The following is a 56413-nucleotide window of genomic DNA, read 5'->3' as shown; positions in this document are numbered from 1 at the left end:
TTCGCCGAGACGTCGTCCGAGGGCCGGGCCCGGGAAACCCACGCGTGGGCCGAGGTGAGCCGGTCCACGGACTTCCCCGGCGACGAGCAGCGGTGACGTAAGGTCCCCACGAACGAGGGAACGAGCGAGGTTCGAGGGATGGTCACGGACGACAGCGACCGGGTGCGGCAGCCGCGCGAGCGCCCGGCCCTTCGGCGGGACGCCGCCGAGAACCGTACGCGGATGCTCGCGGCGGCAGCCCGGGCCTTCGCCGAACACGGCCTCGCCGCCGGCATGGAGGACATCGCGCGGCTCGCGGGCGTCGGACCCGCGACGCTCTACCGCCGCTTCCCCACCAAGGACCTGCTGGTCTCCGAACTGGTCGCCGCCTTCTACGACAAGCTTGTCGTGCTGGCCGACGAGGCGTCAGAACAGCCGCCCGGCACGGGACTTGAGCTGTTTCTGCGCGCCGTCGGCCGGCACATCGCCAACAGCCGCGGATTCCTTCCGCGCACCTGGGGCGAGTGCGCCCGGCCGGAACAGGAGCGGCGGCTGCGCGAGCTGACCACCGGCCTGCTCGTCGAGGCGCAGCAGGCCGGTCTGGTCAATGATCAGCTCACCCTCACCGATGTCGGGATGATCGTCTGGGGGATGCGCGGCGTCATAGAGACGACGGGCTCGATCGCCCCCGACGCCTGGCAGCGCCATCTCGACCTCGTGATGGCGGGGCTGCGCGCCGAACGCGTCGCCTTCTCCCAGCCACCCCTGAACACCCGGCAGATGGACCGCGTGGTGACCCGCGGATAGCCGCCGCCGACCGTCATCCCAGCCGCCGCGGCTGGAGGGTCGTGGCGTACGCGCCGCCCCGCGCCAGCAACTCATGATGGCTGCCCGCCTCGATGACGCGGCCCTGCTCCATCACGATGATGCGGTCCGCGCTCTGGATGGTGGACAGCCGGTGTGCGACCACGAACACCGTCCGGCCCTGGACGAGACGGGACAGCGCGTCCTGGATCAGCCCCTCCGATCTGTTGTCGAGCGCGGAGGTCGCCTCGTCGAGCACCAGAATGCGGGGATCCCTGATCAGCGCCCTGGCGATGGCCAGCCGCTGCCGCTGGCCGCCCGACAGCCGGGCGCCGCGCTGTCCCACCACCGTGTCGAGCCCGTCGGGCAGACGCTCCACGAACTCCATCGCGTTGGCCGCGTGCAGCGCGTCCCGCAGCGCGGTCTCGTCGGCGCCGCCCTCCAGGCCGTACGTGACGTTCTCCCGGATGGTCCCCTCGAAGAGGATCGACTCCTGCGGTACGACGGACAGGAAGCGCCGGTAGGTGCGCAGGTCCAGCGACGCCATGTCCGCGCCGTCGAGCAGAATGCGCCCCTCGGTGGGCCGGATGAAACCGATCAGCAGATTCAGGATCGTGGACTTGCCCGCGCCCGACGCGCCGACCAGGGCCACGGTCTCGCCCGGCCGCACGGACAGATCGAACCCGCGCACCGAGTGCTCCGTCGCGTCGGGGTAACGGAAGCCCATCTCCTGGAAGTCGATGCGCCCCTCGATACGGTCGACGGATGTCTTGCCCTCGTTGCTCTCCAGGTCGGGCGCCTGGAGCACCTCACCGATCGAACGAACCGACTCCAGGCCCTTGGAGATGATCGGGGTGAGATTCATCAGCGTCATCACCGAGGCGGTCAGTGCGGTGAAGAACGTACTGATCATGACGACGTCACCCGCCGAGATGCCCAGCCAGCCGTAGTACGCGACGATCGCCGAGCCCGACAGACAGCCCACCGCCATGGTGTTGAGCAGAATCCAGGAGAGCGATCCGAACCGGCCGTTGAGCACGTCGAGCCGGAATCCGGCGGTGAGCACCCGCTCCAGCGTGCCGTCGACGCGATGCAGCGCGGTCCGCTCCAGACCGTGGGCGCGGGTGATCGGTATGAGGGTGGTCATCTCGCCGACCCGTGAGGAGAGCCGCTCGATCTCCATCCGGAACTCCTCGTTGTTGGTCCGGATACGGGAGCGCAGCCGGCGCACCAGCAGCGCCGCCAGCGGGACGACGACCAGGAACACCGGCAGCACCACGGGGGTCCGGAACCCGATCACCGCCAGACCGCCGAGCAGCGTCATGATGGCGCCCAGACCCATGTCGGCGCTCTGCTGGGTCATCTGCTCCACCGCCTCGACGTCCCGTACGACCTTGGTCTGCAGGACGCCCGCGCTGACCCGGGCGTGATAGCCGATGGACAGGTACTGCATCCGGCGGCAGAGCGCGGACCGCAGCTCCCGGCCCATGCGGCGGATGCTGGAGCTCATCAGGCGTGCGTACAGCAGCGCCAGCGGGAAATTGAGGATCAGGACGAACACCACGGCCCCGGTGTTGTACCAGAGCTCGGCGACCGGCCGGTGATCCACGACCACATCGATGATGTTGGCCGTGATCAGCGGGAGCAGCCAGACCGGAATGTGCTTGACGGCGAACACCGCGACGGCGAGAGCCAGCCTGCGGCGGTCGGGACGGAAGAGGTAGGCGAGGGTGCGGAGCGGGTGCTCCCCGGAGTAGTGGTGATCCAGCGGACTGGGACGCGGGACGGATTCGGGTTTCTGCATGGAGAGCGAAGTCCTCTTTCGGCAGCGATCACACGCTCGATGTGCAGACACGCAGTCTCCTCCGCGCCGTCCGCCACCGGAAGCGCTTTCCACAGCGCGAGACGGCGGGCTCCGGCGCCGCCGGGGGTTCCTCCGAGGAGTGGACCGGGCCGATCGGTGAGATGGTGGCTGCATGGCTGATCGGGGTGGACCTCCGGCTGCCGTACCGCTGCCGGACGACTGGCCCGCCCATCCGGACCTGAGCCTCGCGCTCAACCGCATGGGCAGCTTCGACTGGGACATCGACAGCGGCCTGCTCTCTCTGGACCCGCCCGCCCTGGACGTCCTCGACCTGCGCCCCGAGGAGTACGACGGCGATCCGCTCGCCCTCGCCCACCGGCTGCCGCGATGCGAGGCGGCGCGGCTGAAGACCCTGGTGGCGCGGGCGCTCAAGGACGGCACGACCGCCCTCGGCGCGTACTTCCGCGTCAGCCGCCGCGACGGATCACCGCACTGGACCCACGCCCAGGCGCACATCCGGCACGACGGAGTGGGACGGCCCCACCGGATCATCGGCATCGTACGGAGCGCCGAGCAGGAGCTGACCGAGGTCGCCGGCAGGAGCGGGCTGGCCGAGGGGCGGCGCAGGCTGACCGGCGTGGTGCAGCGGACCACCGCCCTGCTGGCCCACGCCGGGTCCGTCGAGGACGTCACCAATGTCCTGAAGGACGAGCAGGCGCTCGGGCATCTCGGAGCGGTGAGCGTGATGCTGGGCGTGGTCGAGGGCGGGCGGATCCGGCTGGTCACCGAGGGACGCTCCGCGGCGTACGTACCCGAGCTGCGCTACACGAGGATCGACGCGCAGTTCCCGATGAGCGAGGCGATACGCACCCAGCGGCCCCGCTTCATCACCTCGCGGGAGGAATTCCGGTCCGCCTACCCGCTGCTCTGGCCCCATGTCGAACCGCTGTCCGTCGCCTCCGGCGCCTATCTGCCACTGATCGTCCAGTCCCGGCCGATCGGCGTACTCGGTCTGCTCTATCCACGGCACGGCGACTTCTCCGGCGAGGAACGCGATCTGCTGGTCACGCTGGGCACCAGCATCGCGCAGAGCCTGCAACGGGCCATGCTCTACGAGCAGGAGCACGATCTCGCCGAGGGACTCCAGCAGGCGATGCTCCCGCGGCACATCCCCGAGATCCCCGGCGCGCGGACCGCCGTCCGCTACCGCTCGGCGCGTTTCGGCCGGAGCGTCGGCGGCGACTGGTACGACGTGCTCCCGCTGCCCGGCGGCCGGGTCGGACTGACGATCGGTGATGTCCAGGGCCATGACACCGACGCGGCAGTGGTCATGGGGCAGTTGCGCATGGCGCTCTGGGCGTACACGGCCGAGGAGCACCCGCCCGCGACCGCGCTGGCCCGCGCCTCGGTCCTGCTGCACGAGCTGGACACCGACCGCTTCGCGACCTGTACGTACGTGGAGGCGGACCTGACGACCGGGGAACTGCTGATCGTACGCGCCGGGCATCTCGACCCGCTGCTGCGTCATGCCGACGGGACCTGCGACTGGCTCCCGGTGGCCGGCGGGCTGCCGCTCGGACTCTCTGCGGAGTTCGCGGGCCCCGGCGGGATCAGCTATCCGGTGACCACCGCGACGCTCGGTCCCGGCGAGACCCTGCTGCTGTGCACCGACGGACTGGTGGAGCAGCCCGGTACCGATCTGGGCGACCGGCTCCAGGTGCTCAAGGAGGCCGTACGGTCGGGCCCGGCAGGACTGGGAGAACTCGCGGACCGGCTCTTCGACGTGCTGGGGGAGCAGGTCGGCGAGGACGACATGGCCCTGCTGCTCCTGGGCCGGGACTGACCCGCGCGCCGACACGGCGGCCGGCGCCCGGGCACGGCCGGCACACCGGGGGCTCCCACCGTGTCACCGCGTGTTCTCCCCGGCGTTTCCCCCGCCCCCTGGTTCATTGGTGTGTGCACGGCGATGCTGACGGCTCACCATGCGTATCCACCGTCTTCCAGGAGAAGTTGTGGGCCCAGGTATCACCGGGCGGTCCGTCGTGCTGTTCGCGGCGGTGACCGCTCTGACCGCGGGGGCGGTATCCCCGTCCTTCGCCGACTCCACCCCCGACCCCCGTCCCCGTACCTCCGCGGAGGTGCTGCGGCCGGTCGCGCCACCACCCGCGAGCGCGCCCGGCGGGACATCCAGAACCATCGCCGACGCCGATGGCATCGAGACGGCGCACGGTTCCCGTCCGGTCGCCCCCGGCATCACACTGACGTCGTACGACCGTCTCGAATCCGACAAGTGGCTGCGCGTCGACGCCCTCTCCGTCGCACTCGACGGCAGCGGAGCCCGGGCCGACCATCTCTCCTCGGGCAAGGTCTCCGACCGCCGCACGGTCTCCGAACTCGCCGCACGGCACGACCCGGGACCTGGCCGCCGTACCGTCGCCGCGATCAACGCGGACTTCTTCGACATCAACGAGACCGGCGCGCCCCAGGGCCCCGGCCTCGCGGACGGCCAGGTCGTCAACTCCCCGGCGGCCGGGGCCGAGCAGGCCGTCGGCTTAGGCCCGGGGAACGCCGGCCGCATCCTGCGGCTGTACTTCGACGGCACCCTGACACTTCCCTCGGGCGCGCGGCCACTGGCCGCGTACAACGCCGCGAATGTGCCGGCCGGCGGCATCGGCGCCTACACGGCGGGCTGGGGCGAGGCCGACCGCGCGCTCACCGTGGACCGGGCGACTCCCGTCGCCGAGGCGGCCGTCAGGGACGGCAGGGTCGTCTCCGTGACGGACGGGGCCGGTACGGGACCGATCGCCGAGGGCACCACGGTCCTGGTCGGCCGGGAGGCGGGCGCCGAGGCGCTGGCGGCGCTGCGGCCCGGCGATCCGGTGACCCTCGCCTACCGGCCGCGCACCGACAGCGGACCCGTACCGCGGACGGCCGTCGGCGGACGTGAACTGCTCGTGGTCGACGGTGCGGCGCGCAGCCACGAGGGCGAGGGCAACAACACCGCGGCGCCGCGCACCGCCGTCGGCTTCTCCCGCGACGGCGGCACGATGCAGGTGATCACCGTCGACGGCCGGCAGGCCGACAGCGGCGGTGTCACCCTCACCGAACTCGGCCTCATGATGAAGCGGGCGGGGTCGTACAGCGCGATCAACCTCGACGGCGGCGGCTCCTCCACCCTGGTCGCGCGGGTACCGGGCAGCGACGCCCTGCGCGTGGAGAACAGCCCCTCCGACGGCAGCGAGCGTACGGTGCCCAACGGCCTCGCCCTCACCGCGCCGGACGGCAGCGGCCGGCTCAAGGGCTTCTGGGTGGAGACCCGTACGCCCGCGAGCGGCGCCCCGACCGTCGACCCGGTCAAGGGAGGCCACCCCGAGCGCGTCTTTCCCGGCCTGACCCGCCGGCTCACCGCCGCCGGATACGACGAGACGTACGGCCCCGCGGCCGGCGATCCGCACTGGCGGGCCGTACGGTCCTCGGTGGGCCGGGTCGACGACCACGGCGTGTTCACCGCGCGCGCGAGCGGCACCACCGGGGTACGGGCGGAGCGCGGCCGGGCCCACGGCGGCACGGAGCTGACGGTGCTCGGCCCACTCGCCCGTATCCGGCCGACCACTCAGCGCGTCGGACTCGCGGACGCGGCGGCGGCCGGCACCTTCGGCATCGTCGGACTCGACGCCCACGGGACCAGCGCGCCGGTCGAGCCCCGGGATGTGCGACTGGACTACGACCGCTCGCTGTTCGCCGTCACCGACGACGGCCGGGGCTCCTTCGCCGTCACGTCCCTCAAGGGCAGCGGCGCCGGACGGATCACGGCGGAGGCCGGCGGCGTCACGACCGTACTCGCCGTCAGCGTCGGACTGGACGAACAGCAGGTCTCCGGCTTCGACGACGCCGCGTCCTGGACCTTCAGCCAGGCGCGCGCGAGCGGCTCCGTGGCGGCGGCCCCGGACGGCCACACCGGCACCGGACTCGCGCTCTCGTACGACTTCACGCAGTCGACCGCCACCCGCGCCGCCTACGTCAGTCCGCCGCGGCAGATCCCGGTCCCCGGCCAGCCGCAGTCCTTCACACTCTGGATCAAGGGCGACGGCAACGGCGCCTGGCCGACGCTGCACCTCAAGGACGCGGCAGGCTCCGACCAGCTGCTGCGCGGCCCGTACCTCACCTGGACCGGCTGGCGGCAGGTGACCTTCTCCGTGCCGGCCGGGGCCGCGATGCCGCTCGCTGTGCACCGCTTCTATCTCGCCGAGACCGCCGCCACGAAGCAGTACACGGGCGAGATCCTGATCGACGACCTGACGGCGCAGGTGCCGCCCACCGTGGAGCTGCCCGAACAGCCCCGCGCGGTCGACCCGTTGATCGACTCCGCGGCCGGAACCGAAGGCAGGGACTGGCGGTTCGCCGTGATGTCCGACGCCCAGTTCGTCGCCCGCGAGCCGGACAGCGCGATCGTGGCGCAGGCCCGCCGTACCCTCCGCGAGATCAAGGCGGCGAAGCCGGACTTCCTCGTCGTCAACGGCGACCTGGTCGACGAGGGCTCGCCCGCGGATCTCGCCTTCGCCCGGAGAGTCCTGACCGAGGAGCTGGGGGACGCGCTGCCCTGGTACTACGTGCCGGGCAACCACGAGGTGATGGGCGGCACCATCAACAACTTCGTCGCCGAATTCGGCCCCGCCCGGCGGACCTTCGACCACGAGGGCACCCGGGTCATCACGCTCGACACGTCGAGTCTGACGCTCCGCGGCGGTGGCTTCGCGCAGATCAAGGCGGTACGCGAGCAGCTGGACGCGGCGGCGAAGGACGACCGGGTCCGCTCGGTGATGCTGATCGAGCACGTACCGCCGCGCGACCCGACCGTCCAGAAGGCGAGCGAGCTCGGCGACCGCAAGGAGGCGGCCCTGATCGAACAGTGGCTCACGGACTTCCGCCGTACGACCGGCAAGGGCGCGGCCCTCATCGGCAGCCATGTCGGTGTCTTCGACGCCTCACACGTGGACGGCGTGCCCTATCTGGTCAACGGCAACTCGGGCAAGGCACCTTCGGCTCCGGCCGACGAGGGTGGATTCACCGGCTGGTCGCTCATCGGCGTGGACCAGGTCTCCCGGGGCGAGCAGTCGGCCGCGCGGGCGAAGCCGTGGGAGGGCGGCCCCGACTGGGTCTCCGTACAGACCCGCGCGCACACCGACGCGCTGGCGCTGGACGCGCCGGGCGTGCTGACCCCCGGCCGGAGCGCCGAGGCCACGGCGACCGTCACCCAGGGGAGCAGGCCGGTCCCGGTCGGCTTCCCGCTGAGCGCCGACTGGACCGGATCACCGAACCTCCGCATCGGAGACCGGGACGGCGTCCGCCCGCGCCACACGGCGGTCTTCGACCCGGTCACGGGCACCCTCACCGCGCTGCGGCCGGGGACGGTCACGCTCGCGGTGACGGTGAACGGTGTGACGCGACAGGCGGACATCCGGATCGCGGGCGCGCTCCGCTCCGACTTCGGTATGCCGGACCGGCGGCCGGTCCGCGACTTTGGTCAGGCGGCCGCTCCCGATGGCCAATGGCGGCTGAGAGCCGCCGTTTCTAGCCTTGAGGGGTGAAGACATTTTTCGGAATCCTGTGTTTCGTCCTGCTGTCCCAGGGCGTCGGCGGCCTGCTCCACGAGTGGACCGGCGGTTGGTTCGAGGTCTGGACCCTGGTGGCCAGGATCGGCTTCTTCGACGGCTACGAGATCTACGTATGCGTCGTACTGATCGTGGCGGGCCTCGCGATGGGCGCCGCGTCGGAGGCGGCGAAGGCCCGCGAGGCCTGACCGGACAGGGCCCAGCCGGGCTCAACTCCGGCTGAGGCTCTGTCTGTTCACCGGGTGCGGCATCGCGTCAGGCGGCCGGTTTCAGCGTGGCCCGTACGGGGCGTGCGGGCTGGAGTGTGAGGCCGGTCCTCGGCGGGATGTCGCCCGTGTCGATGTCGACATGGAAGCGCTGCGCGAGGGTGGCCAGTACGAGGACGGCCTCGACCATCGCGAACCGGGCGCCGAGGCACGCGCGCGAGCCGCCGCCGAACGGGAACCACGCGTGGTCCGGCACGGCGGCGGCCGCGTCGGCGTCCCACCGCTCGGGACGGAAGGCGTCGGGGTCGGGGAACCAGCGGGCGTCCCGGTGAGCGCTCCACTGGCTGGACCACAGCACGGTTCCTTCGGCGACCGGACGTCCGCCCAGCGTCGAATGCTCCTTGGCGATACCGGTCATCAGCCACACCGGGGGATAGAGCCGCAGGGTCTCCTTGATGATCTGCTCGGTCCAGGGCAGCTGTCCGAGGTCGTCGTGGCCGGGGGCGCGGCCGCCGAGGACGTCGGTCAGTTCCCTGGTGAGGCGGGAGCGAGCCCCGGGATTGCGGGAGAGTAAGTACCACGCCCAGGTGAGCGTGGTACCGGTCGTCTCGTGGCCGCCGATGTAGAGGGTGACCGCCTCGTCGCGTATCTCCTTGTCGGTGAGCGGCTGACCCTGCTCGTCCCTGGCCGCGAGCAGCCGGCTCAGCAGATCGTCCCGGTCCTCGCCGAGGCGCCTGCGCTGCTCGGTGACCCGGGCGACCTCGCGGTCGATGACGGCGACGGCCCGCTTGAGCCGCTGCCGGCCGGGCGTGGAAACCCACGGCGGCAGAAAGAACGTGACGCCCCGGAACTCGTCGCCGATCGCCCGCTGGGCGATGTCCATGGCCGGCCCGATCGTGCTCTCGCGCCCGGCGGTGTCGGCTCCGAACAGGGTCCGTACGGCGATGCGCTGGGTGAGGCCCAGCATCTCGTCGCGGACGTCGACGCGTTGGCCCGGCCGCCACCCCCGCGCGACGGTGGCGGCGCAGTCGGTCATCGTCTCCGCGTAGCCGCGGACCTGGCGGGGCCGCACCGCCGGCTGGACCAGGGCGCGTTTGCGGCGCCAGGCCGGTCCCTCCGAGGTGACGACCCCTTCGCCGAGCACGAGCTTGAACGCCCAGCCGAGTTCGGGGTGGCGGTACTCGCTCTCGATCCCGGTGAGCAGCTCGCCGATGTGTTCCGGCCGGGAGAGGAACAGGGCCCGCTGTGGCCCGAACCTCCATTCGACGAGATCACCGTGTCCGCGCAGCCGGGTGAAGAAGCCGAGCGGGTCACGGGCGAAGGCCGGCAGATTCCCGAGGAGCGGGAACTGACGGGGGCCTGGCACGGGAACAGTCGTCATGGCGGGGCTCCTCGGCGGTCGGAGGCTGCGGGGGGACGCGCCCAGCGAAGCGTCCCGGGGGACGTACCAAGCAAAGCGTCCCGTCGTGTCTCGTGCCAGAGGGCGTCCGCCGGGGCTCAGGGAAGTTCGAGATTCAGCTCCGTGAACCGGGCCGTGAAGCCCTTCCCGTCGGGTGAGGCGCACATCGGACCGGCCTGCGCCGTCAGGTCCGGTGGAAAGTACGCGAGCCGCAGCATCGTCTCCGGAGCGCCGCCGAGACCGTAGAGGATCGTGACGGTGTCGCCCTCGCGCCGCATCTCGACGGTCACCGGCGCCGGGGTGTCCGTGAGGTGAGCGAGCGGTACGACGTTCCAGTCGGACACCTCGCGGGTGACGACGGCGCTGAGCTGCTGCCGGCCGTCGACGTACTCGATGCCGGTCTTGATCCAGTTCTTCTCGTCGAGCCGCAGCAACAGCCCTGCCTGGTCGTACTGTTCGCGATAGTCGCCGGCGAAGGTGGCACGCAGCCGGAAGCCGCCGGGCACGGGCCGCAGCAGGGCGTGTCCCGTGTCCCGTACGAAGCCGTAGTGCGTGGTCACCCAGAAATCGGTGTCCGGCTCCGTCGTGATCTCCAGCGCGTCGTCGGACGGGGCCCAGCGGGTGGGCGGATTGAGCCAGGTCCAGTCGGTGAAGCCGAGACATGACTCCGTGCCGGCGGCGCTCTCGCCCATGCTGTCTCCTCGTGTCGGCGGTCTCCGCCCAGACTGCCATGACCTGCGCCCACGCATGAGGTGACGGATGAACAGCCTCCGTATCGTCCCCGGCATCCCCTACAACCCTGGAGCCCCGTCCCGGGTCCAACCCTGCACCGGAAAGAACGGGCGCTTTCCCCTCACCCCCGCGCCAGCCCGGCATTCCTCGTCAAAGGAGCCGTTTTCGTGCGCAAGAACCGTATCGCCGCTGTCGCCGCGGCCTCGTTCCTGCTGGCAGGCGTGGCCGTCACCGCGGCGCCCGCGGCCCAGGCGGGCACCCCGGGCGGCACCCATGCCGACGACCTGCGCCTCGGCCGGGAGCTGCGCGGTGGTCCGGTCGCTGCCTCCGGCGATCTGAACGCCGACGGGTACGACGACCTGGTCACGGGCGAGCCGAACAGCCCGGACGACGGCGGCGAGACACTCACCGGCGGTCTCGTCGGCGTCTACTACGGCGGTGGGGAGGGCCCCGCGGGCACCGAGGGCCCCGGCACCCCGCCGCAGTACTGGACCCAGGACTCGCCGGGCGTGGCCGGAGCCTCCGAGCGCGGCGACGGCTGGGGCTCGGATCTCTCGCTCGGTGACACGGACGGCGACGGATACGCCGATCTGGCCGTCGGAGCCCCGGGCGAGGACATCGGCCCGGTCGTGGACGCGGGCGCCGTATGGGTGCTGCGCGGTTCGCCGGGCGGTCTGACCACGGTCAGAGCCAAGGACTTCAACCAGGACACGGCGGATGTCCCCGGCACGGCCGAGAAGGGTGACCGGTTCGGCGGCCAGGTCCGGCTGGTGGACCCGAACCGCGACGGGAAGTTCGGCCTGCTGGCCGCGGCGCCCGGCGAGAACACCGATGACGGCGTGGTGTGGGTCCTCTCGGCGGGCTCCGGCGGAGTCACCGCCACCGGCTCGTGGTCGTACGGCGGCGGTTCGCTCGGCGCCCCGTTCACGGACGCTCTCTACGGCGCGGTGATCGACGACTGACTCCGCGCGTTTCCCTGCCCGGACCGGCGGGCCCGCTCGGGGGCGGCCCGCCGGTCCGTGGTGTCTTTTGTGCCCCGCGCCGTGTCCGTCTGCCCTGGAGCGCGCTCCAGGGTGGAGGCTGGACACATGAGCTCAGTGAAAACCGTGACACTCGGATCTCAGGGCCTCTCCGTCTCCGCCGAGGGCCTGGGCGCCATGGGCATGAGCGTCTGGTACGGCCCGCGGAACGAAGCGGAAGCCATCGCCACGCTCAACCGGGCCGTCGACATCGGGGTCACCCATATCGACACGGCTGAGGCGTACGGCCCGTTCGAGAACGAGAAACTGATCGGACGCGCCCTCGGAAAGCGCCGCGCCGAGATCACGATCGCGACCAAGTTCGCCATCGAGTTCGACGACGACGGAACGGCTCACGGGCACAACGGCAGCGCCGCGTACGCGCACCGGGCGGTGGACCGCTCCCTGAAGCACCTCGGCACGGACGTCATCGACCTCTACTATCTGCACCGCGTGGATCCGCAGGTGCCGATCGAGGAGAGCATCGGCGCCATGAGCGAGATGGTCCAGGCGGGCAAGGTCCGCTACCTCGGGGTCTCGGAAGCGAGCCCCGAGCTCATCCGCCGGGCCCACGCGGTCCATCCGCTGACGGCGCTGCAGTCGGAGTACTCCCTCTTCACCCGGGACGTGGAGCACAACGGCGTACTGGAGACCGTGCGGGAACTGGGCATCGGATTCGTCGCGTTCTCCCCGCTGGGCCGCGGCTTCCTGTCCGGGAAGATCACCCGCACCGACGATCTGGCCCCGGACGACGCCCGCCGCGGTCTGCCCCGGTTCTCCGAGGAGAACATCGCCGCGAACCTGGCCGTCGTGCACAAGGTCACCGAGCTCGCCGATACCAAGGGCATCACCCCCACGCAGCTGACGCTGGCCTGGCTGATGGCCCAGCGGGTCGTGCCCATCCCCGGCACCAAGCGGCGCACCTACCTCGAACACAACGCCGAGGCCGCCGCCATCGAACTGACCGCCGAGGACCTGGCGGCGATCGACGCCGCCGCGCCGCACGGCATCGCGGCGGGGGACCGGGACGTCGCGCCGCCGCCTCCGCCCGCACGCTGACGGGCGGTCACCCGGGCCCCGGGCCGGGCGCCGGGCCGTCCGGTGTCACTCCGGCGGGAGACGGATCCTGCCCCCGTCCTCCCGTACGTCGCGGATCATCCGGAACTCCCCGATCGGGTTGCCCTTCGGGTCGGTCGTCACCGCGACCGCGTGGTCGCCCAGGCAGGGCCGTACGCCGCGCGGGTGGTCGCAGAAGAGGACGTAACCCCGGAACCGGTCGACCGTGCCCGGTTCGAGCCGCCAGAACCCCTGGTACGTACGGACCTCGGCCCGGGGATCCGAGGCGTGCAGCCACCCGCCGACGGCATCCTGGACGGTCGTGGCGAACGCCCGCTGATACGCCCAGGGCCGGAAGAGCGAGGCCGTGCCGGAGGCCGCGTCGACCGTGCCGTCCCGCACCGTGTACGTCGCCGAGTAGTACGGGCGCTCCGAGAGGGCCGCCAGCAGTTTGCCGTCCGTCATCCGCATCGCCGTGGGCCAGGACGGTTTCCCGGCGGGGCGGCCGCGGGCGAGGTCGGGGGCGACGATATTGACCGTCACCGAACGTGCGGCCGTCGGCGTCCCCGTCTCGTCGCGGGACGGTGACCACCGCCGTACACACGCGCCGACCTCGGCGAGCAGCCGCGTGATCGTGGCGTTCGTGGGCGCCGCCGCGATCCAGGGGGTGGCGAGGTCCTGGCTCAGGGCGATGGCCTCGTATCCGCACGCCGTGAACGCCGACCGCATCCGGCGCAGCGCGCCGGCCTCGGACCTGCCCCGCCTGACGGCCTCGTCGAGCGCGCGGTCGCAGGCCCGCTGCCCGCAGCTGCCCGCCGCGGCGTCGATGCGCAGCCGGACCACGGCGTCGGCGTCGTCGGCCACCGAGAAGGAGACCTCGGATCCGCCAGTCTGTGGGAACAGGGTGCGGGCGGACAGGACGTCGAGGACGCCGGGGTACTGCCGCTCGGCCAGCTCCGCCGCACGCTTGCGGTCGTTCTTCGTGCTCAGCACGCCGCATCCGCCGAGCAGCAGGGCGAGGGAGCACACCATCGCCCCCGTCAGCCCGCCCCGGAGCCGTCTTCCGCGTGAACCCGCCATGGTCCGTTCCCCCTCGCTGGCCGGCTTTTGCCTGCCGTGACGACCTGCCGTGACGACCTGCCGTGACGATAGGAGGCGGCCGGGGCTGAGGGATGAGTACGGCTACTCAACCGTGGTGGAGCGCCCGAGGTAGGTGACCGGACCGGGGTCCGGCACCGCAATCTCGTGGAAGCCGAGGCGGTCGTAGAAGACACGGGCGGGCGTGTTGGCGGTGACCATGGAGAGATGGACCGCGTCGACTCCCTCGGCCCGCAGGGCGCGGAGAAACGTGTGCATCAGCGCACGGCCGTGCCCCTTGCGCTGCCAGTCGGGGAGCAGATCGATATGCAGATGCGCGGGATAGCCGGCCAGTTCGGGCAGGACCATCCGCTCGGGCCGGTGCAGCAGAGCGATCATTTCCTCGCTCGGCGTACGGGCGGGCCCGGCCGGATCCGGATAGCGGCCGGCCAGCGGCGGGAGCCAGACATCGCGGAACGCCTTGACGAAGGCGGAGGTGTCGGCGGTGCCGAGGACATAGCCGACGGCCCGCCCCCGGCCGTCGTCGAGAACGAACGTCAGCTCGGGCTCCAGCGCGGCATAGGGCGCGGCGAAGATGCTCGGCATCAGCTCAGGGTCCGGGTAGAGGTGCCGGGAGTCCTGGCCCTGGTCCGCGGTGCGTACGCAGATGTCGTAGAGGGCGGGGCGGTCTTCGGGGCGGTAGGCGCGGACGGTGGCGGGTGTGGGCGACATGCCAGGAATGCTGCCTGTCGCGTGCGTGCTCCCACAAGCCGGTCCGCCGGGATCTCGCGGAGCGGCCGGTCACCGAGGTACGCCGGGCCGACGGACCGCCGGCGGAGCGTGGTCCCAGCGCAGGGCGGCGATCGTGGCCGGGAGCGCTATGAGTGCCCAGAGGGCGACCGTCACCACCACTGCCGTCCAGGCGTCCCAGACGAGGCCGGAGAAGAAGGCCGCGGCGAGTGGTGCGGCCACCACGCCCACGCACTTCATCGGGCCGAACGGAACCCGGGGCGCGAAGGGGCGGCCGGTGGCGAAGCGGCGGGCCCGCCGGGCGCTGCCGAACGCGGCGATGAAGGCCAGGATCGCCGCCCAGACACCGGCCAGCGTGAGCCCGGCCAGCATGGTGGCCTTCTCGTCCGGGAGTCCGGGGAGCGTCTCGCTGATCCCATCGTGGCTGACGGCGACCTGGACGTTCCGCCAGGTGGTGACCTCCACCTCGTCCCCCGGCTTGATGAGCTCCGACAACTCGCCGTACGAATCGAGGTGCAGGGGCCGATCGGCGGGGGCCGGAACAGGGGCCCGCAGCCGTACGCGGAAGACCGTCGCTTTGCCACGCTTGACGTGCTCGGCGGAGAGAGCCGTCCCACGGATCGTGCGCACGCAGTCCGCCGTGCCCCGTGCCGCCTCCTCTCCGCCGCACGGCCGGGCGGCCAGGAAGGCCTTCTCATCGGCGATCCGCTCGGGGACCGGAATGGCCGGGGCCGCGGAGACCGCCAGCAACACCAGTCCGAGCAGCGCCCAGGCCACCGTACGCAGCCACGCCTTCCCGGGCCTGACCGATCCCACCTGCTTCGCCGTCCGCACAGCCATCCCCGTACCCCCTTGGCTCCGGGAGCATTGAGCCACACACCGCTGAGCAGGCGACAGGCCGGAGTGCGGCAGCGTCGGGCCTGCGGCTGGCTGCCGGGATCCGGCAATCCCGGAAGCGGCTTGTACGCTGCCACCGCCTGTCCGCGTCCCGCCGTCCTGCCGCAGGAGCCGTTTCATGACGACACCACCCCACCTGGCCCCGTTGCTCGAGCAGTTCGACTTCGCGCGCAAGCGCCTCGTCGACCGCATGACCGGCCCGGTCATGGACAGCGGCAACGGGACGGATGTCCAGGTCGGCGCCATGACCGACGAGGAGCACCTGTGGGAGCCCGTGCCCGACTGCTGGTCGGTCCGACGGCGCCCGGACGGGCCGGGGCCGCGCGCGACACTCCTGGCAGGACGGGGCGGCTGGGGGCGCGACGCCGCCCCTGCCCCGCACCCCTCGCCGCCGCCCTTCACCACCATCGCGTGGCGCTTGAGCCACCTCGGCGAACTGCTGACACTCCGCGCCGACCACACGGCCGGCAGCCACACGCTGACCCGGGACGACTACGCCAGCAGCGGAGCCGCCGCGGAGGCGGTCACGGCCTTCGACGCCGGCGCCACAGCATGGCGGAACGCCCTGCTCGGCGCCGACGACGCCGCGCTCGACACGGTGGGATACAGCACCTACCCGCACGGCAGCGACCCGGACGACCCGTTCATCGACACGGTCTGGTGGGTCAATCAGGAACTGCTGCACCACGGAGCCGAGATCGCCCTGATACGCGACCTGTACCGCGCACGACAACGCTGACGACCCGCGCGGCGGGCGTGCCGTCCTCGGGTCACGAGCCGGCGGGCACCCGGTCCAGGAAGCCCCGCACGCTGCTGATGCGGCCGTCCTCGGCCAGGGTGATGACGTCGGAGCCCGCGACGGGCGCCGAGCCGTCGGTGACGGAGACCAGTTCCCAGCTGAAGCGGGCGGTGTCGTGATGCCCGTCGACCGGACCCGCGGGCCTGAACTCGAAACCGGGGAACTGCTCCTGGGCTCCCGCGATGACGGCCGCGAGCGCCTCATGGCCGGTGACGTCCGCCAGCGGGTCGGTGTAGCGGCCGTCCTCGGTCCACGCGGCGGCGACGGCCTTGGCCCGCTGCTCGGCGGATGCCGCGTTCCACGCCTCGAAGTAGCGGGTGACGGCGCTCTCGTAGCGGTGTGCGGACATGGTGATCAGCCTCCATCGAGGGTCGGGCGCATCGGTGTGGGGCCGGGGCTCGGCCGGAGTGCGCCGCCCGAGTCCCGGTCATCGCAACGATGCCGCGTATCCGGGAGGGGGTCGATTACCCGCGAGGTAAGGGAGGCCGCCGGGAACCCGCCGGGAACCCGTCGGGGATCTTTCAGACGGGGCGGAAGGCCTGGATGTGGTCGTGTGCCCAGGCACGGTACGTACCGGCCGCCCGGCCCAGGAGCGTCTCCACCGTCGGTTCCACCCCGGCCTTGGCGCCGGACCGCTGGCGTACGGCGCTCTCCATGAGGGCGTCGGCCACGGGAGACGGATAGCGGGCGAGCAGGCCCTGGTACGCCTGGTCCCGCGTCATGTCCTCGCACCTCAGGGGCCGTTCCAGCAAGGCGGCCAGCACGGCGACCTGGTCGGCGGAGCTGATCGCGGCGGGGCCGGTGAGCGGGTAGGCCCGGCCCGCGTGACCGGTGCCGGTGAGGGACAGTACGGCGGTGTCGGCGATGTCGCGGGGATCGACGGTGGCGTTGCGCGACGCGCCGTTGACCGTACGCACCACACCCTCGTCGCGGACGGCCCGGGCCCAGCCCAGGGTGTTGGACATGAAGGCCCGGGGGCGCAGGAAGGTCCATTCGATGCCCGAGGCGCGGAGGAGTTCCTCGTTGTCCCGCTGCCAGCGGGTGATCAGATCGGTGGCGTCCGGCTCGGCCACCGCCCGCGCGGAGAGCTTCACCACGTGGCGTACGCCGGCCGAGCGCGCGGCGGCGACGAAATGCTCGTCATGGGCGGGGGTGAGCGGGTCGGACGTGACGAGGAAGGCCGCTCTGACACCGGTCAGCGCGGCGGCCAGGCTCGACGGATCGGCGAAGTCGCCGCCCACGGCCTCGGTCCTGGGTCCTGCGAGGGCGGCGATACGGCGAGGGTCACGGGAGAGGAGGCGGACGGGCTCGTCGGTGGCCAGACGCTCGGCGACCAGCCGTCCGACGGTGCCGGTGACTCCGGTCAGCAGGATCATCGGTCAGACTGCAGAGCTCGCCGCCGTCACGCGCGCCCCACGGTCCGGCGCGGTGTCGATGCTGGGGATCAGACCGGGGACGGCGATGCTGGGCAGTATGTGCCCCCACAGCAGGGAGACCCGGCGCCCGAGATCCTCCCGACGGGTGAGCGCCCGGGACATCAGCTGGATGCCGGCGAACGCGCCGACCAGCAGTTCCGCCGTGTCACGCGGCTGCACACTCGGCAGCAACTCACCCTGCTCGCGGGCCTGTTCCATCAACAGGACCAGATGATCCGGCCATTGGCGGAAGGGGCCGCTGTGGTCGACGCCCGGCGGAGCGCCCTGGTCCACCGTGAGCCGGACGCTTCCCCTGAGCAGGGCGTTCTCCAGGAGCCGATGGGCGACGGCGAAGGTCATGTCGATGACCTCCTGCAGTTTGCAGGCCTGCGGCGGTACGGCGCCCAGCTGCACCTGCTCGTCCAGGACGGCCTGGGCCAGGGCCTCCTTCGACTGGAAGTGGAAGTAGAGGGCGCCCTTGGTGACTTGAGCGCGTTCCAGCACCATCGTGAGGGTGGTCGACGCGTAGCCGTATTCGTCGAAGACCGCGCCCGCCGCCTCCAGGATCGCCAGGCGCGTCCTGATGGCGCGCTCCTGTGTTGCCATGAAAAGCCTTTCTACGGACCCGGGTTTGAAAAAACAAACCGCCCACCCCGTACTATAGTGGTCAACGAGGCGCAGAATAGCCCTCGCGCGCATAGTAATCAGGGCGGACGAGATGTTATATACACCGCCGCTTGCCGGGACAGTCGGCGCGCTGACGTTCTCCGGATGGCGCCGACCGGGGGGAGCGGGCGGCGGATACGGGGCGGCCGGTCTCCTTCGTGCGGGTCCGGGTCAGACGAGATCCCTGCGGAAGGTGAGACTCCAGTTGCGGGAGAACACCCGCCGGGATCCCTCGTACGCGTCCAGGGTGGCGTGCAGCAGGAACTCGTCCTCGGTGGAGGTGAGTTCGGTGCTGGTCACCGTACGTGTCTCCCAGCCGTCGCGGCTGAACGTCATCGTCCAGGTGGACTCACCCCGTACCGACGAGAAGTCGTCGGCCACCGACGTATAGCGCTCGAAGGCCCGGCGGCCCACATCGAGATTGATGTCCTCGTAGTGAGTGACTCCGCTGTCCTTGACGATTTCCAGGGCGGAGTTGTACCCGACCAGATCGCGGGAGACCGTCCAGCGCTGCTCGAGCGGCTGCTTCTGGTCGGTCGCGATCGGCGGGGCGCCTTCCGGTTCGCCGAACGGCCGGACGTCCTCGTGGTCGGCTCCGTCCAGCGGGCGGACCGGCAGCTTCAGGGAGCTGAGGCCCGCGTGGACACGCATCAGGACCGGCTTCGGCGGCGGCCACGCGAGCGGCCAGTACGAGGTCGACAACGACAGCCGGACCCGGTGTCCCGGCGGGAAGGCCTGTGCCACCCCGTTGAGCTGGACCTCGACGCGATAGCGCCGGCCCGGTTCGAGCGGCTCGGGCTCCTCCTGACTGTCCCGGCGGGTGAGATTGAGCAGCCCGTAACTGACCCGGGTGGCCCGCCCGTCGGGGGCCACGTCCGACAGGCGTACGGCGACCATCGCGACGGGTTCGCTCACGGAGAGTTCGAGCTCCACCGACGGCGCGCCGAGAATCTCCAGCCGCTCGGTGAGTTCGTCACTGTCGAAGACCAGTGAGCCGCCGTCCTCTTCACGCTGGTCGTAGGGGAGGTCGGGCGGCGCGTTGTACGAGGCCCACTTCCCGGCGAACTGCCCCACGGACAGGGGCGACTGGACCGACATGACGGCGCCGTCGGCGGACTTTCCCGGTGGCTCGTCCACCGCCGTGCCCAGTGGCTCGGCCACCGGCTCACCCGGCCGTTCGTCCGCCGCGGCGATCCGGTGGTGCTCCAGCGGATAGCTGACCCGCTCGATCCGCGGTGAGGGCCACTGCGGCTCGCCCACCCAGCGGCCCGGCCGTTCCTCGTACGAGGTCGACGGCGGCACGCTCTCCTGCATCCAGGTCTGGAGCATGGGGCCGTCCATCGCGCCGTTGTCGGCGTCCTTGAGCCAGTGGTCCCACCAGCGCACGACCTCCTGCAGATACCCGATCGCGGGACCGGGTTCCCCCAGGTGGGGGAACTTGTGGGACCACGGGCCGATCAGCCCCTTGCGCGGTACGTCCAGATGTTCCAGCAGCCGGGTCACCGCGTTGGAGTAGCCGTCCGCCCAGCCGCTGGAGGCCAGTACCGCGCACTCCACGGCCGCGTAGTCCTCACAGACGGAGGCGTGCCGCCAGTAGTCGTCTCGGCGCTGGTGGCGCAGCCACTCGGCCACCCAGGGCCCGCTGCTCTCCAGGCGCTCGAACCACATGTCCCGCCACCGGCCGCCGACCAGCGCCGGGTCGGGCGGGCAGGTGGCGTACGCGAACATCGTGCCGGCCTCGGCCAGATTGTCGGACAGCATGCAGCCGCCCATGTAGTGCATGTCGTCGGCGTAGCGGTCGTCCGTGAAGGAGGCGATGACGATCGCCTCCAGTCCGGGCGGCCGCCGCGCCGCGACCTGGAGCGCCCCGAAGGCGCCCCAGGACAGCCCCATCATGCCCAGCCGCCCGTTGCACCAGGGCTGTTCGGCGAGCCAGGCGAGGACGTCCTCGGCGTCGCGCTGCTCGATGTCGAGATACTCGTCGAGAAGCACACCCTCGGATTCCCCGGAGCCGCGGAGATCGAGCCGTACGCAGGCATAGCCGTGCCCGGCCATGTAAGGGTGATGAATGGAATCACGGACGGAGGTCAGATCCCGTTTGCGGTAGGGGATGGACTCCAGTACCGCGGGCACGGGTTCGTCGTCGGACGAGACCGGCCGCCATATGCGGGCGGAAAGCCGCGTGCCGTCGGAGACCGGGATCCAGACATGCTGCTCTTCCTTGACCGGATGGGGCAGGTCGGTCACAGAACGCATTACCGTACGTCATCTCCTTCTGTCGTGCTGTCGGTGATCGCGTCGGTGATCTCGAAGTTCATTGAGGCCACACAGCGTTCGTACTTCGCGCAGAGTTCCTCCTCGCTCTGTGCGCCGATGAAGAGGTGGGCGAGTTCATAGCTGTAGCTGTCCTGATCGGTCATGTCCGAAAGCCGCTGGCCTTCGCGCGGGACGATATCAATCTTCAGACCGGGGATGTCCGCCTGCAGTCGCTCGATCTCCTCGGCGCTCGGCACCCGCCGCACGACGCCGTCCTCGAACCGACGGTAATACCATTTGGCGGCTACTTCGTACGATCCCTTCCCCGTCGGCATCCTGGGGTCACGCCCGAGCGCGAGGCTCAGCATGCAGTGATGGTTCGGCACGCCGTCGACATACTCGAACATCTCCGCGTGCGACTGCGAGTGCCGTGGGTTGATTTCCAGGATATTGATGTCCCCGGTCTCCGGGTCGTAGAAGTATTCAATGCTGAATGTCACCGAATCCAGCCCGATCTGCCGGATCACCCGCTCGGAGATGTCCGTCAGCCGCCGGACGGCCTCGTCCGGCAGGTTCGCCGGGTACTGGTGGCGCAGGAAGCAGGCGCTGTCGGGGTACGTGATGGAGTCCAGCACCCCGTACAGGGTCACTTCGCCGTTGAACGCGTATCCCTCGACGGCCACCTGGACACCGGCCAGCGCCTCTTCCGCCAGGCAGGCCTGTCCACCCACATCGGCTATCTCCGCGGGGATGTCCAGATGTCCGAGAACGTCCTCGAAGGGCTCACCGATGCGGCTGATTCCCGCCCGGATCTCCTTCACGGCCTGCTGGAATTCCTCCTCGTCATTCACTCCGAACGCCAGATCGGAGGAGAAGGACTTGACCGGCTTCAGCCACAGCGGGAAGCGAAGCCCCTCCGGAACCTCCGGTGTGCCGTCCAGATCGACGATTCCGAAGCCGGGAAGTTCGCTGACGACCTTCCGCTGCTCAAGCCGGCTCCAGTATTTGTGCTCGCACTTGACGATGGACTCCAGGCTGGTGCTGCGCACGCCGTACCGCTCGCACAGAATGGGGACCAGAGAACTCACCGGGAAATCCCAGTAACCCACGATGGCGTCGACGGTTCCGTCGAAACCATCCAGCTGGCTCTCCGCCTTGGCGAGCAGACCAGGGATATCGATGTCGCCGTTCTGGAGCTCTTCGATCGTCAGCAGGGCGTGAAACCGGTACTGTTCCGCTCCCGGTACGTGTTCCAGCGTTTCCCTGTTGAGATCGTCCAGTCCCATGACGAATATGTTGACCGAGTCCCTTGATTCCATTGAGTGCAGTGCTCCTTACGCAGTGGTCGGGGGTCCTTAAAAATATCGAGTGCCCGTGCGGTGCGTTCTCACACCAGCCCCCGGACTCGACCGGACAGGACCTGGGCGCCCGCCACCCGAATGAGTCGCTGACACTGCGTGGGGGCGGTCGCTGACCGACCGTGGGGGAATGGACTCCCCATCGGTCACCCGGCGCTCACCCCGGCGAACGCCCCGGCCGACCTGGTGGGCTGCCGGTGGCGTACTGCTGCTGATGGCCGCCCTGACGGTCGGCTGGCCGCTGATCGACCGGTCCCTGGACGACGGAGAGAGCGTGCGGGACGGCGCGCTCCTGGTGCTGGGACCTGGCGACGATGTCGCCACGCTGCGGGTGGTGGGGGCGGGCTGGGTGCTGAGCAAGTCCGTGAGCAACCCGAATTCCCAGTACGCGCTGTCCCGCGACGGCGTCGATCTGGTCGCCGGCTTCGTCGATCTCCCCGGCACCGCCGACGCCGGGCAGCTGTGGACCGGCCTGCGCAAGGTCCAGTCCGTCGCGGACAGCGGCAGCCGGCTGGGCAGTGCGCGACCGGTCACCGGCACCGCGGGAGCGAAGGGCCTGACCGGGGCGCTGTCCCGCGACGGCCGCACCGGTACGGCCGACGTGTGGCTGCCGCCCGTCGGGAGTTACGCGGTAGAGGTCACCGTACTGGCCGAACCGGGCACCGGTCCGCGCGCACTGGCGGACGCCATGGCCGTGGCCCGCAGTGTCTCCTTTCCGCCGGCGGCGTCATGACGGCGGACGTCGCGTCCTCGGCGTCCTCGGCGGCGCGCGGATTTCTGGGACGGCGGTCGGTCGCCCGGCTGTGCGCCGCCCTGTGCGTGCTGGGCGCCGCGCTGATCATCTTCGAGTTCGCCGGGCTCATCCGTGTCTTCCCCGGCCTCGCTCTGCTGGCCCTTGTGCTGCTTCTGATCACTGTCGGGATCGGGGTGGGCGTCCTGGCCCGCCTGCGGCCCTTCCGGTCACCGCCGCGCGCCTGGGCCTGGAGCGGCGTCGCCTGGGGGGCCTCCGCGGCGACCGGCTGCGCCATCGTGGCCAACACCGGGCTGCAGGGCATCTGGTTCAAGAGCGCCGGCATCTCTTTCGCTTCACGGTGGGCCGCCGCGCTCACCGCGCCGCTCAACGAGGAACTCCTCAAGGCGTCCGGCGTCGCGCTGATCGCCCTCGGCGCCCGCCGGCTGGTCCGCGGTCCGCTCGACGGGTTCTTCCTCGGCGCGTTCACCGGCCTGGGTTTCCAGGTCGTGGAGAACTGGACGTACGCGATGAACTCCATCCTGGTCAGTGGGGGAGTGAACGGGGGTACCGATGTCACGCAGTCCTTCACCACCCGGGTCGTGCTGACGGGCCTGGGCTCGCACTGGGCGATGACCGCCGTGGCCGGAACCGGGATCGGCTTCCTGTTCGCCCACGACGACCGCCCGACGCGCCGACGGATCGTCCCGGCCGTCCTCTGTGTCCTGACCGCCATGGGCATGCACTGGCTCTTCGACGCGCCCCTGCTGAACTCGGTCACGGGCATCCTCGGCAAAGTAGCCGTCAACTTCCTTGTCGCCGCGGGCTTCTACCTCACCCTGCGGCGCCGCGCGCGGCGGCGGGCGCGCGCCTTTCTGCTGTCGCCGCGGACCGCCCTGTCGACCGATCTGCTCACCCGCCGCTCCCGGCGGCACGCTCTGCGGCGGATCCCGCCACCGCGGCGTCCCGCCGCCGAGGCGCGGGCCTCCGAGTATCTCGACCTGGTCGAGGAGCAGGCGGCCAACAGCACTGGTCACGCCTATTAATCGGTTGTTCAGCTTGGAAAAACCTCAAGAAGGCTCCGCACACGGCGGCTCACTGGCACAATCCGGCCATGTCGACCAACTCACTGATGCTCACTGGCAAGACCGCCCTCATCACCGGGGCGAGCAGCGGTATCGGCGCCGCCGCCGCGCGGGTGTTCGCCCGCGAAGGGGCCTCGGTGGTACTCCTGGCGCGACGGGAAGAGCGTCTCGCCGCCGTCGCCGAGGACGTCAGACAGGCGGGCGGGAGAGCCGAGTACGTGGTGGGTGATGTCACCAGATCGAGCGATGTGGCCCGCGCCGTGAAGGCGGCGGTGGACCGCTTCGGCGGACTGGACGCCGCCTTCAACAGCGCGGGACTGGGGGCCGACCAGACTCCGCTGCACCGGACGGAGGACGACGAGTACGACGCGATCATGGATACCAACGTCCGGGGGGTCTGGAACGGCTTACGCCACCAGATCGCGGCGATGCTCGCGAGCGGCAGAGGCGGTTCGATCGTGAACAGCAGCAGTGTCGCCGGGCTGGTGGCCACCCCGGTCTCCGCCGCCTATGTCGCGGCGATGCATGCCGTGGTCGGTCTCAGCAGGGCCGCGGCCGCGGAGTACGGGGCCCGGCGGATACGCGTCAACGCCCTCGCGCCCGGCATGACACGCAGTGAGGTCGGCCAGGAGTGGTTCGCCAGGCACCCCGAGGCGGAGAAGATGCTGCACCGGTCGACCCCGCAGCCCCGCACGGGAGAACCGGCGGAAGTGGCGGAGGCCGCGGCCTGGCTGTGCAGTGACCGGGCCTCTTTCGTCACCGGCGCGGTCCTGCCGGTGGACGGCGGCTACACCGTGCTGTGAGAGCCCGTCACCCGACAGGCTCCGAGCCGCGCACGCGCCGGTGCGGGCCGTCGCCCGCACCGGCGGAGCGCCCCCGGAAGCGGCGGTGCTCAGGAGCCGAGCAGCGGCGCCCCCACGACACAGCTGAAGACCGGTTCGCCCTCCTGATGGCCGGTCACCCGGACCGAGGAGAGCCCGGCGAAGTCCCCGGGCAGGTGCTGGAGCTCGATACGGCACGGCAGGTCCAGCTCGGCGAAGCGAGGGAACTCGCCGGTGAAACTGGTCGGTACGCACGCGTCCGTGCGCAGAACCGAGGTGGCCGCCTGGCGTGCCGCTTCTAGCAGGACCATGCCCGGGATATGGTCGACCGGATGGTCGAAGAGTATGGGATGCCCCGTGTCGACGCGCAGCTGCCAGGTCTGGGCGTCCCCGGTCGGGGACAGCACGACGTCGAACGGTGTGGAGCGCCCGACGCTCTGCGGCGGGACCGGCGCCGCCAGGGGTGGCGGCGGCTGTACGTCGGAACGCGAGGCGCGCTCTCCGCGCAGCCGGCGGTACACCGCCGGGGTGGCGCAGACGTAGGACGCGCCGCCGGTCGCGACGATCTGCCCGTCGCGGTGGATGACGGCCTCGTAGCGCAGCCCGGCGAGTTCGCTGCCACGCCTTCGTATCTGCGAGCAGGTGACGTCGAGTTCGAGACCGGCGGGGACACCGCCGATCGCGAGATGCCGCGGCTCCACGGTGAAGGACAGGTCCCGCATCAGGAAGTGGTGTCCCAGAGGCGTACCGAACTCGGCGTGCGCCAGCAGGGAACCGACCTGGCGGATTGTTTCCGCGGTCAGCAGCGGATCATGACTGCCCCGGACCGGAGTGAAGAAGCTGTGCAGCCTTGGCCACTGGGCCGTCACAGCGAAGCGTGTATCGTCCGTCCGGCGCCACCCCGTGAGCAGGACCTCCGCCACGGCCGCACGGTGCACGAACTCTTTGGGCACCGTGGTGGTGAGTCGTGGCCCCGGCGGAATGGGAGCGCCGGCACCGGGTGCCCCGGCCGGTGTCTGGGTGCGCGAAGTGCCGTCCATCCGGAATGTCATCTCGGACATAGCTGTCTCCCCGTGGAGCACGGATGTGGGACGGGAGCTGTCGAGCTCTCCCGGAGCGGGGAATATACAGACCACCCGGTTTAGTCGATAGGGTTGACGGCGCACGGCGGGGGAGTCGCAGCAAGGACAGCGCGGATACCCCGCGAACAGCACGACAGGAGCCACACCGCATGGCACAGCAACAGCGTGCGATCAGAACGCGCGCTGCGATCCTTGAGGCGGCGGCCTCGGTCTTCGACCAATATGGCTACGACGCCGCCACGATCGCGGAGATCCTGGCCCGCTCCGAGGTGACCAAGGGTGCCCTCTACTTCCACTTCCCGTCCAAGGAGGATCTGGCGCGGGGTGTGCTGAGCGATCAGACCAGGGACCTTGTCGTGGGGCCGACGGACTGGAAGGTCCAGGAGCTGATCGATGTGACGATGGTCGTCGCGCACCGTTCGCTGCACGACATGATCCTCAGGGCCGGCACCCGGCTCGCCGTGGAGCAGGGATCGGTCGACTTCTCCGATGTCGGTCCCTTCCCGGTGTGGTCGTGTCTGAGCGAGGACCTGCTGGTCCAGGCCAAGGAGCGGGGCGAGCTCCTGCCGTACGTCAATCCGAGGGAGACGGCCGAGCTGCTGGTCGGCGCCTGGACGGGGATTCACGTCTACTCGCGCGTGGTGGCCGGCCGCCGGGACGTGGAGCACCGGGTGTCGGTGATGTGGGAGCACCTGCTGCCCAGCATGGTGATGCCGCGCCTGCTGCTGGGGCTGGACGTGGCGCACGACCGGGGCGCACGCGTCGAGGCCGCCAGGAAGCTGGCCGCCGCCGCGGACGGACAGGAACCGGCGGACGACTGAGGGCCGGCGGCGCCGGTATTTCTCTGACGGGTCGTGACCAACGGGATGACGGACCGTGACCGAATGGCTCCTTCCGCTCCGGCGCTCCGCCGTCCGGTAGCCGTCGCGCCACCGCTCCGGAGCGGTTCATTTGATCGAGCGGCTCTCCATCCGCTCTCCAGCGCGCCTTGAGTGGTTCTTGAGTCCAGAGGTCCCGACGGCGGGTTCCCGCCGCTGGGAGTGACGTATTCCTTATACAAACCGCGTCGACGGTTTGTTAATGTCGCAGCGCATACCGCGCATCGCTTCCGGTCTTCCCGACATCTGGAGACGCTGATGGTCAAGCAGGAGCGCGCCGCCCGTACGAGACGATCGTTGATCCGGGCCGCCGCGGAGGTCTTCGCCCGCGAAGGATTCGTTCCGGCGTCGCTCACCATGATCAGCCGGCGGGCCGGGGTGAGTAACGGTGCGCTGCACTTCCACTTCGAGAGCAAGGACGCCCTGGCCAGGGCTGTTGAGACAGAGGCGGCCCAGGAGGTGCGTCTCATCACCGAGCGCTGCCGCGCCGAAGGGGCCGGGGCCCTGCAACTCCTGGTGGACGCCACGCACGCGTTGATGCGCGCCCTCGACGAGGACGTCATCGTACGGGCGGGCTTCGAGCTCAGCGGCGACATCTCGCGCGCCGACGGTCTCAACCTGAGGTTTCAGTGGCGGCGCTGGGTCGAGGGCGTGCTGCAACACGCCGCGTCCGAGGGCGGACTTGCGGACGGTGTGTCACCGGACGACGTGGCGAGTGCGGTCGTGGCGGCGACGGTCGGTTTCGAGGTACTTGGCGCGAGGGATGACAAAGAGTGGATCTCGCGGCGTACGCTGACCAGGTTCTGGGAGCTGATGCTACCCAGACTGGCCGCCCGGCAGGCCCTGGACACCCTGGTGACCTGCGGAACCTGCTGCGCGGTAGCCGGGCCTGAGACATGTGTCGAGGAGCCCGTTTGACGGCTGGGCCTGCCCGCATCGAGCCCGATTCATGATCGAAGAGTGACCTCGATGTACGGAGCGTTAACAAAAAACAGTCTAGACGGTTTGGTATTGACAAACCGTCTGTCCTGTTTTTGAATCCATGCGCAGCAATCGCACCCCGTGAGCGGCCTCAAACGGTACTGACTTCACCTGCAGGATTGGGGAGACGCGTGGACATCGACGTACTGGGCGCATTGGCTGTGAGACAGGACGGGAGGTCGATCACGCCGACGGCGCCCAAGCCCCGGCAGGTGCTCGCGTTACTCGCACTCCACGCAGACCAGGTGGTGCCCGTGACCGCGCTGATCGAGGAGCTGTGGGCGGGAGAACCCCCACGCAGCGCCCGGACCACGCTCCAGACCTATGTGCTGCAGCTGCGGTCCCTCATCGCCGCGGCTCTGAAACACGGAGCCCCGGAAGGCGAGGAGCGGACCGCCAAGGATGTGCTGGTCACGCTGCCGGGCGGCTATCGCCTCGACAGCGGGGGCGGGAGCAGTGACGTCCGGGAGTTCGACCGGCTCGCCGGTCTCGGCTACCGGGCCATGGACGCCGGTGACCACCCGCGCGCGGCCCGGCAGTTGAGGGAGGCGCTCGCCCTGTGGAGCGGGCCCGCCTTCGCCGACGTGCACGGCGGGGCGCAGCTCGACATGGAGATCAAGCGGCTGGAGGAGAGCCGGCTGTGCGCGCTCGATCAGCGCATCGAGGCCGATCTCCGGCTGGGCCGCCATCGCGAGCTGCTCGCCGAACTGACCGTGCTCGTCAGCCGGTACCGCACCCATGAGAATCTGCACGGCCAGTTCATGCTGGCGCTGCACCGTTCCGGGCGCCGTGGCGAGGCCCTGAACGTGTACCAGCGGTTGCGTGGCACGCTCGTGCGGGAGTTGGGCCTTGAGCCGTCCGCGGGGCTGCGCAGGCTCCAGCGGTCGATCCTCATGGCGGGGCCGGAGAGCGCGGCCCCGGCGCCGGAGACTCCCCGTGAGCCTCTCGTGCGTGTGAGCTGACCGCACCGACGCATTCCCCTCGGTTCAGGCCGGGGTAATTACGCGATGATTCACTGTGTTTTCCGGCAGGTCTTTTCTGTGGTGTCAGGACCGTTTGGGGAAATGGAAATGATATTCCATCAGAACTTCCTGTCCGTGTTCCAACGTCTCCGTCATGCCGGAGAAATCAAGACGTTGGAGACGCGCTCGACAGGTACTCAAGAATTCAAGAAGTAAAGTCAGCGCACGGCTACCGTACCAAGCGTCGAAGAGTTGCTATTTCGACGGGGATTCGACGAGGTACGGAGGAAGACCGTGGAGATTCAGGATCTGGGTCAGCTGAGTGCCGGAGAAAACCGATGACGGCGCCGAGAAACCCGGTGGCCCTCATCACGGGCGGGACGCGGGGAATCGGTCTCGGGGTCGCACGGGAGCTGGGACGCAGAGGCCATCGGGTGTTCATCTGCTCGCGTACGGCCCAAGAGGTCAAGCAGACCGTCGAGGATCTGCGCGCGGAGGGCCTCGAGGCCGAGGGCACGGTCGCCGACGTACGGGACCGTGCGTCGGTCGCGGCTCTGGTGGCCGCCGTCGTCGGGCAGTTCGGCCCGGTCAACATCCTGGTGAACAACGCGGGCCGGGGCGGCGGCGGGCCCACCGCCGAGATAGCCGACGAGCTCTGGTACGACGTCATCGACACGAACCTCAACGGGGTGTTCCTGCTGACCCGCGAGGTTCTGCTCAACGGCGGCCTGACGGAGGCCGGTTACGGCCGGATCATCAACATCGCCTCGACCGCCGGGAAGCAGGGCGTCCTGATGGGCGCCCCGTACTCCGCGTCCAAGCACGGCGTCGTCGGCTTCACCAAGGCGCTCGGCAAGGAGCTGGCGCCGGCCGGCATCACCGTGAACGCGGTCTGCCCCGGCTATGTGGAGACCCCGATGGCCGAGCAGGTCCGGCAGGGGTACGCGGCGGCGTGGAACACCACCGAGGACTTCGTCCAGGAGCAGTTCGAGGCGAAGATCCCGCTCGGCCGCTACTCCACCCCCGAGGAGGTGGCGGGCCTGGTCGGCTATCTGACGACGGAGAGCGCCGCCTCCATCACCGCGCAGGCGATCAATGTCTGCGGCGGCATGGGCAACTTCTGAGCCAGGGCGTACTCCGGTGCGGGCGCCGGTGGCTCTCCCGGCGCCTCCACGGGACGACCGTAGACGCACGCGTATGGAACTGAGCTTTGCAGCTATGTCGCGTCTCACGGGAGTGGACTTGACTGTACTCATGACTCAGACCACGCAGAACGCCCAGACAGAGACGAAGACGACGCTTGTCATCGGTGGCACCGGAAAGACCGGCCGCCGGGTCGCCGAGCGCCTCGCAGCCCAGGGACTTCCCGTGCGGATCGGCTCGCGCAACGCGGACCGGCCCTTCGTGTGGGAAGACCCGGCCACCTGGGAGGGCGCGCTGGAGGGTGTCGGAGCCGTCTACGTCACCTACTACCCCGACCTCGCCTTCCCCGGTGCCGCCGAGTCCGTCGGTGAGTTCTCCAAGTTCGCCGTCGCCCGGGGCGCCCGCCGCCTGGTGCTGCTCTCCGGCCGTGGCGAGGAGGGCGCGCAGATCAGCGAGAACAAGCTGAAGGAGTCCGGCGCCGACTGGACCGTCGTACGCTCCAGCTGGTTCAACCAGAACTTCAGCGAGAGCTTCTTCCTGGAGCCCGTACTCGCCGGAGTCCTGGCGCTGCCGACCGGTCACGCCGTCGAGCCCTTCGTGGACGTCGACGACATCGCCGACGTGGTCGTCGCCGCGCTCACCGACCCGAAGCACATCGGCAAGACCTACGAGCTGTCCGGTCCCCGGCTGCTCAGCTACCAGGACGTGGCCGACGAGCTGTCCAAGGCCACCGGCCGGGAGATCAAGTACATCCCGGTGACCGGCGACGAGTACCGTGCCTTCCTGAAGGAGAACGACCTGCCGGAGGAGTTCGCCGACCTGTTCGCGATGACTCTCGACGGCCGCAACGCCTTCCTGGTGCACGGTGTGGAGGAGGCCCTGGGCCGCAAGCCCCGGGACTTCGCCGACTTCGCCAGGGACGCGGCCGCCACCGGCGTCTGGAACGTCTGATCCCGTACCCCGCCGGCGCGACCGGGTGAGCGCTACAGGAACGACGACGCGTGAGCGACGACGCGTCAGCCACGAGGAGGCGGCCATGAGTACCCCGATGTCGAGCGAGTTCGGACTCGCTTCCCTGCCCGCTCACTTCCACGGGTTCGCGCTGATGCACATCGCGATGCGCCGTGACGCCCAGCGGCTGCTCGCCGCCGCGCCCCGGCTGACCCCGGCCGGACTCGACGCGGCCGGCGTGTGGTGGCAGCAGCTCCGCGACATCATCGACTGGCACCACCGCAGCGAGGACGACGTCCTGTGGCCCGGACTGCTGCGCCGGGCACCGGAGTTCTCGGCGGAGGCGCGGCAGCTCGGTGACGACCATGTGGTGCTCGACCGGGCCATGGACGCGGTCACGGCCGCGCTGCGGCCGCGCGGCGACCTGCCCGCCATCGGTCTGGCGGCCGCCCGCTTCGACTCCGTCCTGCGGGCTCATCTGCGTGACGAGGAGGCGGTGTCCTTCCCGGTCTTCGCCCGGCTCGCGCCGCAGGAGTATCTGGCGGTCGAGCGGAAGGTGATCGCCAGCGCCCCCATGAAGGTCATGACCCAGCTCCAGCCCTGGATGTTCGACGGCGCGGACAAGCGGTCGGTGGCACACGTCGCCGCCACGATTCCGCCACCGGTACGGCTGATCGGCAATACGGTGTTGCGCAGGCGGTACGAGAGGACCCTCGCCGGAGTGACCCGGCCCTCCTGACCGCCGCGGCCCCGCGCCGCACCCGATACCGGCCAGACCCACCACGAACGGATGAGGAAGCCCCATGGAGACTCTTCCCGCAGCCGCCGGCCCCGTGCTCACCGCCGCCACCATCGGCACCGGGCTCATGGCGGGGCTGTATCTCACCTTCGACGTGGGTGTCATGCCCGCCCTCGCCCGTCGTGACGACCGTACGTATGTGAGCGTGATGCGGCGGATCAACGAAGTCCTCGACAACAGCGCGCTGTTCGGTCTGCTCTTCGTCGGGGTCTTCCTCGCCACGGGCGTCGCCGCGGCCCTCCAGCGCCGTCTGGGACAGCCGGACGCCGCGCGCTGGATCCGGACCGCGTTCGTGCTCTACGGCGTCTCCATCGCCGTCACGATGTGTGTGAACATCCCGCTCAACAGGATGCTGGCCCGCGCCGGTTCGGCGGCCGTGAGCCCCGACTTCGCCGCCGTGCGCGGCCGGTTCGAGCGGCCGTGGACCTCGGCCAACATCGCGCGCACGGTCGCCTGTACGGCGGCGCTGGGCGCGCTCGGCCGGGCCCTCGTCCTGCACAACAAGGCGGCCGCCGCACGGTCTTGACCGCGGCCCCGCACCGCGGGCCGACCGGCCCGCCCCTGAACTGCGCCCGTCCTTCTTTTCGTTCCCCCGCGGGGAGGGCGGGCGCACACCTCCTTCCGACCGGCCTGAGACGGATCCGGCGAAACCAGTGACCATTCATACGGGGTCGTCTAAGGTAATGTCATGGACACACTGACAGGTCTGCTCGAAGGGCCGAAGGCCCGAGGCGCGTTCCTGCTGAAGTCGGTCTTCAATCCGCCGTGGTCCCTCCGGGTCGAGGACCGGGCGCCGATCTCCGTGGTGACCATGGTGCGCGGCGATGCCTGGGTGCTCCCCGACAAGGGACATCCCGTGCGGCTGTGTCCCGGCGATGTCGCCGTGATACGCGGCCCCGACGCGTACACCATCTCCGACCGGCCGGAGACGGATGTCCAGATCGTCGTCGGACCCGAACAGCGCTGCAACACCACCGACGGCGAGGACGTCACCGAGACGATGGCGCTGGGTGTACGCACCTGGGGCGACGCCGGCCGGGCCGGCGCCTCGGTGATGCTCAGCGGCACCTACCAGGCGCCCAGCGAGATCGGCCGCCGGCTGCTGGCCGCCCTGCCCGTGCTGCTGGTGCGGCCCGCCGAGGCGGGCGACAACCCGCTCGTCCACATCCTTGCCGAGGAGATCAGCAAGGACGACATCGGCCAGGAACTGGTCCTCGACCGGCTGCTGGACCTGCTGCTCGTCAGCGTGCTGCGCACCTGGCTCGCGGTGCCCGAGTCGGGCGCCCCCGCCTGGTACCGCGCCCAGAGCGACCCGGTGGTGGGCCCCGCGCTGCGGCTGCTCCACGAACAGCCGGGCAAGGCGTGGACGGTGGCCTCGCTGGCGGACACCGTGGGGGTCTCCCGCGCGGGTCTCGCCCGCCACTTCACCACGCTGGTCGGCGAGCCGCCGATGGCGTATCTGACGGGCTGGCGGCTCACCCTCGCCGCGGACCTGCTGCGCGAGCCGGACGCCACGGTGGCCACGGTGGCCCGCCGGGTCGGCTACAGCGGAGCGTTCGCGCTGAGCGCGGCCTTCAAGCGGGTACGGGGCGTGAGCCCCCAGGAGTTCCGCAAGGGCGGCCAGGTCCAGTCGGTGCACCGGCTCAGCGCGCCGACCCAGACGGTGGTACTGGACCGCTGATTTCGCGGACCGCTCACTCGCCGCCGGCCGCCGACAGGAGCGGGGCGTCGTCGTGGCCCGCGGGCGCGGTCGTGGTCGCGACCGCCGTCAGCAGCAGCCCGTTCCGTACCAGCCAGCGGCCCTCGAAGTGCGTGGGGGCGTCCGGTGGGGGTTCCGAGGGGTGCAGGCGGGCCGTGAAGGTGCCTGAGGGGGCGAACCGTACGTCGGCGTCCGCGAAGCCCAGCCAGCGCTCCGCCGACGGGTACCACGCCTTGTAGACCGCTTCCTTCGCCGAGAACAGCAGCCGGTCCCAGCACAGCTCAGGGCTCCCGGCCGCCAGCCGCTCCAGCGCCGCGCGCTCACTGTCCGAGGCGACCAGGCCGAGGACGCCCCGCGGCAGCGGCTCTGCGGGCTCCGCGTCGATACCGAGCGCGGCCACCTCCGCCGACCTGGCCACCACCGCGGCCCGGTAGCCGTCGCAGTGGGTGATGCTGCCCACCACCCCGGCGGGCCACCGCGGTGCGCCGCCGGCGCCCGGCAGCAGGGGGGCGGGCGGCAGGCCCAGTTCGGCGAGGGAGCGGCGCGCGCAGGCGCGAGCGGTGGCGAACTGCGCCTGGCGGCGCGGACGCCGGCCGGCCATCAGCGCGGCCTCCTCCGGAAACAGCGGAGCGGGCGCCAGGTCGTCGAAGGCTTCCGACGACCTGACGCCCGGGGGCAGGATCTCCTCGATCACGGCGGGGCTACGCGCGCGGACGGGCGACCAGCCCGGCCACGGCACGCACGATCTCGTCCGGCCGCTCCAGCGGCAGCATATGACCGGCGCCGGGGAGCCGTTCGTACCGCGCGTCCGGCAGGGCGTCGGCCACCGCGCTGCCCAGCTCCGGCTTGACGACCCGGTCGTTCTCACCCGCGAGCACCACGGCGGGCACCTCCACCGCCGCCAGCCCCTTGCGCAGATCCATCCCGCGCGACGAGGCGAAGCAGTCGGAGCGCACCTGCGGCGAAGCCGCCGCGAACATCTGCCGGTTGACTTCCAGGAGGTACGGGTCGACGCCCTTGCCCATCGTCTGGGCCAGCAGCTTCCGGCCGAGCGCCGGCCGCCGCAGGGCCCGCGAGAACAGCGCGCTGCCCATCATGCGCACCTCGCTGTCGGGGGTCTCCTGGTCGTGCGCGGCCGTGCCCAGCAGCACCAGACCCCGCAGCCGGCGCGCGGCGGCCGGATCGGCCGTGACGTACGCCATCGCGGCGAAGCCGCCGCCGGAGTGCCCGACCAGGACCGCGTCCCGGGAGCCGGTCTCGCCCAGCACGGCGGCCAGGTCCGCCCCGAACCGCTTGATGGCGACGGGCTCCTTGCCCAGGCTCGACGCGCCGTGCCCGCGCTGGTCGTACAGCACCACCCGGTGGCCGGCCCTGATCAGCCGGTCCGCGACCGTACCCCAGACCCGGCGGCCCGCCGCCCAGCCGTGCGCGAGCACGACCGTCGTACCGCTGCCCGGTCCGGCCGTCAGCGGGGCGAGGACGGTGACCGCGAGCGCGGCTCCGTCGTCCGTCCGTACGGTCGTCTCGTCGGTACGGGCGAGTGCGTCGGTCCTCGCCGTGACGGGGCTCATCGCGCCCCTCCGGCGGGCGCCGCGGCGAGCTGCCCGTTCAGCGCGACGAAGGCCCCCAGCGTCGCCTTCGAGTGCTCGGCGCCGATGTCGGCGACCTTCGCCAGCAGCTTCAGCTTGCCGTGCGGACGGCCCCGGAAGTGCATGGTGATACGGGTACGGCGGCCGTCGTCGAGCGGTTCGAGGATGAAGTCCGCAGGACCGCGGAAGACCCCGTCGACATACTCGACGGTCAGCCGGCGGCCCGGGACGACGGACTCGGTGCGCTGGGTGAAGCGGAGCTTGGGGCCCCCGTTGTCGACGCCCTTCGTGTGGACGGTCACGGCGACCGTGCTGCCCACTTTGTCGGGCGCGCCGGAGACCGTCTCGAAGGTGTTGTACGGCACCCACCAGCGGGCGGCACCGCGGAACTCGGCGACGAGCGCGTCCCAGACGACGTCCGCGGGGGCGTCGACCACCGCCTCGTCGATGATGTCGTAGCCGTTCATGCCAGTCTCCCTGTGTGGGGCGGCGGATGGGACAGAAGGAGGAGCGGGGCCCACGGTGGGGCCCCGCTCCCTTACCGGTGTGCCGGCCCGGCCGGCAGCGGGCCGGACCGGCCGGCACACCGGATCAGGCGAAGAAGCCCTGACCGGGGGTGAGGATGCCGGCCGGGTCGTAGCGGCGCTTCGCGTTGCAGAAGTCGGTGTAGCGGTTGCCGAAGTGCTTCTTCCAGTCCGCCGGGGTCATCCGGGGGACGGCGCCGACGAGGTAGCGCTTGGCGCCCAGGGCGACGGCCTTGTCGTACAGCCGCCGGTTCTGCTCCACCATGCCCGCGATGTCGGGCTCACCCGGGTGGGGGAAGCGCAGCAGGTCGAAGAGGTAGGCCACCGACTCGTTGGGCTGTACCACCGTCCCGCGCTTCAGCTTCGACGTGGGGTACGGGTAGGTGAGCACGAAGCCGGCACCCAGGTCGTTGGCGGTGAGATCGGCCTCCGCGATCTCGAGGAACTGCTTGATCTTGGAACCAGGCAGGAACAGGCTCAGCCAGGGCTTGGGCTGCTCCCAGTAGCCCCCCAGCTTGTATTCGTCCACGTAGGCGTCGAAGCGGTACAGGTAGTCGCGGAAGGACATGTCCTCGACGGTGACCTCGGCGCGGTTGTCCCGCAGCCCCGCGAGGAGCGGTGCCGAGGCCGGGGCGGTGCCCGTGTAGGCGGCCCCGAGTTCCATCCCGTAGTGCCAGCCCGAGTCATCCAGTTTGCGCCGCATGTCGCCGGCCTGGACCAGGAACCGCGAGTCGGCCATCATCCTCTCCGCGTCGGCGAGATACGTCGACACGTCGTCGTAGACCAGGCCGAGGACGAGCACCCGCTGCTTGGCCGGGACGATCTTGATCGTGACGCGGACGATGATGCCCACCTGGCCGCCGCCGGCCAGCGCGGCGTGGAACAGGTCGGGGCGGACGGTGGGAGAGGCCGTGAGCAACTGACCGGCACCCGTGACGATGTCGAGCGACTCGACGGTGTCGACCGCCAGGCCGTACTTGCCGACGGTTCCGCCGATGCCGCCGACGCTCAGCGTGCCGCCGATCGACAGGTGCATGTAGTCGGGCATGGCCGGCGGGACCTTGCCCTTGGCCAGGGCCGCGTCGGTCAACTGGCCCCAGGTGACGCCCATCTCCACCACGGCGGAGGTGGAACCGATGCTGACGATCTTCGACAGACCACGGGAGTCGATCGAGATACCGCCCGGAACCGCCGCCTGGCCGTAGTTGGAGTGCGACTCGAGGTCGGGATCGGTGCCGCTGCGCCCGTTCGCCGCGATCTTCAGATTGTTGGACCGGGCGAAGTTGATCATCTTGACGATGTCATTGACCGAGCCGGGCACCAGCGCGGCCCACGGCGTCATGTTCGGCACCAGGCCGCCGAAGTCCTTGCTGAAGTGCACAAGGTCGGCCGCGGAGGTCTTCAGCGACCCGTCGAGCGGCGGCACGGGCGACACATGACCGCCGCCGCCATGGCCCTGGCCCGCCTCGGCGGCGGTGGCCCACGTCTGCGTGGCCACGTTCCAGCCCACGACGGTCGCGGCGGTGGCGGCCATTCCGCCGAGGACTCTGCGCCGAGAAGGGGTATTGGTGGTCATCTGGTCCGTTCTCCCGTTCGTCATACGTGGTTGACAGCCGGTCGGCCGGCGCCCACGGTGGTGGCGAGCTGGTACTCGCCCAGGTCGAAGTGCTTGGTGCCGTTGCGGAACCGCCAGGTGTACGTGGGCCAGATCGACGGGTTGCGCCCGCTGCTGTCCAGGTACCAGCTCTTGCAGCCGCCGGCGCTCCAGACCGCGCGCGCCTGCCGCTTGTCGAGCTTGGCGTTGTACGCCTCCAGCGCCTCCGGCCGCACCTCGACGCTGGACAGGCCGCGCTTGTCCATCTGCTTGAGCGCGTCCATGACGTAGGCGATCTGGGACTCGATCATCACGGTCTGCGAGGAGTGCCCCAGCGTCGTGTTGGGACCGAGGAGCATGAAGAGATTGGGGAACCCGGCGATGGTCGTGCCGCGGTGCGCGGACATCCCGTCACTCCAGGCCTCCCGGAGCTGGACCCCGCCCCGGCCCCAGATCCGCCGTGCGACCGGACGGTCCGTGGCGAGGAAGCCGGTGCCCATGATGATGGTGTCGACCTCGCGCTCCTGGCCGTCCTTGGTGACGATGGACTTGGCCCGGACATGGTCGATGGAGTCGCTGACGATCTCCACGTTCGGCTGCTGGATCGCCGGGTACCAGGTGTTCGAGAACAGCAGCCGCTTGCACGCCACGACATAGTCGGGGGTGAGCCGCTTCCGCAGCCCCGGGTCCTTGACGCTCTTCTCCAGATGGTCGGAGGCCATCTTCTGGACCTTCTCCGCGACCTTGGGCCGGGCGAAGGCGAAGGCCAGGACCTCACGGCCCCACATGTTGAAGTTGCGCCGGAAGCGCTGGTAGCCGGGGAAGCTGCGCAGCATCTTCGTGTGGAACGGCGTGTTGGGCTTGTCGTTCTTGGGACCGACCCACGGAGGCGTGCGCTGGTACAGGTCGAGCTGCCCCACCTCGGGCTGGATCTTCGGCACGAACTGGATCGCCGAGGCTCCCGTACCGATCACGGCGACCCGCTTGCCGGTCAGATCGTGGTCGTGGTCCCAGCGGGCCGAGTGGAAGACCTTCCCCTCGAAGTCCGCGAGCCCCGGCACATTCGGGATGGACGGCTCGCTGAGGTAGCCGGCGCCGGCGACCAGAACCTGGGCGGTGTACTCGCCGCCCGAGGTCTCGATGTGCCAGTACCGGGTGTTCTCGTCCCAGCGCGCCGCGATCAGCTCGTGGTTGAAGCGGATGTGCGGGCGTACCCCGAAGCGGTCGGCGCAGTCCCGCAGGTAGTCGAAGACCTCGTCGCGCTTGGCGAACGTGCTCTTCCACTCCGGGTTGCGGGCGAACGAGAAGGAGTAGAGGTGGGCCTGGACGTCGCAGGCGCACCCGGGATACGTGTTGTCGCGCCAGGTGCCGCCCACCTCGTCGGCCCGCTCGAAGACCAGGAAGTCGTCGATCCCCTGCTGGAGCAGCCGTACAGCCGTACCCAGGCCGGAGAAGCCGGTTCCGATGACCGCGACCCGCAGATGACGGGTGGGGCCCCGGCCGGCCGGCCCCTCCGTCCCGTTGCTCGCGCCGCCCCCGTGGGCGGGTTCGAGAATGCTCGTCACGGTGGCCTCCTCAGCCCCTGCGCTCGATGGTGACGCGGAAGTTGTTGAAGAACTTGTCCTCGAGCGTGTACGCGAAGATGTCGAGGTAGCGCTCGAAGCGGGCCACGACCTCCTCGCCCTCCAGGGCGACAGCCGTCTCACGGTCCGCGGCCAGCCGCTTCAGCCAGGCGCGGCACGCCATGGCGAAGGACTCCCGCTCGTTGGTGATCTCCACGATGTGGAAGACGCCCTCGGCGGCGGCCGTCAGCTCGTGGAGATGCGGGATGTGCATCCCCTCGAACTCGGAGCGCTGGAGGAACTTCAGGTCGGCGAGCAGCTCCCGGTTCATGGGCTGCGCCTCGGCCGTCATCGTGTGCAGGACGAACTTCGCACCCGGGTTCAGGGACTTGGCCACCTGGTTGAAGAAGAAGCGGTAGCGCTTGGTGCGCTCACGCGGCGGCAGGTTCGAGGAGACGAAGTGCTCCAGCGCGTTGATGCAGAACGCCGCGTCGTACTTGTCGTCCGTCTCGTGGTCCGCCCAGCTCTCCACCCGCGTGGTGATGCGCGGGTTGTCCAGGCCGGCGATGAACGCCTCCTGGGTGCGGCTCAGCGTGAGACCGACGGCCTGCTCCACACCGTGGACGGTGGTGAGGCGGTTGAGCATGGTGCCCCAGCCGCAGCCGACGTCCAGCACCCGGCGGGTGCCCGCGGCCCCGGCCAGCTCGGCGAACGTGTCGAGCTTGCGCTCCTGTGCCTCGTCCAGTGTCGCGACGAGGTCCTCGCCCTGCTCCCAGTAGCCGCCGGAGTACATCATGGTCGGACCCAGCAGGAGCCGGTAGAAATCGTTGCTCACCTCGTAGTGGTGCCTGACCGCGTCGACCTCGGGGTCTACGGATCTGGGGGCGACCGTTGTCATGCTCGACCTCTTTCCTGTCGTTCTCGTCGCTGCGCCGCTCGTTCCGACCGTTGATTCGGCCACGAGCAAACCGTGTCGCTCGCAACAGATGTGCAAGACGTCCGTGCGTCGGCGGTGTTGCGCCTGGGTTGCGCGGCCCGCGCTTCCATGCCTCTCGAAACCGGATGCACCGCGAGAGAGGACCGAAGCTCATGACGCTGCCCACCATCGAAGAACTGGCGAGCCAGCTCGAGGCCGTGTCGGGCGCCCAGGAGGTCAGCCCCGATGCACCGCTCCAGCACATCGCGGACGTGGACTCGCTGGACCTGATGGAGTGGCTGTACGGGTTCCAGAACCAGTACCCGGACATCCCCGCCGACGAGTCGCTGTTCGCCGACCTCGACGACACGACCACGCTGCGCCACGTGTACGAGCGGATCCTCGCGCTCGTTCCGCAGCCGGCGCAGGCGTAGCGAGACCGCCTGTGAACGGCTTCGACATCACCGGGTGGGGCATGGCCGTACCCGAACGCAAGGTCACCAGCGTGGAGTTGGCGGAGCGTTTCGGCGTCGACGAGAACTGGATCGTCAGCCGATGCGGTATCCGCGAGCGCCGAGCCGTGGGACCGGGACAGACAACCGCCTCACTGGCTGTCGAGGCCGGCCGGCGCGCACTGGAGAAGGCGGGCCTGACCGGCGGCGACATCGCTCATCTGATCGTCGCCACCGCCACGCCCGAGCAGCCCTCCCCGGCGACGTCCGCGTTCGTCCATCACGACCTGGGCATCGCCGGCGGGGCGCACGACGTCAACTCCGAGTGCGCGGGCTTCATCTACGCGCTGGTGTCGGCGATGGCGCTGATCGCCATCGACCCCCGGCCGATCCTGCTGATCGGCTCCGACACCCACACCCTGACGGCCAACCCCGCCGACCGTGACCTGTCCATCCTCGTCGGCGACGGCGCCGGCGCGGTGGTGCTCCAGCCGGGGCCCGAGAACCGGGTCAAGGCATGGAACCTCGGTGCGGACGGCTCCTGCGCCGGCAGTCTGAAGGTGCTGGCGGGCGGCAGCAGGATGCCGACCACCGAGGAGACGGTCCGTCAGGGCCTGCACTACGCGCAGATCAACGGCAACGAGATCTATCTCAACGCCGTGCGCTACACCGTCCGTACGGTCCGGGAGACGCTCGAGAGCGCCAAGGTCGACGCGGCCGACATCGACCATGTCATCCCGCACCAGGCCAATATCCGGATCATCAACTCGATCCTCAGCCACACCGGTCTGCGGAAGGAGGCACTGATCACCAATCTGGAGCGGTACGGCAACACCGCTTCCGCGTCCGTCCCGATCGCTCTCACCGAGGCGCTCGACGAGGGCCGGATCAAGAACGGCGACAAGGTGCTGCTCGCGGGCTTCGGGGCGGGCATGACCTGGGGTTCGATGCTCATGGAGTGGGGCGGGGTGAGGAAATGAGCAACAAGCCGCAGGGCAGCCGTCCCGAGAAGCCGGTCGCCCTGGTCACGGGAGCGTCCGGCGGACTCGGACAGGCCCTGGCCCTGGAACTGGACGCGCTCGGCTGCCGGGTCGCGGTCCACTACAACAGCTCCGAGGCTCAGGCTCGGGCTGTTCAGGAGAAGCTCAGCAACGACTCGGTCGTCGTGACCGGTGACGTCGGCTCCTGGGACGCCGTCACCGCGATGTACGCCCGGATCAGCGAGGAGCTCGGTCCCGTCGACGTACTCGTCAACAACGGCGCCATCCGCAAGGACGCGCTGATGGCGATGCAGTCGCCGGCGGACTGGCAGCAGGTGATCCAGACCAATCTGGTCGGTTCGTTCCACACCGCCCGGGTGTCCGTGCCGTACATGCTCAGGCAGCGGTGGGGACGGATCATCAATGTGGTGTCGCCCTCCGGCCTGATCGCGACAGCGGGCCAGACGGCGTACTCCGCCTCCAAGGCGGGTCTCATCGGCTTCACCCGCACCCTGGCCGCCGAGTGCGGCCGGCGCGGGGTGACCGTGAACGCCCTTTCACCGGGCTTCATGATCACCGGTATGACGAAGGACCTGCCCGGCCGTGTCATCGAGGGGATGGAGGACAAGGCCCCCATTCCCCGCTTCGTGACGGTCGAGGAGGTGGCCCGCAGCGCCGGTCTCTTCCTGGACCAGGACTGTATGACGGGCCAGGTCATCAGTATCGACAGCGGCGTCTCGATCACCTGAGAGACCGCTCCGGTACCCGCAGGACCCGTTCGGCCGGTGCGCGTCCCTCAGCGCTCCGGTCGTCCGGCATGCCCCGGCAGCACGGCAGGCACTCGGTGCCCCGACCGGCCGGCAGGCGAAAAAAAGTGGCGGCCCGGCTCAACTGCCGGGCCGCCCACGTATGTTCCCCCGCCGTCGGTCAGGCCACACGCCGGTCCGGCGCGGCTCGCGCCGGACTCACCGGGTGGGTGAGACAGCCGTCCGCCGTCAGTGAGCACGGCCGCGGCGCGGCGGGCCGGGGATAAGGGGCTTCGAACATGCCCATCAGCACCGGGTCCAGCCGTGTGACCGCCCTGGGTTCGGGACGCCGTTGCGGATCGGGAGTGCGCAGCAGCTCCAGATAGGCCGCCTCGCTCTCCGGCGCCGGGTCGATGCCCAGCTCCTCGGCGAGCACCTCCCTCAGCTGCTGGTATGTGCGCAGCGCCTCGGCCCGGTTGCCGGCCGTACGGTGCGCGGCCATCCGGCACCGGTAGGCGCTCTCCCTGAACGGCGCACGCCGTACGGCCTCTTCGGCGTACCGCAGCGCGTGGTGCTCGTCGCCCAGAGCGGCCGAGGACAGACTCGCGGTCTCCAGGGCGCACAGTCGCAGCTCATCGAGCCGCTCCCGCATGCTGTTGACCCACTCGCCCTCGTGCGCGGGCAGAAATGACCCGCGTAGATTTGACACGGCGGCGGCCGCGAGCTGCTGCGCCACGGCGTAGGAACCGGTCGCGAACTCCTCGGCGGCCTCGGTCGCCGCCGCCTCCGCGCACTCGATGTCGACGGCCGCGTCGTCGGGAAGGCGCAGCAGGTAGCGGCCGCCCTGGGCGACGAGCGGGGTGACGCCGGGCTGCTGCTGGGGGAAGGTGACGAAGGTACGGACCCGGCTGACGACACTGCGCAGGGCCGAGGCCCAGGTGTCGGGCAGGCCGTCGGGCCATACGGTGTCCGCCAGTTGGTCGCGGCTCGTACCGCCGGACCGTTCAAGGATGAGCCGGGCGAACGCGACTTGCGCCTGTGCGCTGGACAAATGCTGTGGCGGAACCCCTTCGGGTTCGATCGTGACGAGACCAGCAAGTCTGATGAGCAAGCTGTACTCCCCGGTGCGGTCGGCTGTCTGCCGGTTGCACCGGCGGCGGCTGCCGCCGGCGAGGTGTCGGAATCACGCCAGGGGGTCCGTCACATCGAGTCCTTGTGAAGGAGATCGGGACACGGTGTGCATGCCCCCTGCACAAGAATTGGACGATACCGGTCGGCCTTCTTGGTATGTCAACAGTGGCTGAGGAACATTCCCCGGGAATTGGGCGGAGGTAAGGATTCCGCTTCCCGGGCCGTGTCGCGTTCTTGTTGCGTTGACTGATTTCCGCATTTCAAGGTCGTGTTGCGCGCGGCTTGCGCGGCTGTCGTTGAATTGCGTCGCACTTTGAGTCCAGGGTTGAGCGGACTCCGGTAATTGTCCGAAACGTGGATGAGGAGACGCACGTGAACACATCCGGAGGATGGGAACGTCTGGCGCCGAAACTGGACGCGACACGTCGTCGTGTGCAGTCCCTCGAGTGGGAGCCCGCCCGACGTAACAGCTTCGTCACCTACACGGTCGAGCGCGACTCCGCGTACGCCGACCTCGACGGCGAACGCCTCCTGATGATGTCGGGCTACAGCTATCTGGGCCTGGCCGGCGACGAGCGGGTGGTCGCGGCCGCCAAGGCCGCGGTCGACCTGTACGGCACCGGCAACCACGGGGTGCGGGCGCTGGCGGGTTCGATCCCGCTGCACGAGGAACTGGAGGCTGAGGTCGCCCGGTTCGCCGGCCGGCCCGAGGCGCTGGTCTTCGGCTCCGGCTACGCCGCCAACGTCGGCACGGTCGGCGCCCTGGTCGGCGCCGGCGACACCGTACTGATCGACAAGTACGACCACGCGAGCATCGTCGACGGCTGCCGGCTGAGCGGTGCGACCGTCACCCGCTTCCGTCACAACGATGTCGACCACCTCGACCGGCGGCTCGCCGCCGCGAGCCCCGACGGGATCAGGCTCGTCATCGTCGACAGCGTCTACTCCATGGACGGCGACATCGCCCCGCTGCCCGAGCTGCGCGCGGTGTGCGACGCGCACAACGCCCTCCTGATGGTCGACGAGGCCCACGCGCTGGGCGTCATCGGCGCCACCGGCAAGGGCATCGAGGAGCACTTCGACTACACCGCGAAGGTCGACGTCAAGCTGGGCACCCTCTCGAAGGCCATCCCCTCCATGGGTGGCTGGGTCGCCGGGCCCAGCGAGCTGATCGGCCATCTCAAGTACGCGGCCAGGCCGTTCCTCTTCTCCGCGGCCCTCGGCCCCGCCCAGTCGGGCGCGGCGCTGGAGTCGCTGCGCATCCTGGAGCGCGAGCCCGAGCGCGTCACCCACATCCAGCAGGAGTCCGCGCGGTTCCGCCGCATGCTGAACGACGCGGGGATGCGCACCGGCGACAGCGAGACCGCGGTCGTCCCCGTCATCGCGGGCTCCGACGACGCCGCGTACGACTACGCGACCGCCTGCCGCAGGGCCGGGGTCATCGGACTGCCGGTGGTCACCCCCGCCGTCCCCAACGATCTGGCGCGGCTGCGGATCGCCATCACCGCCCGTCACACCAAGGCCGACATCGACTTCGCCGCGGAGGCCTTCGTCAAGGCCGCCCACGAGTGCGGTCTGATCACGGCCTGACCCTCCGGGCCGGCTCCCCGCCGGCCATCTGTCCGCCCCTCCGCCGTTCGCACGGGATACGGGATCCGAGATGCCAACCTCACCGAGGCACGCACAGTCGAAAGCACCTGTCGCGATCACCGGCATGGGCGTCGTCACCCCGGCCGGCTGCACCCCTGACGACCTGTGGGCCACGCTGCGCGCCGGCCGGTCCACCGCCGCCGAGCTGACCCACCTCGATCTGGACCGCCACCGGGTACGCATCGGCTGCCGGGTCCGCGGGCTCGACGCCGTCGGGCTTGTGCCGGCCAAGGACGCCCGCCGGATGGACCCGTTCGCCCTCTTCGGGACGACCGCGGCCCTCGCCGCCCACCGGGACGCCGGCTCGCCCGCCGCCGACCCGGGCCGTACCGCGATCGTCGTCGGCAACGCCGTCGGCGGCCGGGCCACCAGCGACGAGGAGTCCCGGCACTTCACCGAGTCGGGACCGCACCGGGTCAATCCGCTGATGCCGCTGATGACGATGCCCAACGCGGCGGCGGCCCAGATCGCGATGCGGCTCGGCTGGCAGGGCCCCGCCCTGACCATCGCCACCACCTGCGCCAGCGGAGCCGACGCCATCGGCCACGCGCTGATGCTGCTCCAGACCTACCGGGCGGACATCGTGCTGGCCGGCGGCTGCGAGTCCACCATCACGCCCGTCACCCTCGCCGGGTTCGGCAACCTCAACGCCGTATCGATGCGCAACGACGACCCGGAGCACGCCTCCAGGCCGTTCGACATCGACCGCGACGGCTTCGTGATGGGGGAGGGTGCCGGCTTCGTCGTACTGGAACGCCTCGACGACGCACGGGCGCGCGGCGCGCTGACGTACGCGACCGTCGCCGGCTACGCGGCCACCTCCGACGCGTACCACCTCGCCATGCCGCTGCCGGACGGCGCCGCCGCCATCGGCGCCATGCAGGGAGCCATCGCCGACGCGGGCCTGGCCCCCTCCGACATCGTCCACATCAACGCGCACGGCACCTCGACGCCGCACAACGACCGCGCCGAAGCGACCGCCCTGGCCAAGGTGTTCGGCACCGACGGGCCGCCGGTGACCGCGAACAAGAGCGTCATCGGCCACCTCATCGGAGCCGCCGGGACCGTCGAACTGATCGCCACCGTGCAGGCCATGCGCCACCGCGAGGTCCCGCCCACCGCCAACCACGAACAGCTGGAGCCAGGCATGGAAATCGACGTGGTCCACGGCGCCCCGCGCGCCGTCGCATCCGGTCCCGCGCTGTCCAACTCCTTCGGTTTCGGCGGTCACAACTCCAGCCTGGTGGTGGCGCCGGTATGACGACCGCCCCCGCCCCCGCGGCGACGCGCACCGTCACCGCGGAAGAGATCGCCGCCTACCGCGGCGCGGTCCGCGCCGGCCTGGCCGCCGCGCCCGCCGAGCAGGCCTCGCCCGTCCACGCGTTCGTCCTCGCCCACATGGTGGCCGAGCGGACCGTGGCCGCGCTGACCGCGGACGAGCCAGGACCCGTCTCGGTCGTCCACCTCGGCCAGGACATCCGCTGCCGGCGGCTCGTGCTGCCCGGCGAAGAGGTCACGGTACGGCTCGATGTGCTCGGCGCCCGCCGCGAGGCACGGGGGGTCCGGGTCGCCCTGCGCTCCCGGCTCACCGGCGACGGCGCGGGTGCCGGCCCGGAGGCCGGCGGCGAGGAGCCCTTCGCCGAACTGGTCACCAGCGCCCTGCTGGTCGGCGCCACCGTCCTCGAACCCTTCGGGGAGATCTCGGCGGGCGCCGCGGCTCCGGCGCCCTCCGGCGCGGGCGAGCCCGCCACCGTCGTCCATGAACCGACCGCGGAATGGATCCGCCGCTACGCCCAGGCCTCCGGCGACGAGAACCCGATCCACCTCGACCCCGAGGCGGCCCGCGCGGCCGGATTCGGCTCGGTCATCGCCCACGGCATGAGCGTGCTGGCCCTGGTCGTCGAGGAGGTCGTCGACCGGTACGCCGACGGCGACGCCTCCCGCGTCCGGGGCATCGGCGGCCGCTTCTCGGCGCCGGTGGCGCCGGGCGAGCCGCTCCGGTTCGACCTCCAGCCGGACGCGGCCGGCCGGGTTGTGCGCTTCACCTGCAGGACCCCGGCAGGACCCGCCGTCAAGAGCGGCTGGATCGAGCTGGCGGGAGCCGGGGACAGCGAAGGACACAGCGACGGAGGCGGCGATGACGACTGACGGCCTCGGCCTGGTGGGCGGATTCCTCTCCCAGGTCCGCGAGCGGCCCGACACGGTAGCGCTCCTCTGGAACGGCGAGGAGACCACGTACCGCGAGCTGTACGAGCACGCCGGACGCCAGCGCGAGCGGCTGGCCCAGCTCGGTCTCACCGCGGGCGAGCCCATCGGTGTGCTGGCCACCAAGTCCCCGGCGGCCATCGCCCTGGTGCTGGCGTGCCTGCTGGCGCGGCGCCCCTTCCTGCTGCCGTCGCCGGCGCTCGCCGACTCGCTGCTCGCGGACCTCTTCGCCCAGGCGGGCTGCCGCCGGGTGATCACCCCCGAGAGCGACGACGCCGGGGTCGTACCGAACCCCGAGGTCACCCCGCAGCCGCTGTCTCCGCGCGAGGCCGCCGAGGTCTCGTTCATGCTCACCACCTCCGGCTCCACCAGCCTGCCGAAGATCGTGCCGCTGGGCCGGGACGCCGTGAACCGGTTCGTCGCCTGGGCCGGCCCCGCCTTCTCGATCGGGCCCGGCAGGACCGTACTCAACTACGCGCCGCTCAACTTCGACCTGTGCCTGCTGGATGTCTGGACGACGCTGGCGCGCGGCGGCCGTGTCGTCCTGGTCGACCCCACCCTGGCGGCCCGCGGCGGACATCTGCTCGACCTCCTCGTCCGCCATGACGTGGACGTGGTGCAGGCGGTGCCGATGTTCTACGGGCTGCTGCTCGACGCCGCCCGGCGGCGCGGCGAGACCCTGACCGGCGTCGGGCACGTGATGTTCAGCGGCGATGTCATCCCCGACCGCACCTTCGCCGCACTGCCCGAGCTGTTCCCCAAGGCACGGATCCACAACATCTACGGCTGCACCGAGACCAACGACAGCTTCGTCCACGAGGTCGACACCAGCACCACCGCGTTCCCGCCGGTACCGATCGGCGTCCCGCTGCCGGGAGTCGAGGCGCTGATCCTCGACGTGGACGGCGCGGCCGTCGAAGGCCCCGGCTCCGGCGAGCTGTATGTGTCCACGCCCTTCCAGGCGGCCGGCTACCTCGACCGGAGCCGGCACGCGGACAAGTTCACCAGCCATCCGCTGGGACTCGACGACCGGAGCTGGTTCCGCACCGGCGACCTGGTACGGCGCGACGCGGACGGCCGGCTCCATCTCACCGGGCGCGGCGACCACCAGGTCAAGGTCCGTGGGGTCGCCGTGAACACGGCAGAGATCGAACGGGTCCTGCTGGACCATCCCGCGGTGCTCGAAGCGGGCGTGGCCGCCGTACCCGACCCGATCGAGGGCCGCCGGCTCGTCGCCGCCGTACAGAGCGCTCCCGGCAGCGGACTGAGCAGCCTGACCCTGCGCCAGCACTGCGCGCGCAGCCTGCCCAGGGCCGCCGTCCCCTCGACGCTGCGGATCGTCGACGAGCCGCTGCCGAAGACCGCCACAGGAAAGGTCGACCGCAAGGCGCTCGACCGTCTCCACGAGTTGTCAACAGCCAAAGGAAGGACGTCATGAGCCACGTCGGCACCATCAAGCAGTTCGTCATCGAGGAGTTCCTGCCGGACGTCAGCGCGCAGGAGCTGGCGGACGACCACGATCTGCTCTCGGACGGGGTCATCGACAGCCTCGGCGTGCTCAAGCTGATCGCCTGGGTCGAGCACCGCTTCGAGGTGGCTATCGGCGACGAGGACCTCGACCCGAACAATTTCCGCAGCGTCGCGGCGATCGACGCGTTCATCGCCGGTGCGCGCCGTCCCGAGGTGGCAGGTAGCTAGCGGTGCATGACGCACTCATCGGCCTGCTGGAGCAGCGCGCACCGGTAGGACGCGAGACCTGGCGGTCACTGTGGGACCAGCTCGGCGACGGCAGCCTCGACAGAGCGCAGGCCCTCGCCCTGCTCGCCTCCCTGGCCACCAGGTTTCCCGACCACGAGACGCTGCGCCATCTGCTGGACTCGCTCGCCGAGCGGCGGCCCGCCGAACCGGCGGGCCGCTGGGCCGGCACGGTCAACGTCGTGGGCACCGGCGGCGGACCGAAGACCTTCAACATCTCCACCGCGTCGGCGTTCGTCGCGGCCGCGGCCGGCGTACGGGTCGTCAAGACGGGCTCGCGCGCCTACACCAGCAGCCTCGGCTCCGTCGATCTGCTGGAGCGGCTCGGTGTCCGGCTGACCTCGTCGTACGAGCAGACCGCCGAGACTCTGGACCGGCACGGGATCGCCTTCGCGGGACCGTTCGTCTACCCGGCCCAGCTGACCCGGCTGGCCAGGACCATCGTGCCGACGAGCATGAAGCCGTTCGGGCGCTTCCTCAACGCCCTCGGACCCTTCCTCGCCGATCTGCCCGTCACGGCGCAGGTCACCGGGGTCTCGGCTGTCGCGCCGCTGGCCGAGCTGCGCTCGCTCGCCGCGACCGTCACCGGGCGCACCCTGTGGCTGACCACGAACGACCGCGGAGCCGACGAACTGCTCGGCTTCGCCGACAACACCATCCACACCAACGACGGCCGCGAACTGCGCTTCCCGGCCGGCGAGCTGGTGGCGGCGGACGGCGGCTTCGACGACCTCCAGCCGGCCACCGACCCCGCGTCGGCGCCCGCGCACTTCCTGTCCGTCCTCTCCGGCACCGCCGGCGAGGTGGCCACCCGCACGGTCTGTCTCAACGCCGCGGCGCTGGCCGTCGCGAGCGGTCACATCACCGACTGGCCCAAGGCCGTCGCCACCGCCCAGGAGGCGGTACGCGGCGGAGCGGCCCGCGACCTCGCCGAGCGCGTACGCGCCGAAGGCCCGCGGCTGCTGACCCGTACGAGAGGGGTGTCCGGTGGATGAGCTCCGGGCCCCGGCCGGCACACCGGTAGCGGGACCACGCATGCAGGACCGACCCGAGGCGGTGACCCATGGCTGAATTCTTCGACCGCGTCCGGCCGGGCGAGGGACCGGGCCTGGCCCTCTTCCTCAACGCGGGGGATCCGCCGCTCGATGTCCTCGCCGACCTGGTGCTCATGCTCGACGAGGAAGGCGTCGACTGCCTCGAACTGGCCGTGCCCTTCCCGGACTCGGTCACCGACGGGCCCGTGATCCGCCGCTCGGCACGCCGGGCTCTCGACCTCGGCACCGGGCTCGACGAGGTCCTCGCCTTCATCGCCGACGTACGCCCGCGGCTGCGCCGGCTGCGGATCGCGCTGCTCGCCGACTGGAGCCACTCGCTCAAGCACCGCGACCCGGACGCCGTGCTCCGTACCATCGCGGCGTCGGGCGCGGACGGGCTGCTCGTCCACGCGCTGCCGCCGCGGCTGCGCACCGCCCACTACGCGGCGGCACGCGAGGCGAAACTCCCCATTGTCACCACCTGTTACCAGCAGAGCCCGCCGCCGACCATGGCGGAAGCAGCGGCCGAGGCCACCGCGTATCTCTATCTCGTCGCCCACTACGGACGCAGCGGCACCGCCCCGGTCGCGGGGCACGCCGCTCTGGCCGGCACGGTCGCCGCGCTCCGGGCGCACACAACGTCCCCGATAGCCATCGGCTTCGGGGTCAGGACCAGGCAGGACGTGGAAGCCGTCGGTGCCTGCGGAGCCGATGCCGTAATCATCGGCTCCGCAGGTGTCGCCCGGATCGAGCAGTCGCTCGACCAAGGGGGCGACGTCGTCGACGACTTCCGCGCGTTCGTCAGGTCCGTTTCGCCCACCCGTTCCACCACACCTGAGAGAACAGGGAGTTGAACATGTTCATCCGTGACCTGGACACCGTCAAGACGGTCGAGTGGGGCAATGGCCTGAGCCGCCGCTTCATCGTCGCCGCCGACGGCCTCGACTACAGCATCACCGACACTACCGTGCGTGCGGGCACCAAGTCCCGGCTGGAGTACCGCAATCACATCGAATCCTGCTACTGCATCGAGGGTTCGGGAGAGGTGATCGAGCTCGACGGTACCTCGCACCCCATCGTGCCCGGCCGTCTCTACTCCCTCAACGAGCACGACGCCCACTACCTGGTGGCCAGCCCGCACGAGGACCTGCGCCTGGTGTGCGTCTTCTCCCCGGCCCTGCAGGGCGACGAGGTGCACCAGCTCGACGAGCAGGTCTCCTCCGCGTACTGATCCGCCCCGAACCGCCGCTACTGATCCGTATACGGAAAGGCTCGCCGTGATCCGCTGGAACGCCGACCAGGCCGCACTGCGTGAGGGCCTGGCCCGGTGGGGCGAGGCGCTCAGCGCCGGCCACATTGAACAGGACGAACAGGCCACGTTCTCCTGGGACAAGTGGAAACTGATCCGGGAGACCGGCATCCTCGGCCTGCCCTTCGACGAACGGTGGGGAGGCCTGGGCCAGTCCCTGCTCACCACCATGTACCTGCTCGAAGGGCTGGGCGAGAACTGCCGCGACTCCGGGCTGAGCTTCTCGGTCACCACCACGATGGCCAGCACCGGCGTCCCTCTGGAGCAGTTCGGCACGGACGCGCAGAAGGACACCTATCTGGCGCGGATCTGCTCGGGCGAAGTGATCGGCGCCCATGCCATCACCGAGGCCGAGGGCGGCTCGGACGCCATGGCGATGACCACGCGGGCGGTACGGGACGGCGACCAGTTCGTCCTGACCGGCTCCAAGATCTTCGTCAGCAACGGACCGGTCGCCGATGTGTTCGTCGTCTACGCGCGTACGCGTCCGGACGGCGGCGCGCTCGGTGTGACCGCGTTCCTCGTGGACCGGGACACCCCCGGGCTCACGATCGGCAAACCGACCAAGAAAATGGGACTGCGGACCTCGCCGCTGAGCGAGCTGTTCTTCGACGAGTGCCGAGTCCCCGCGACCCAGGTGCTGGGCCGTGTCGGCGGTGGGTTCATCGTGCTCGACTACGTGATGAAGCGGGAGATCCTCTTCTCCTTCATCGTCAATGTGGGGGAGATGCAGCACCGGCTCGACCGCTGCATCGACTACGCGAAGACCCGCCGTTCCTTCGGCAAGCCGATCGGCTCCTACCAGTCCGTCGCCAACAAGATCGTCGACACGAAGATCCGACTGGAGACGGCCAGGAAATGGCTGTACGACACCGGTGAACGCCTCGCAGCCGGCGAGAACGTCACGGTGGATCTGGCCATCGCCAAACTGGTGACGAGCGAGAGCAACGTGGCGACGAGCCTGACCGCCGTACAGATCTTCGGCGGTCACGGCTACATGACCGAGTACGGGCTCGAGAAAGACGTGCGCAACGCCGTGGCCGGCACGATCTACTCGGGCACCAGCGAGATCCAGTACAACCGCATCGCCTCGATGCTGGGTCTGGGCAAATGAGTCCGGAACCCGGCTCCAGGCTCCCGGCGGGACACTCGGCCGCACCCGAGACCCGCCGGGTTCTGAAGGTATGCGGGGCCACGGCCCCCGATGACATCGCGACACTCGCCGCCGCCGGAGCCGACCTGGTCGGCCTGTGGCACGGCATACCCGGCGGCCACGCCGAGCTGCCCGAGGAGCGGCTGACCGGTCTGGTCGCGGCGGCCCACGCCACCGGCCGGCTCGAACCGGTCCTCGTCACGTTCCTGAGCGACCCCGACACCCTTACCGGCCTGGCCCGCCGCACCGGACTGCGCTGGCTGCAACTGCACGCCTACCAGCCGCCCGCCGTGGTGAAGGCGCTGCGCGCCGCCCTGCCCGACGCGGTCCTCGTCAAGGTCCTCCATCTGCGCGGCGGCAGCTGCCTCGAACGCCCTCTGATCGGCGCGTACGAACGGGCGGGCACGGACCTGTTCCTGCTCGACACCGCCACCGAGGACGGCCGTATCGGCAGCACGGGCCGCCAGCTGCCGGAACAGGACGTCCTGAGCCTGCTGCCCCGGCTCACCCGGCCGTTCCTGCTCGCGGGGGGCATCTCCCCGCACAACCGTCCCGACTACCCGCGCGTCACCGAGCACCCCGGGTTCCGCGGCATCGATGTCGACACCGCGGCCCGGGACGGACACGGGCGCTTCTCCGCGCCCGCCGTCACCGCTCTGGCCCGCACCTGGCGGACCGTCACATCCCTTGAGGAGAGCACATGACCGCCCGGTTCCTGGAAGCCCTGCTGGCCGCCGACCGCCCCCTGGTCATGGAGGTCAAACGGCGCGACGCGCACGGCTACGACCTGCTCGGCGGCCGCACCCCGGCCGCGATCGTCGAGTCGTACGAGACCGCGGGCGCGCCCTGCATCTCGGTGGTCACCGGACGCTGGTTCGGCGGCACCACCGCCCTGCTGCGCGATGTCGCCGCACTCACCGACCTGCCGCTGCTCCAGAAGGACTTCATCACCCGCCGGGACCAGCTGGGTACCGCCAAGGAACTCGGCGCCTCCGCCGTGCTGCTCACCGCCGCGCTGCTGCCCAGGTCCAGCATGCGCACCCTGATCACCGCCTGCCTGTCCACCGGCCTCACCCCCTTCGTCGAGGTGACCGAGGAGGCCGAACTCGACGGCCTGCCGCACGCCGACGAATGCGTCGTCGCCGTCAACAACAAGGACATCAAGACGAAGGAGAAGGACCGGGGGGACATCGACCGCAGCCTCGCGCTGCTGCCGGCGCTCCGAGCCTCCGGTACGCGCTGCCCGGTCAGCGCCAGCGCGATCGACGGCCCGCTCGCCGCCGCGAAGCTGCTGGACGCGGGCTTCGCGGGCCTGCTGGTCGGCACCTCGCTGCTGCGCACCGAGAGCGCGAGCGCCTGGCTCGACACCCTGGACCGTGCCCGGACCCGCCCCGAGGCCAGGACGGTCTGACCGGCCCCGGCCCACCCCCGCTCCCCAGGAGAACCGCCAGCCATGACAGCTCCCGCCCCTGCCGCCGTCCCCGCCGGAACCCTGCCCGCCGCCCCGGGCGCCACCCTGCCCGTCGAAGCGCCGCCGGTCGAAGCCGTGCCCGTAGAAGCCGTGCCCGTAGAAGTCGTGCCGGTCGAAACCGCGCCCGCCGGTGTCGCGCCCACCGTCCCCGACGGCGCCCTGCCCGCCGCCGAGGTGGCGCCCGCGGTCCGCCCCGTCACCCTCGACGCCGACGGCGTACAGGTGTCGGGTCTGCTCGCCGAGCCGGCCGGCGGCGAACCCCGTGCCGTGATCGTCGCCATCCACGGCCGCGGCATGTGCGCCGACTACTTCAACGGGCTGACCGATCCGGCCAACTCGCTGCTCACGCTCGGCGCGCGGCTCGGCCACTCCGTGCTGGCGCTGGACCGTCCCGGCTACGGCCTCTCCACTGGGCAACTGCCCGAGGGCCAGCCGCTCGGCGAGCAGGCGACCACCCTGCACGCCGCGCTCGCCGACTTCGCCCGCACCCACGAGACCGGGGCGGGCTTCTTCGTCGTCGCCCACTCCGACGGCGGCAAGGTCGCGCTGCACATGGCGGCGGAGGAGGCGGGCAAGGAGCTGATCGGCCTCGACATCAACGGCTGCGGCTGGCTGTACGCCCCCGAGGCCCGGCACTTCCCCGACACCCTCGGCGGCGGCGCGTCCAAGCTCAACTGGGGTCCGCTGCGGCTGTACGCACCCGGTACGTTCCGGGCGAGCCGCACCCTCCTGATGCCGGTGCCGAGGCGTGAGGCCGCCCAGACGGCGATCTGGCCCGCCCAGTACCCGCGCCTGGCCGGCCGGATCACGAACCCGGTCAGGCTCACCTTCGCCGAGCACGAACTCTGGTGGGAACTGGACGACGACGCGCTGGCCGCGATGCGGGACCGGCTGACCGCCGCCCCCCTGGTCGCGGTGGAACGGCTGGCCGCCGCCGGCCACAACATCAGCATCGGCCGCGCCGCCCGCACCTACCATCTGCGGGCGCTGGCCTTCCTGGAGGAATGCCTGCTGCGCGAGCGGGACAGCCCCGCGCGCACCTGAATTCCGGCTTCAGGACCGCCGGTTACCGGGCTCCGCCATGCCGGTGATCAGTCCGTGGTCATGCCCGCGGAACCGCCGTACATCGCGGCTACTGTGTGCGGACCGTGCCCAGCCACGCACCGAGCGACTCCAGGAAGGACCCCTGCCATGGCGGCAGAGACCGCAGACCGTCCGCAGTACCCCGGGCCCGGGCGGCGCGTCCTGCCGGGCGACGGCCGGCGCTCGTACTCCTTCGAGTTCTTCCCGCCGAAGACCGAGGCGGGTGAGCGCACGCTGTGGAACGCGATCCGCCGTATCGAGGCGCTCGCGCCCTCCTTCGTCTCCGTGACCTACGGCGCCGGCGGCTCGTCCAGGGACCGCACGATCGAGGTCACCAAGCGCATCGCCGCCGAGACCACCCTGCGCCCTGTCGCCCATCTCACCGCGGTCGGGCACTCGGTCGCCGAACTGCGGCACATCATCGGCCAGTACGCGGACGCCGGCATCCGGGACGTCCTCGCGCTGCGCGGCGACCCGCCCGGTGACCCCCGGGGCGAGTGGGTCCGCCATCCGGAGGGCTTCGCCCAGGCGAGTGAACTGGTCTCCCTCATCAGGGAACTGGGAGACTTCACCGTCGGCGTGGCCGCCTTCCCCGAGCGCCACCCCCGCTCGGCCGACTGGGACAGCGACATCCGCCACTTCGTCGCCAAGTGCCGGGCGGGCGCCGACTACGCCATCACCCAGATGTTCTTCGACGTGGACGACTACCTGCGGCTGCGCGACCGGCTCGGCGCCGCCGGATGTACGACCCCGATCATCCCGGAGATCATGCCGGCCACCGACGTACGGCAGATCCGCCGCTTCGCCGAACTGAGCGACGCCCGCTTCCCCGACGCGCTGGCCCGGCGGCTCGAAGCGGCCCGCGACCGTCCCGCGGACGGCCATCGCATCGGTGTCGAGTACGCCACGGCCATGGCCGAGCGGCTGCTCGCCGAGGGCGCACCGGGGCTGCACTACATCACCCTCAACCGCTCCACGGCGACCCTGGAGATCCATCAGAACCTGGGCGTGGGCGGACGGCCCGACCGGACGCTCGCCGCCACCCCGTACTGAACCGCCGCGGCCGGGCCACGGCCCGTTCCGTACCCGCTGGAGACCCGGTCGAGGATGCGTCCAGACGGCCTGGCAGGCCGTCGTGGCGGCTGCCTATGATCTCCGGGCTTGCCCTCCCGTGGACAGGCTCCGACGGGGGGAGTGGGAACACCGACAGCGGCTTGGACGCAGAGACATGGACCTGAGATCCATGGCTATGTACCGTCTCACCGCGCTGGACTTGACTGGTTCCATGACGTTGAGCAGGAGATGTGCCCAGGGGTCCGGACAGGCCGTGCGGACCGTCTGAGAACAGCGGGCGTCGACGGATCCCGGCAACGACACCGTGGCGGCCGCCGGATCACCTCGCATCGGACGGCTTCGACCACCAGACAAGGAACTCCCATGAGCTTCAACCCGACCGGAACCCCCAACCCCTACGCGGCCTACCCGCCGGCCCCCGCCGCCGCACCGCCCGTGCGCCAGAGCAAGGCCGCCGGACCGCTGCTGATGATCGCCACCATCACCATGGGGCTCATGGCCGGCCTCTTCTTCGCGTTCGACGTCTCGGTCATGCCGGGGCTGGCGAAGACGGACGACCGCACCTATGTGGCCGCGATGCAGAACTTCAACGCACTGATCGACGGCAGCGGTCTCTTCGGCATGGTCTTCGTCGGAGCGCTGCTGGCCACGGGGGTCGCGGTCGTCCTGGAACACCGTCAGGGCCGGCGCGGCGCCGCGCGCTGGGTCGGCGCGGCCGCCGTGCTCTATGTGGTGGCCCTGATCATCACGGTCAGCGTCAACATCCCGCTCAACAACGAGCTGGCCCAGGCCGGCGACCCGTCGAAGATCACGGACTTCTCCATCGTCGACAAGTTCAAGGACACCTGGGTGGCGACCAACATCCTGCGGACCCTGGTCTGCACGGCGGCGCTGGGCTTCCTCGCCCGCGCCCTGGTGCTGCACGGCCGCGGCACCACCGCCCCCGCGATGCGCCCGCACGGCGTCTGATTTCCGGCGGCCGCACCCGCCTCACGAACCGCGCCCGTCCTCCCGAGAGGTTCCCCCGGGGAGAGGCGGGCGCTTCGTCGTTCCCGCTCGGCCGAATGGCACAGGGACGGTGACGTGGGCCCGTGCTCCTCGTTGGCGTGGCGAATCAGGCCGTGGGGGCCCCCCGCCCCGGGCCCCCCCCCCCCCCCGCGGCCCCCCGGGGGGGGGGGGCCCCCATGCCCCCCCCCCCCCCCCCAACAAAACCCCCCCCCCCCGG

54 protein-coding genes and 1 pseudogene (1 of these 55 running past the window's edge) are annotated in these 56413 nt (G+C 70.7%); 36 read left to right on the top strand and 19 right to left on the bottom strand.

What is annotated here, in order from left to right; translation table 11 throughout:
* On the top strand, positions 1–96 hold the 3' end of the coding sequence (locus ACFVWW_RS01700) for an oxidoreductase (protein ID WP_384181835.1). 750 nt of this gene lie to the left of the window's left edge; the window shows 96 of its 846 coding nt (coding positions 751–846); its start codon lies off the left edge, out of view; its stop codon occupies positions 94–96.
* A gap of 42 nt (positions 97–138) precedes the next feature.
* Positions 139–786 carry a TetR/AcrR family transcriptional regulator gene (locus ACFVWW_RS01695; protein ID WP_386875259.1) on the top strand — a complete coding sequence of 216 codons (648 nt, stop codon included), beginning with the start codon at positions 139–141 and terminating at the stop codon, positions 784–786.
* 13 nt (positions 787–799) lie between these two features.
* Here ACFVWW_RS01695 and ACFVWW_RS01690 read toward each other — a convergent pair whose 3' ends face one another.
* Complete coding sequence (locus ACFVWW_RS01690) at positions 800–2587, bottom strand: ABC transporter ATP-binding protein (protein WP_384181831.1); 1788 nt, start codon at positions 2585–2587, stop codon at positions 800–802.
* A 172-nt stretch (positions 2588–2759) separates the two neighbouring features.
* On the opposite strand from ACFVWW_RS01690, the gene ACFVWW_RS01685 reads away from it, so the two are divergent.
* From ACFVWW_RS01685 to ACFVWW_RS01675, 3 genes are all read left to right on the top strand, one after another.
* Entirely contained in the window at positions 2760–4430 is a 1671-nt protein-coding gene (locus ACFVWW_RS01685) for a SpoIIE family protein phosphatase (RefSeq protein WP_386875257.1), read from the top strand.
* Positions 4431–4599: 169 nt separating this feature from the next.
* On the top strand, positions 4600–8175 hold the full coding sequence (locus ACFVWW_RS01680) for a phosphodiester glycosidase family protein (RefSeq protein ID WP_386875255.1): 3576 nt from the start codon (positions 4600–4602) through the stop codon (positions 8173–8175).
* Positions 8172–8387, top strand: coding sequence for a hypothetical protein (locus ACFVWW_RS01675; protein ID WP_384327717.1), 216 nt, complete (start codon positions 8172–8174; stop codon positions 8385–8387). The genes ACFVWW_RS01680 and ACFVWW_RS01675 overlap by 4 nt, the downstream gene beginning before the upstream one ends.
* Positions 8388–8454: 67 nt before the next feature.
* On the opposite strand, the gene ACFVWW_RS01670 is transcribed toward ACFVWW_RS01675, so the two are convergent.
* Complete coding sequence (locus ACFVWW_RS01670) at positions 8455–9786, bottom strand: cytochrome P450 (RefSeq protein WP_384327714.1); 1332 nt, start codon at positions 9784–9786, stop codon at positions 8455–8457.
* A 116-nt stretch (positions 9787–9902) separates the two neighbouring features.
* Entirely contained in the window at positions 9903–10496 is a 594-nt protein-coding gene (locus tag ACFVWW_RS01665) for a DUF1349 domain-containing protein (RefSeq protein WP_386875253.1), read from the bottom strand.
* Positions 10497–10811: 315 nt separating this feature from the next.
* On the opposite strand from ACFVWW_RS01665, the pseudogene ACFVWW_RS01660 reads away from it, so the two are divergent.
* Together ACFVWW_RS01660 and ACFVWW_RS01655 are read left to right on the top strand one after the other, a co-directional pair.
* Positions 10812–11498, top strand: a pseudogene (locus ACFVWW_RS01660) (FG-GAP repeat protein); the annotation flags it as partial.
* A 135-nt stretch (positions 11499–11633) separates the two neighbouring features.
* Positions 11634–12614 (top strand): aldo/keto reductase, encoded by a 981-nt coding sequence (locus ACFVWW_RS01655; RefSeq protein ID WP_386876696.1) that lies wholly within the window; start codon positions 11634–11636, stop codon positions 12612–12614.
* Positions 12615–12659: 45 nt separating this feature from the next.
* Here the strand turns inward: ACFVWW_RS01655 and ACFVWW_RS01650 are convergent, their stop codons facing one another.
* The 3 genes from ACFVWW_RS01650 to ACFVWW_RS01640 all read right to left on the bottom strand — a co-directional run bounded on the left by ACFVWW_RS01650 (position 12660) and on the right by ACFVWW_RS01640 (position 15278).
* Positions 12660–13691 carry an SCO7460 family lipoprotein gene (locus tag ACFVWW_RS01650; RefSeq protein WP_386875251.1) on the bottom strand — a complete coding sequence of 344 codons (1032 nt, stop codon included), beginning with the start codon at positions 13689–13691 and terminating at the stop codon, positions 12660–12662.
* A gap of 102 nt (positions 13692–13793) precedes the next feature.
* Positions 13794–14420 carry a GNAT family N-acetyltransferase gene (locus tag ACFVWW_RS01645; RefSeq protein ID WP_386875249.1) on the bottom strand — a complete coding sequence of 209 codons (627 nt, stop codon included), beginning with the start codon at positions 14418–14420 and terminating at the stop codon, positions 13794–13796.
* Positions 14421–14489: 69 nt separating this feature from the next.
* Positions 14490–15278 (bottom strand): hypothetical protein, encoded by a 789-nt coding sequence (locus ACFVWW_RS01640; RefSeq protein ID WP_386875247.1) that lies wholly within the window; start codon positions 15276–15278, stop codon positions 14490–14492.
* Positions 15279–15453: 175 nt separating this feature from the next.
* Between ACFVWW_RS01640 and ACFVWW_RS01635 the strand changes: the two genes are divergently transcribed.
* Positions 15454–16074 carry a DinB family protein gene (locus ACFVWW_RS01635; protein WP_386875245.1) on the top strand — a complete coding sequence of 207 codons (621 nt, stop codon included), beginning with the start codon at positions 15454–15456 and terminating at the stop codon, positions 16072–16074.
* Between the two features lie 31 nt (positions 16075–16105).
* Here the strand turns inward: ACFVWW_RS01635 and ACFVWW_RS01630 are convergent, their stop codons facing one another.
* The 5 genes from ACFVWW_RS01630 to ACFVWW_RS01610 form a co-directional block, all read right to left on the bottom strand.
* Positions 16106–16483 carry a nuclear transport factor 2 family protein gene (locus ACFVWW_RS01630; protein WP_386875243.1) on the bottom strand — a complete coding sequence of 126 codons (378 nt, stop codon included), beginning with the start codon at positions 16481–16483 and terminating at the stop codon, positions 16106–16108.
* A 172-nt stretch (positions 16484–16655) separates the two neighbouring features.
* Positions 16656–17510 (bottom strand): NAD(P)H-binding protein, encoded by an 855-nt coding sequence (locus ACFVWW_RS01625; RefSeq protein ID WP_384327693.1) that lies wholly within the window; start codon positions 17508–17510, stop codon positions 16656–16658.
* A 3-nt stretch (positions 17511–17513) separates the two neighbouring features.
* Positions 17514–18155: a ScbR family autoregulator-binding transcription factor gene (locus tag ACFVWW_RS01620; RefSeq protein ID WP_384181805.1), complete on the bottom strand. Its 642-nt coding sequence runs from the start codon at positions 18153–18155 to the stop codon at positions 17514–17516.
* Between the two features lie 231 nt (positions 18156–18386).
* Positions 18387–20471, bottom strand: coding sequence for a CocE/NonD family hydrolase (locus ACFVWW_RS01615; protein WP_386875240.1), 2085 nt, complete (start codon positions 20469–20471; stop codon positions 18387–18389).
* A complete protein-coding gene (locus ACFVWW_RS01610; RefSeq protein ID WP_384181801.1) occupies positions 20471–21790 on the bottom strand; it encodes an acetyl-CoA carboxylase biotin carboxylase subunit family protein in 1320 nt (439 codons plus the stop codon). Before ACFVWW_RS01610 ends, ACFVWW_RS01615 begins: the two co-directional genes overlap by 1 nt.
* Positions 21791–21959: 169 nt before the next feature.
* On the opposite strand from ACFVWW_RS01610, the gene ACFVWW_RS01605 reads away from it, so the two are divergent.
* From ACFVWW_RS01605 to ACFVWW_RS01595, 3 genes are all read left to right on the top strand, one after another.
* Complete coding sequence (locus tag ACFVWW_RS01605) at positions 21960–22562, top strand: hypothetical protein (protein WP_386875238.1); 603 nt, start codon at positions 21960–21962, stop codon at positions 22560–22562.
* Positions 22559–23605 (top strand): PrsW family intramembrane metalloprotease, encoded by a 1047-nt coding sequence (locus ACFVWW_RS01600; RefSeq protein WP_384181797.1) that lies wholly within the window; start codon positions 22559–22561, stop codon positions 23603–23605. The genes ACFVWW_RS01605 and ACFVWW_RS01600 overlap by 4 nt, the downstream gene beginning before the upstream one ends.
* A gap of 68 nt (positions 23606–23673) precedes the next feature.
* Positions 23674–24447, top strand: a complete 774-nt coding sequence (locus ACFVWW_RS01595) for an SDR family NAD(P)-dependent oxidoreductase (protein ID WP_384181795.1) — start codon at positions 23674–23676, stop codon at positions 24445–24447.
* An 89-nt stretch (positions 24448–24536) separates the two neighbouring features.
* On the opposite strand, the gene ACFVWW_RS01590 is transcribed toward ACFVWW_RS01595, so the two are convergent.
* Positions 24537–25526, bottom strand: coding sequence for a ScbA/BarX family gamma-butyrolactone biosynthesis protein (locus tag ACFVWW_RS01590; RefSeq protein ID WP_386875235.1), 990 nt, complete (start codon positions 25524–25526; stop codon positions 24537–24539).
* A gap of 170 nt (positions 25527–25696) precedes the next feature.
* Between ACFVWW_RS01590 and ACFVWW_RS01585 the strand changes: the two genes are divergently transcribed.
* From ACFVWW_RS01585 to ACFVWW_RS01550, 8 genes are all read left to right on the top strand, one after another.
* Positions 25697–26368 carry a ScbR family autoregulator-binding transcription factor gene (locus ACFVWW_RS01585; RefSeq protein ID WP_384181793.1) on the top strand — a complete coding sequence of 224 codons (672 nt, stop codon included), beginning with the start codon at positions 25697–25699 and terminating at the stop codon, positions 26366–26368.
* Between the two features lie 315 nt (positions 26369–26683).
* The gene (locus ACFVWW_RS01580; RefSeq protein ID WP_384181791.1) at positions 26684–27343 is read left to right on the top strand and encodes a ScbR family autoregulator-binding transcription factor; all 660 of its coding nucleotides are present in this window, start codon (positions 26684–26686) and stop codon (positions 27341–27343) included.
* Positions 27344–27537: 194 nt separating this feature from the next.
* Positions 27538–28368, top strand: a complete 831-nt coding sequence (locus ACFVWW_RS01575) for a BTAD domain-containing putative transcriptional regulator (protein ID WP_386875232.1) — start codon at positions 27538–27540, stop codon at positions 28366–28368.
* Between the two features lie 338 nt (positions 28369–28706).
* Positions 28707–29492, top strand: a complete 786-nt coding sequence (fabG, locus tag ACFVWW_RS01570) for a 3-oxoacyl-ACP reductase FabG (protein WP_384181787.1) — start codon at positions 28707–28709, stop codon at positions 29490–29492.
* 130 nt (positions 29493–29622) lie between these two features.
* Positions 29623–30462 (top strand): NmrA family NAD(P)-binding protein, encoded by an 840-nt coding sequence (locus ACFVWW_RS01565; protein WP_384181786.1) that lies wholly within the window; start codon positions 29623–29625, stop codon positions 30460–30462.
* An 85-nt stretch (positions 30463–30547) separates the two neighbouring features.
* Positions 30548–31201, top strand: coding sequence for a hemerythrin domain-containing protein (locus tag ACFVWW_RS01560; protein WP_384327681.1), 654 nt, complete (start codon positions 30548–30550; stop codon positions 31199–31201).
* 64 nt (positions 31202–31265) lie between these two features.
* Positions 31266–31787, top strand: a complete 522-nt coding sequence (locus ACFVWW_RS01555) for a DUF1772 domain-containing protein (protein ID WP_386875229.1) — start codon at positions 31266–31268, stop codon at positions 31785–31787.
* 162 nt (positions 31788–31949) lie between these two features.
* Complete coding sequence (locus ACFVWW_RS01550) at positions 31950–32942, top strand: AraC family transcriptional regulator (protein ID WP_384181781.1); 993 nt, start codon at positions 31950–31952, stop codon at positions 32940–32942.
* A 13-nt stretch (positions 32943–32955) separates the two neighbouring features.
* Here ACFVWW_RS01550 and ACFVWW_RS01545 read toward each other — a convergent pair whose 3' ends face one another.
* The 6 genes from ACFVWW_RS01545 to ACFVWW_RS01520 form a co-directional block, all read right to left on the bottom strand.
* Positions 32956–33654, bottom strand: a complete 699-nt coding sequence (locus ACFVWW_RS01545; protein ID WP_386875227.1) for a 4'-phosphopantetheinyl transferase — start codon at positions 33652–33654, stop codon at positions 32956–32958.
* A 7-nt stretch (positions 33655–33661) separates the two neighbouring features.
* Positions 33662–34531 carry an alpha/beta fold hydrolase gene (locus ACFVWW_RS01540; RefSeq protein ID WP_384181777.1) on the bottom strand — a complete coding sequence of 290 codons (870 nt, stop codon included), beginning with the start codon at positions 34529–34531 and terminating at the stop codon, positions 33662–33664.
* Positions 34528–35016: an SRPBCC family protein gene (locus tag ACFVWW_RS01535; RefSeq protein ID WP_384181775.1), complete on the bottom strand. Its 489-nt coding sequence runs from the start codon at positions 35014–35016 to the stop codon at positions 34528–34530. Before ACFVWW_RS01535 ends, ACFVWW_RS01540 begins: the two co-directional genes overlap by 4 nt.
* Positions 35017–35140: 124 nt before the next feature.
* Complete coding sequence (locus ACFVWW_RS01530) at positions 35141–36649, bottom strand: FAD-binding protein (RefSeq protein WP_386875224.1); 1509 nt, start codon at positions 36647–36649, stop codon at positions 35141–35143.
* 20 nt (positions 36650–36669) lie between these two features.
* On the bottom strand, positions 36670–38232 hold the full coding sequence (locus ACFVWW_RS01525) for a flavin-containing monooxygenase (RefSeq protein ID WP_384188443.1): 1563 nt from the start codon (positions 38230–38232) through the stop codon (positions 36670–36672).
* Positions 38233–38242: 10 nt separating this feature from the next.
* A complete protein-coding gene (locus ACFVWW_RS01520) occupies positions 38243–39127 on the bottom strand; it encodes a class I SAM-dependent methyltransferase (protein WP_384188445.1) in 885 nt (294 codons plus the stop codon).
* Positions 39128–39318: 191 nt separating this feature from the next.
* Between ACFVWW_RS01520 and ACFVWW_RS01515 the strand changes: the two genes are divergently transcribed.
* The 3 genes from ACFVWW_RS01515 to ACFVWW_RS01505 are packed head-to-tail and all read left to right on the top strand — an operon-like array spanning position 39319 to position 41326.
* A complete protein-coding gene (locus ACFVWW_RS01515) occupies positions 39319–39579 on the top strand; it encodes a hypothetical protein (protein WP_046502425.1) in 261 nt (86 codons plus the stop codon).
* A gap of 11 nt (positions 39580–39590) precedes the next feature.
* Positions 39591–40577, top strand: a complete 987-nt coding sequence (locus tag ACFVWW_RS01510) for a 3-oxoacyl-ACP synthase III family protein (protein WP_384188447.1) — start codon at positions 39591–39593, stop codon at positions 40575–40577.
* On the top strand, positions 40574–41326 hold the full coding sequence (locus ACFVWW_RS01505; RefSeq protein ID WP_384188448.1) for an SDR family NAD(P)-dependent oxidoreductase: 753 nt from the start codon (positions 40574–40576) through the stop codon (positions 41324–41326). The genes ACFVWW_RS01510 and ACFVWW_RS01505 overlap by 4 nt, the downstream gene beginning before the upstream one ends.
* A 178-nt stretch (positions 41327–41504) precedes the next feature.
* On the opposite strand, the gene ACFVWW_RS01500 is transcribed toward ACFVWW_RS01505, so the two are convergent.
* Positions 41505–42374 carry a BTAD domain-containing putative transcriptional regulator gene (locus ACFVWW_RS01500; protein ID WP_384188450.1) on the bottom strand — a complete coding sequence of 290 codons (870 nt, stop codon included), beginning with the start codon at positions 42372–42374 and terminating at the stop codon, positions 41505–41507.
* Between the two features lie 452 nt (positions 42375–42826).
* Here ACFVWW_RS01500 and ACFVWW_RS01495 point away from each other — a divergent pair, with 452 nt between their 5' ends.
* The 14 genes from ACFVWW_RS01495 (at position 42827) to ACFVWW_RS01430 (ending at position 56157) form a co-directional block, all read left to right on the top strand.
* Positions 42827–44044, top strand: coding sequence for an aminotransferase class I/II-fold pyridoxal phosphate-dependent enzyme (locus ACFVWW_RS01495; RefSeq protein WP_386875220.1), 1218 nt, complete (start codon positions 42827–42829; stop codon positions 44042–44044).
* 70 nt (positions 44045–44114) lie between these two features.
* Positions 44115–45365 carry a beta-ketoacyl-[acyl-carrier-protein] synthase family protein gene (locus ACFVWW_RS01490; protein WP_384188453.1) on the top strand — a complete coding sequence of 417 codons (1251 nt, stop codon included), beginning with the start codon at positions 44115–44117 and terminating at the stop codon, positions 45363–45365.
* Positions 45362–46252: a MaoC/PaaZ C-terminal domain-containing protein gene (locus ACFVWW_RS01485; protein WP_386875218.1), complete on the top strand. Its 891-nt coding sequence runs from the start codon at positions 45362–45364 to the stop codon at positions 46250–46252. Before ACFVWW_RS01490 ends, ACFVWW_RS01485 begins: the two co-directional genes overlap by 4 nt.
* The gene (locus ACFVWW_RS01480; RefSeq protein WP_386875216.1) at positions 46242–47747 is read left to right on the top strand and encodes an AMP-binding protein; all 1506 of its coding nucleotides are present in this window, start codon (positions 46242–46244) and stop codon (positions 47745–47747) included. The genes ACFVWW_RS01485 and ACFVWW_RS01480 overlap by 11 nt, the downstream gene beginning before the upstream one ends.
* Entirely contained in the window at positions 47744–48007 is a 264-nt protein-coding gene (locus tag ACFVWW_RS01475; protein ID WP_384188458.1) for a phosphopantetheine-binding protein, read from the top strand. Before ACFVWW_RS01480 ends, ACFVWW_RS01475 begins: the two co-directional genes overlap by 4 nt.
* 2 nt (positions 48008–48009) lie before the next feature.
* A complete protein-coding gene (locus ACFVWW_RS01470) occupies positions 48010–49059 on the top strand; it encodes a hypothetical protein (protein WP_386875214.1) in 1050 nt (349 codons plus the stop codon).
* 68 nt (positions 49060–49127) lie between these two features.
* A complete protein-coding gene (gene trpA / locus ACFVWW_RS01465) occupies positions 49128–49952 on the top strand; it encodes a tryptophan synthase subunit alpha (protein ID WP_384327675.1) in 825 nt (274 codons plus the stop codon).
* Between the two features lie 2 nt (positions 49953–49954).
* On the top strand, positions 49955–50329 hold the full coding sequence (locus ACFVWW_RS01460) for an ectoine synthase (RefSeq protein ID WP_384188464.1): 375 nt from the start codon (positions 49955–49957) through the stop codon (positions 50327–50329).
* 46 nt (positions 50330–50375) lie between these two features.
* Positions 50376–51521 carry an acyl-CoA dehydrogenase family protein gene (locus tag ACFVWW_RS01455; RefSeq protein WP_384188465.1) on the top strand — a complete coding sequence of 382 codons (1146 nt, stop codon included), beginning with the start codon at positions 50376–50378 and terminating at the stop codon, positions 51519–51521.
* On the top strand, positions 51518–52264 hold the full coding sequence (locus ACFVWW_RS01450) for an N-(5'-phosphoribosyl)anthranilate isomerase (protein WP_386875209.1): 747 nt from the start codon (positions 51518–51520) through the stop codon (positions 52262–52264). The genes ACFVWW_RS01455 and ACFVWW_RS01450 overlap by 4 nt, the downstream gene beginning before the upstream one ends.
* Entirely contained in the window at positions 52261–52971 is a 711-nt protein-coding gene (locus tag ACFVWW_RS01445) for an indole-3-glycerol-phosphate synthase (RefSeq protein ID WP_384188469.1), read from the top strand. Before ACFVWW_RS01450 ends, ACFVWW_RS01445 begins: the two co-directional genes overlap by 4 nt.
* Positions 52972–53013: 42 nt before the next feature.
* Positions 53014–54075 (top strand): alpha/beta hydrolase, encoded by a 1062-nt coding sequence (locus ACFVWW_RS01440; protein ID WP_386875206.1) that lies wholly within the window; start codon positions 53014–53016, stop codon positions 54073–54075.
* A 147-nt stretch (positions 54076–54222) separates the two neighbouring features.
* Positions 54223–55167 (top strand): methylenetetrahydrofolate reductase [NAD(P)H], encoded by a 945-nt coding sequence (gene metF / locus ACFVWW_RS01435; RefSeq protein WP_384188473.1) that lies wholly within the window; start codon positions 54223–54225, stop codon positions 55165–55167.
* A gap of 384 nt (positions 55168–55551) precedes the next feature.
* Positions 55552–56157: a DUF1772 domain-containing protein gene (locus ACFVWW_RS01430; RefSeq protein WP_384327666.1), complete on the top strand. Its 606-nt coding sequence runs from the start codon at positions 55552–55554 to the stop codon at positions 56155–56157.
* The last annotated feature ends 256 nt before the right edge of the window (positions 56158–56413 follow it).

This window comes from Streptomyces sp. NPDC058198 (assembly GCF_042882605.1).
Taxonomy (GTDB): Bacteria; Actinomycetota; Actinomycetes; order Streptomycetales; family Streptomycetaceae; genus Streptomyces.
Note: the sequence above shows the minus strand (reverse complement) of the source record. Positions and strands in the feature narration are given on the sequence as shown.

Coding starts and splice junctions, on each gene's coding strand:
- ACFVWW_RS01590 (WP_386875235.1), bottom strand. CDS start 25,526: ATGTCCGAGATGACATTCCGGATGGACGGCACTTCGCGCACCCAGACA.
- ACFVWW_RS01630 (WP_386875243.1), bottom strand. CDS start 16,483: ATGTCCGCACACCGCTACGAGAGCGCCGTCACCCGCTACTTCGAGGCG.
- ACFVWW_RS01580 (WP_384181791.1), top strand. CDS start 26,684: ATGGTCAAGCAGGAGCGCGCCGCCCGTACGAGACGATCGTTGATCCGG.
- trpA (WP_384327675.1), top strand. CDS start 49,128: ATGGCTGAATTCTTCGACCGCGTCCGGCCGGGCGAGGGACCGGGCCTG.
- ACFVWW_RS01650 (WP_386875251.1), bottom strand. CDS start 13,691: ATGGCGGGTTCACGCGGAAGACGGCTCCGGGGCGGGCTGACGGGGGCG.
- ACFVWW_RS01615 (WP_386875240.1), bottom strand. CDS start 20,471: ATGCGTTCTGTGACCGACCTGCCCCATCCGGTCAAGGAAGAGCAGCAT.
- ACFVWW_RS01670 (WP_384327714.1), bottom strand. CDS start 9,786: ATGACGACTGTTCCCGTGCCAGGCCCCCGTCAGTTCCCGCTCCTCGGG.
- ACFVWW_RS01430 (WP_384327666.1), top strand. CDS start 55,552: ATGAGCTTCAACCCGACCGGAACCCCCAACCCCTACGCGGCCTACCCG.
- ACFVWW_RS01665 (WP_386875253.1), bottom strand. CDS start 10,496: ATGGGCGAGAGCGCCGCCGGCACGGAGTCATGTCTCGGCTTCACCGAC.
- ACFVWW_RS01565 (WP_384181786.1), top strand. CDS start 29,623: ATGACTCAGACCACGCAGAACGCCCAGACAGAGACGAAGACGACGCTT.
- ACFVWW_RS01480 (WP_386875216.1), top strand. CDS start 46,242: ATGACGACTGACGGCCTCGGCCTGGTGGGCGGATTCCTCTCCCAGGTC.
- metF (WP_384188473.1), top strand. CDS start 54,223: ATGGCGGCAGAGACCGCAGACCGTCCGCAGTACCCCGGGCCCGGGCGG.
- ACFVWW_RS01475 (WP_384188458.1), top strand. CDS start 47,744: ATGAGCCACGTCGGCACCATCAAGCAGTTCGTCATCGAGGAGTTCCTG.
- ACFVWW_RS01600 (WP_384181797.1), top strand. CDS start 22,559: ATGACGGCGGACGTCGCGTCCTCGGCGTCCTCGGCGGCGCGCGGATTT.
- ACFVWW_RS01555 (WP_386875229.1), top strand. CDS start 31,266: ATGGAGACTCTTCCCGCAGCCGCCGGCCCCGTGCTCACCGCCGCCACC.
- ACFVWW_RS01625 (WP_384327693.1), bottom strand. CDS start 17,510: ATGATCCTGCTGACCGGAGTCACCGGCACCGTCGGACGGCTGGTCGCC.
- ACFVWW_RS01585 (WP_384181793.1), top strand. CDS start 25,697: ATGGCACAGCAACAGCGTGCGATCAGAACGCGCGCTGCGATCCTTGAG.
- ACFVWW_RS01490 (WP_384188453.1), top strand. CDS start 44,115: ATGCCAACCTCACCGAGGCACGCACAGTCGAAAGCACCTGTCGCGATC.
- ACFVWW_RS01695 (WP_386875259.1), top strand. CDS start 139: ATGGTCACGGACGACAGCGACCGGGTGCGGCAGCCGCGCGAGCGCCCG.
- ACFVWW_RS01485 (WP_386875218.1), top strand. CDS start 45,362: ATGACGACCGCCCCCGCCCCCGCGGCGACGCGCACCGTCACCGCGGAA.
- ACFVWW_RS01645 (WP_386875249.1), bottom strand. CDS start 14,420: ATGTCGCCCACACCCGCCACCGTCCGCGCCTACCGCCCCGAAGACCGC.
- ACFVWW_RS01460 (WP_384188464.1), top strand. CDS start 49,955: ATGTTCATCCGTGACCTGGACACCGTCAAGACGGTCGAGTGGGGCAAT.
- ACFVWW_RS01640 (WP_386875247.1), bottom strand. CDS start 15,278: ATGGCTGTGCGGACGGCGAAGCAGGTGGGATCGGTCAGGCCCGGGAAG.
- ACFVWW_RS01635 (WP_386875245.1), top strand. CDS start 15,454: ATGACGACACCACCCCACCTGGCCCCGTTGCTCGAGCAGTTCGACTTC.
- ACFVWW_RS01595 (WP_384181795.1), top strand. CDS start 23,674: ATGTCGACCAACTCACTGATGCTCACTGGCAAGACCGCCCTCATCACC.
- ACFVWW_RS01540 (WP_384181777.1), bottom strand. CDS start 34,531: ATGAGCCCCGTCACGGCGAGGACCGACGCACTCGCCCGTACCGACGAG.
- ACFVWW_RS01685 (WP_386875257.1), top strand. CDS start 2,760: ATGGCTGATCGGGGTGGACCTCCGGCTGCCGTACCGCTGCCGGACGAC.
- ACFVWW_RS01530 (WP_386875224.1), bottom strand. CDS start 36,649: ATGACCACCAATACCCCTTCTCGGCGCAGAGTCCTCGGCGGAATGGCC.
- ACFVWW_RS01520 (WP_384188445.1), bottom strand. CDS start 39,127: ATGACAACGGTCGCCCCCAGATCCGTAGACCCCGAGGTCGACGCGGTC.
- ACFVWW_RS01560 (WP_384327681.1), top strand. CDS start 30,548: ATGAGTACCCCGATGTCGAGCGAGTTCGGACTCGCTTCCCTGCCCGCT.
- ACFVWW_RS01450 (WP_386875209.1), top strand. CDS start 51,518: ATGAGTCCGGAACCCGGCTCCAGGCTCCCGGCGGGACACTCGGCCGCA.
- ACFVWW_RS01610 (WP_384181801.1), bottom strand. CDS start 21,790: ATGGAATCAAGGGACTCGGTCAACATATTCGTCATGGGACTGGACGAT.
- ACFVWW_RS01690 (WP_384181831.1), bottom strand. CDS start 2,587: ATGCAGAAACCCGAATCCGTCCCGCGTCCCAGTCCGCTGGATCACCAC.
- ACFVWW_RS01505 (WP_384188448.1), top strand. CDS start 40,574: ATGAGCAACAAGCCGCAGGGCAGCCGTCCCGAGAAGCCGGTCGCCCTG.
- ACFVWW_RS01445 (WP_384188469.1), top strand. CDS start 52,261: ATGACCGCCCGGTTCCTGGAAGCCCTGCTGGCCGCCGACCGCCCCCTG.
- fabG (WP_384181787.1), top strand. CDS start 28,707: ATGACGGCGCCGAGAAACCCGGTGGCCCTCATCACGGGCGGGACGCGG.
- ACFVWW_RS01440 (WP_386875206.1), top strand. CDS start 53,014: ATGACAGCTCCCGCCCCTGCCGCCGTCCCCGCCGGAACCCTGCCCGCC.
- ACFVWW_RS01535 (WP_384181775.1), bottom strand. CDS start 35,016: ATGAACGGCTACGACATCATCGACGAGGCGGTGGTCGACGCCCCCGCG.
- ACFVWW_RS01605 (WP_386875238.1), top strand. CDS start 21,960: ATGGACTCCCCATCGGTCACCCGGCGCTCACCCCGGCGAACGCCCCGG.
- ACFVWW_RS01620 (WP_384181805.1), bottom strand. CDS start 18,155: ATGGCAACACAGGAGCGCGCCATCAGGACGCGCCTGGCGATCCTGGAG.
- ACFVWW_RS01550 (WP_384181781.1), top strand. CDS start 31,950: ATGGACACACTGACAGGTCTGCTCGAAGGGCCGAAGGCCCGAGGCGCG.
- ACFVWW_RS01515 (WP_046502425.1), top strand. CDS start 39,319: ATGACGCTGCCCACCATCGAAGAACTGGCGAGCCAGCTCGAGGCCGTG.